At 72.5% G+C, this 56,327-nt stretch carries 54 protein-coding genes, 1 tRNA gene and 4 pseudogenes (1 of these 59 running past the window's edge); 36 read left to right on the plus strand and 23 right to left on the minus strand.

What is annotated here, in order from left to right:
* Together GA0070216_RS30795 and GA0070216_RS30800 are read left to right on the plus strand one after the other, a co-directional pair.
* Positions 1-189 (plus strand): annotated as a pseudogene (locus GA0070216_RS30795) (hypothetical protein); the annotation flags it as partial.
* A 394-nt stretch (positions 190-583) separates the two neighbouring features.
* A complete protein-coding gene (locus GA0070216_RS30800; RefSeq protein WP_091253443.1) occupies positions 584-973 on the plus strand; it encodes a protein-tyrosine phosphatase family protein in 390 nt (129 codons plus the stop codon).
* A gap of 151 nt (positions 974-1,124) precedes the next feature.
* Here GA0070216_RS30800 and GA0070216_RS30805 read toward each other — a convergent pair whose 3' ends face one another.
* A complete protein-coding gene (locus tag GA0070216_RS30805; protein WP_091253446.1) occupies positions 1,125-3,398 on the minus strand; it encodes an ATP-binding cassette domain-containing protein in 2,274 nt (757 codons plus the stop codon).
* Positions 3,399-3,514: 116 nt separating this feature from the next.
* Between GA0070216_RS30805 and GA0070216_RS30810 the strand changes: the two genes are divergently transcribed.
* Positions 3,515-4,234, plus strand: coding sequence for a MerR family transcriptional regulator (locus GA0070216_RS30810; protein ID WP_091253449.1), 720 nt, complete (start codon positions 3,515-3,517; stop codon positions 4,232-4,234).
* 67 nt (positions 4,235-4,301) lie between these two features.
* Here GA0070216_RS30810 and GA0070216_RS30815 read toward each other — a convergent pair whose 3' ends face one another.
* Positions 4,302-5,492 carry a hypothetical protein gene (locus GA0070216_RS30815; protein ID WP_091253454.1) on the minus strand — a complete coding sequence of 397 codons (1,191 nt, stop codon included), beginning with the start codon at positions 5,490-5,492 and terminating at the stop codon, positions 4,302-4,304.
* Between the two features lie 368 nt (positions 5,493-5,860).
* On the opposite strand from GA0070216_RS30815, the gene GA0070216_RS30820 reads away from it, so the two are divergent.
* A complete protein-coding gene (locus tag GA0070216_RS30820; protein WP_091253457.1) occupies positions 5,861-7,114 on the plus strand; it encodes a D-alanyl-D-alanine carboxypeptidase family protein in 1,254 nt (417 codons plus the stop codon).
* Positions 7,115-7,242: 128 nt separating this feature from the next.
* Complete coding sequence (locus GA0070216_RS30825) at positions 7,243-8,022, plus strand: peptidylprolyl isomerase (protein ID WP_245722843.1); 780 nt, start codon at positions 7,243-7,245, stop codon at positions 8,020-8,022.
* 77 nt (positions 8,023-8,099) lie between these two features.
* Here GA0070216_RS30825 and GA0070216_RS30830 read toward each other — a convergent pair whose 3' ends face one another.
* Positions 8,100-8,330 (minus strand): hypothetical protein, encoded by a 231-nt coding sequence (locus GA0070216_RS30830; protein ID WP_091253597.1) that lies wholly within the window; start codon positions 8,328-8,330, stop codon positions 8,100-8,102.
* A 239-nt stretch (positions 8,331-8,569) separates the two neighbouring features.
* Between GA0070216_RS30830 and GA0070216_RS30835 the strand changes: the two genes are divergently transcribed.
* The 3 genes from GA0070216_RS30835 (at position 8,570) to GA0070216_RS30845 (ending at position 11,282) form a co-directional block, all read left to right on the plus strand.
* Positions 8,570-9,799 carry a D-alanyl-D-alanine carboxypeptidase family protein gene (locus GA0070216_RS30835; RefSeq protein WP_245722844.1) on the plus strand — a complete coding sequence of 410 codons (1,230 nt, stop codon included), beginning with the start codon at positions 8,570-8,572 and terminating at the stop codon, positions 9,797-9,799.
* Complete coding sequence (locus tag GA0070216_RS30840; protein WP_245722845.1) at positions 9,796-10,638, plus strand: M15 family metallopeptidase; 843 nt, start codon at positions 9,796-9,798, stop codon at positions 10,636-10,638. The genes GA0070216_RS30835 and GA0070216_RS30840 overlap by 4 nt, the downstream gene beginning before the upstream one ends.
* Before the next feature lie 137 nt (positions 10,639-10,775).
* Entirely contained in the window at positions 10,776-11,282 is a 507-nt protein-coding gene (locus GA0070216_RS30845) for a DinB family protein (RefSeq protein WP_091253460.1), read from the plus strand.
* Positions 11,283-11,346: 64 nt separating this feature from the next.
* Here the strand turns inward: GA0070216_RS30845 and GA0070216_RS30850 are convergent.
* Positions 11,347-11,715: pseudogene (locus tag GA0070216_RS30850) on the minus strand (alpha/beta hydrolase); the annotation flags it as partial.
* A 317-nt stretch (positions 11,716-12,032) separates the two neighbouring features.
* Between GA0070216_RS30850 and GA0070216_RS30855 the strand changes: the two are divergent.
* The 3 genes from GA0070216_RS30855 to GA0070216_RS30865 all read left to right on the plus strand — a co-directional run bounded on the left by GA0070216_RS30855 (position 12,033) and on the right by GA0070216_RS30865 (position 14,040).
* Complete coding sequence (locus GA0070216_RS30855; RefSeq protein WP_091253465.1) at positions 12,033-12,362, plus strand: hypothetical protein; 330 nt, start codon at positions 12,033-12,035, stop codon at positions 12,360-12,362.
* Between the two features lie 374 nt (positions 12,363-12,736).
* Complete coding sequence (locus GA0070216_RS30860) at positions 12,737-13,936, plus strand: RtcB family protein (protein ID WP_091253468.1); 1,200 nt, start codon at positions 12,737-12,739, stop codon at positions 13,934-13,936.
* Between the two features lie 31 nt (positions 13,937-13,967).
* Positions 13,968-14,040, plus strand: a tRNA-Arg gene (locus GA0070216_RS30865).
* 34 nt (positions 14,041-14,074) lie between these two features.
* Here the strand turns inward: GA0070216_RS30865 and GA0070216_RS30870 are convergent.
* From GA0070216_RS30870 to GA0070216_RS30880, 4 genes are all read right to left on the minus strand, one after another.
* Positions 14,075-14,596 carry a hypothetical protein gene (locus GA0070216_RS30870; protein WP_091253471.1) on the minus strand — a complete coding sequence of 174 codons (522 nt, stop codon included), beginning with the start codon at positions 14,594-14,596 and terminating at the stop codon, positions 14,075-14,077.
* A gap of 191 nt (positions 14,597-14,787) precedes the next feature.
* The gene (locus tag GA0070216_RS30875) at positions 14,788-15,996 is read right to left on the minus strand and encodes a helix-turn-helix domain-containing protein (protein WP_245722846.1); all 1,209 of its coding nucleotides are present in this window, start codon (positions 15,994-15,996) and stop codon (positions 14,788-14,790) included.
* On the minus strand, positions 15,993-16,139 hold the full coding sequence (locus GA0070216_RS34855; protein ID WP_176739223.1) for a hypothetical protein: 147 nt from the start codon (positions 16,137-16,139) through the stop codon (positions 15,993-15,995). The genes GA0070216_RS30875 and GA0070216_RS34855 overlap by 4 nt, the downstream gene beginning before the upstream one ends.
* The gene (locus tag GA0070216_RS30880) at positions 16,136-16,387 is read right to left on the minus strand and encodes a hypothetical protein (protein WP_091253475.1); all 252 of its coding nucleotides are present in this window, start codon (positions 16,385-16,387) and stop codon (positions 16,136-16,138) included. Before GA0070216_RS30880 ends, GA0070216_RS34855 begins: the two co-directional genes overlap by 4 nt.
* A gap of 129 nt (positions 16,388-16,516) precedes the next feature.
* Here GA0070216_RS30880 and GA0070216_RS30885 point away from each other — a divergent pair, with 129 nt between their 5' ends.
* Positions 16,517-17,308, plus strand: coding sequence for a GntR family transcriptional regulator (locus GA0070216_RS30885; RefSeq protein WP_091253480.1), 792 nt, complete (start codon positions 16,517-16,519; stop codon positions 17,306-17,308).
* A 59-nt stretch (positions 17,309-17,367) separates the two neighbouring features.
* Positions 17,368-17,859 (plus strand): N-acetyltransferase, encoded by a 492-nt coding sequence (locus GA0070216_RS30890; protein WP_245722847.1) that lies wholly within the window; start codon positions 17,368-17,370, stop codon positions 17,857-17,859.
* A gap of 27 nt (positions 17,860-17,886) precedes the next feature.
* On the opposite strand, the gene GA0070216_RS30895 is transcribed toward GA0070216_RS30890, so the two are convergent.
* The gene (locus GA0070216_RS30895; protein ID WP_091253487.1) at positions 17,887-18,687 is read right to left on the minus strand and encodes a GntR family transcriptional regulator; all 801 of its coding nucleotides are present in this window, start codon (positions 18,685-18,687) and stop codon (positions 17,887-17,889) included.
* Between the two features lie 207 nt (positions 18,688-18,894).
* Between GA0070216_RS30895 and GA0070216_RS30900 the strand changes: the two genes are divergently transcribed.
* The 12 genes and pseudogenes from GA0070216_RS30900 to GA0070216_RS30960 all read left to right on the plus strand — a co-directional run bounded on the left by GA0070216_RS30900 (position 18,895) and on the right by GA0070216_RS30960 (position 30,751).
* Complete coding sequence (locus GA0070216_RS30900) at positions 18,895-19,935, plus strand: NsdA family TPR-like regulatory protein (RefSeq protein ID WP_091253490.1); 1,041 nt, start codon at positions 18,895-18,897, stop codon at positions 19,933-19,935.
* Between the two features lie 49 nt (positions 19,936-19,984).
* A pseudogene (locus GA0070216_RS35895) lies at positions 19,985-20,340 on the plus strand (transcriptional regulator); the annotation flags it as partial.
* Positions 20,337-20,918 (plus strand): HD domain-containing protein, encoded by a 582-nt coding sequence (locus GA0070216_RS30910; RefSeq protein ID WP_091253494.1) that lies wholly within the window; start codon positions 20,337-20,339, stop codon positions 20,916-20,918. The pseudogene GA0070216_RS35895 and the gene GA0070216_RS30910, both read left to right, overlap by 4 nt.
* 311 nt (positions 20,919-21,229) lie before the next feature.
* Positions 21,230-21,784, plus strand: coding sequence for a hypothetical protein (locus GA0070216_RS30915; RefSeq protein ID WP_091253499.1), 555 nt, complete (start codon positions 21,230-21,232; stop codon positions 21,782-21,784).
* A 59-nt stretch (positions 21,785-21,843) separates the two neighbouring features.
* Positions 21,844-21,945, plus strand: a pseudogene (locus GA0070216_RS36510) (GntR family transcriptional regulator); the annotation flags it as partial.
* Between the two features lie 1,148 nt (positions 21,946-23,093).
* Complete coding sequence (locus GA0070216_RS34860; protein WP_176739222.1) at positions 23,094-23,252, plus strand: hypothetical protein; 159 nt, start codon at positions 23,094-23,096, stop codon at positions 23,250-23,252.
* A complete protein-coding gene (locus GA0070216_RS36740) occupies positions 23,186-23,803 on the plus strand; it encodes an RICIN domain-containing protein (protein ID WP_176739224.1) in 618 nt (205 codons plus the stop codon). Before GA0070216_RS34860 ends, GA0070216_RS36740 begins: the two co-directional genes overlap by 67 nt.
* A 346-nt stretch (positions 23,804-24,149) precedes the next feature.
* A complete protein-coding gene (locus GA0070216_RS30940; protein WP_091253506.1) occupies positions 24,150-25,487 on the plus strand; it encodes a cytochrome P450 in 1,338 nt (445 codons plus the stop codon).
* 44 nt (positions 25,488-25,531) lie between these two features.
* Positions 25,532-26,914: a cytochrome P450 gene (locus GA0070216_RS30945; protein ID WP_245722852.1), complete on the plus strand. Its 1,383-nt coding sequence runs from the start codon at positions 25,532-25,534 to the stop codon at positions 26,912-26,914.
* Entirely contained in the window at positions 26,911-27,981 is a 1,071-nt protein-coding gene (locus GA0070216_RS30950; RefSeq protein WP_091253513.1) for a hypothetical protein, read from the plus strand. Before GA0070216_RS30945 ends, GA0070216_RS30950 begins: the two co-directional genes overlap by 4 nt.
* Entirely contained in the window at positions 27,978-29,087 is a 1,110-nt protein-coding gene (locus GA0070216_RS30955; RefSeq protein ID WP_091253516.1) for a TIGR03857 family LLM class F420-dependent oxidoreductase, read from the plus strand. The genes GA0070216_RS30950 and GA0070216_RS30955 overlap by 4 nt, the downstream gene beginning before the upstream one ends.
* A gap of 161 nt (positions 29,088-29,248) precedes the next feature.
* Positions 29,249-30,751 carry a carboxylesterase/lipase family protein gene (locus tag GA0070216_RS30960; RefSeq protein WP_091253520.1) on the plus strand — a complete coding sequence of 501 codons (1,503 nt, stop codon included), beginning with the start codon at positions 29,249-29,251 and terminating at the stop codon, positions 30,749-30,751.
* Here the strand turns inward: GA0070216_RS30960 and GA0070216_RS30965 are convergent.
* The gene (locus tag GA0070216_RS30965; protein WP_091253523.1) at positions 30,698-31,765 is read right to left on the minus strand and encodes a helix-turn-helix transcriptional regulator; all 1,068 of its coding nucleotides are present in this window, start codon (positions 31,763-31,765) and stop codon (positions 30,698-30,700) included. The genes GA0070216_RS30960 and GA0070216_RS30965 overlap by 54 nt on opposite strands.
* A 109-nt stretch (positions 31,766-31,874) precedes the next feature.
* Between GA0070216_RS30965 and GA0070216_RS30970 the strand changes: the two genes are divergently transcribed.
* The gene (locus GA0070216_RS30970) at positions 31,875-32,336 is read left to right on the plus strand and encodes a VOC family protein (protein ID WP_091253610.1); all 462 of its coding nucleotides are present in this window, start codon (positions 31,875-31,877) and stop codon (positions 32,334-32,336) included.
* A gap of 53 nt (positions 32,337-32,389) precedes the next feature.
* Here GA0070216_RS30970 and GA0070216_RS30975 read toward each other — a convergent pair whose 3' ends face one another.
* From GA0070216_RS30975 to GA0070216_RS30985, 3 genes are read right to left on the minus strand one after another with little or no spacing between them, the layout of a single operon-like run.
* A complete protein-coding gene (locus GA0070216_RS30975; RefSeq protein WP_218108334.1) occupies positions 32,390-34,669 on the minus strand; it encodes an FtsX-like permease family protein in 2,280 nt (759 codons plus the stop codon).
* Positions 34,666-35,346, minus strand: a complete 681-nt coding sequence (locus tag GA0070216_RS30980) for an ABC transporter ATP-binding protein (protein WP_091253526.1) — start codon at positions 35,344-35,346, stop codon at positions 34,666-34,668. The genes GA0070216_RS30975 and GA0070216_RS30980 overlap by 4 nt, the downstream gene beginning before the upstream one ends.
* The gene (locus GA0070216_RS30985; protein ID WP_091253529.1) at positions 35,343-35,867 is read right to left on the minus strand and encodes a PadR family transcriptional regulator; all 525 of its coding nucleotides are present in this window, start codon (positions 35,865-35,867) and stop codon (positions 35,343-35,345) included. The genes GA0070216_RS30980 and GA0070216_RS30985 overlap by 4 nt, the downstream gene beginning before the upstream one ends.
* A gap of 277 nt (positions 35,868-36,144) precedes the next feature.
* Between GA0070216_RS30985 and GA0070216_RS30990 the strand changes: the two genes are divergently transcribed.
* Both GA0070216_RS30990 and GA0070216_RS30995 read left to right on the plus strand, forming a co-directional pair.
* Positions 36,145-37,881 (plus strand): M28 family peptidase, encoded by a 1,737-nt coding sequence (locus GA0070216_RS30990; RefSeq protein ID WP_091253531.1) that lies wholly within the window; start codon positions 36,145-36,147, stop codon positions 37,879-37,881.
* Between the two features lie 85 nt (positions 37,882-37,966).
* Positions 37,967-38,380: a hypothetical protein gene (locus tag GA0070216_RS30995; protein ID WP_091253534.1), complete on the plus strand. Its 414-nt coding sequence runs from the start codon at positions 37,967-37,969 to the stop codon at positions 38,378-38,380.
* Positions 38,381-38,507: 127 nt separating this feature from the next.
* Here the strand turns inward: GA0070216_RS30995 and GA0070216_RS31000 are convergent, their stop codons facing one another.
* Complete coding sequence (locus tag GA0070216_RS31000) at positions 38,508-39,770, minus strand: MFS transporter (protein WP_245722848.1); 1,263 nt, start codon at positions 39,768-39,770, stop codon at positions 38,508-38,510.
* Complete coding sequence (locus GA0070216_RS31005; RefSeq protein ID WP_091253537.1) at positions 39,767-40,339, minus strand: winged helix-turn-helix domain-containing protein; 573 nt, start codon at positions 40,337-40,339, stop codon at positions 39,767-39,769. Before GA0070216_RS31005 ends, GA0070216_RS31000 begins: the two co-directional genes overlap by 4 nt.
* Before the next feature lie 211 nt (positions 40,340-40,550).
* Between GA0070216_RS31005 and GA0070216_RS31010 the strand changes: the two genes are divergently transcribed.
* A complete protein-coding gene (locus GA0070216_RS31010; protein WP_091253540.1) occupies positions 40,551-41,402 on the plus strand; it encodes a hypothetical protein in 852 nt (283 codons plus the stop codon).
* 46 nt (positions 41,403-41,448) lie between these two features.
* Here the strand turns inward: GA0070216_RS31010 and smpB are convergent, their stop codons facing one another.
* Complete coding sequence (gene smpB, locus GA0070216_RS31015; RefSeq protein WP_091253620.1) at positions 41,449-41,952, minus strand: SsrA-binding protein SmpB; 504 nt, start codon at positions 41,950-41,952, stop codon at positions 41,449-41,451.
* Between the two features lie 83 nt (positions 41,953-42,035).
* Between smpB and GA0070216_RS31020 the strand changes: the two genes are divergently transcribed.
* The 3 genes from GA0070216_RS31020 (at position 42,036) to htpG (ending at position 45,316) form a co-directional block, all read left to right on the plus strand.
* A complete protein-coding gene (locus tag GA0070216_RS31020; RefSeq protein WP_091253548.1) occupies positions 42,036-42,575 on the plus strand; it encodes a DinB family protein in 540 nt (179 codons plus the stop codon).
* A 106-nt stretch (positions 42,576-42,681) separates the two neighbouring features.
* Complete coding sequence (locus tag GA0070216_RS31025) at positions 42,682-43,350, plus strand: class I SAM-dependent DNA methyltransferase (RefSeq protein WP_091253550.1); 669 nt, start codon at positions 42,682-42,684, stop codon at positions 43,348-43,350.
* A gap of 64 nt (positions 43,351-43,414) precedes the next feature.
* Positions 43,415-45,316: a molecular chaperone HtpG gene (gene htpG, locus GA0070216_RS31030; protein ID WP_091253552.1), complete on the plus strand. Its 1,902-nt coding sequence runs from the start codon at positions 43,415-43,417 to the stop codon at positions 45,314-45,316.
* A gap of 48 nt (positions 45,317-45,364) precedes the next feature.
* On the opposite strand, the gene GA0070216_RS31035 is transcribed toward htpG, so the two are convergent.
* Positions 45,365-46,222 (minus strand): peptidoglycan-binding domain-containing protein, encoded by an 858-nt coding sequence (locus tag GA0070216_RS31035; protein ID WP_091253555.1) that lies wholly within the window; start codon positions 46,220-46,222, stop codon positions 45,365-45,367.
* Between the two features lies 1 nt (position 46,223).
* The gene (locus tag GA0070216_RS36285) at positions 46,224-46,355 is read right to left on the minus strand and encodes a hypothetical protein (protein WP_281190479.1); all 132 of its coding nucleotides are present in this window, start codon (positions 46,353-46,355) and stop codon (positions 46,224-46,226) included.
* A 281-nt stretch (positions 46,356-46,636) separates the two neighbouring features.
* Between GA0070216_RS36285 and nhaA the strand changes: the two genes are divergently transcribed.
* A complete protein-coding gene (gene nhaA / locus GA0070216_RS31040; protein ID WP_091253558.1) occupies positions 46,637-48,034 on the plus strand; it encodes a Na+/H+ antiporter NhaA in 1,398 nt (465 codons plus the stop codon).
* Between the two features lie 88 nt (positions 48,035-48,122).
* Here the strand turns inward: nhaA and GA0070216_RS31045 are convergent, their stop codons facing one another.
* The 5 genes from GA0070216_RS31045 to GA0070216_RS31065 all read right to left on the minus strand — a co-directional run bounded on the left by GA0070216_RS31045 (position 48,123) and on the right by GA0070216_RS31065 (position 53,738).
* Positions 48,123-49,205 (minus strand): ABC transporter ATP-binding protein, encoded by a 1,083-nt coding sequence (locus tag GA0070216_RS31045; RefSeq protein WP_425413210.1) that lies wholly within the window; start codon positions 49,203-49,205, stop codon positions 48,123-48,125.
* Positions 49,187-49,996 (minus strand): molybdate ABC transporter permease subunit, encoded by an 810-nt coding sequence (gene modB, locus GA0070216_RS31050; RefSeq protein ID WP_091253563.1) that lies wholly within the window; start codon positions 49,994-49,996, stop codon positions 49,187-49,189. Before modB ends, GA0070216_RS31045 begins: the two co-directional genes overlap by 19 nt.
* A complete protein-coding gene (modA, locus tag GA0070216_RS31055; RefSeq protein ID WP_091253623.1) occupies positions 49,993-50,751 on the minus strand; it encodes a molybdate ABC transporter substrate-binding protein in 759 nt (252 codons plus the stop codon). Before modA ends, modB begins: the two co-directional genes overlap by 4 nt.
* 221 nt (positions 50,752-50,972) lie before the next feature.
* Positions 50,973-51,398 (minus strand): TOBE domain-containing protein, encoded by a 426-nt coding sequence (locus GA0070216_RS31060; RefSeq protein WP_091253565.1) that lies wholly within the window; start codon positions 51,396-51,398, stop codon positions 50,973-50,975.
* Positions 51,399-51,674: 276 nt separating this feature from the next.
* Positions 51,675-53,738, minus strand: a complete 2,064-nt coding sequence (locus tag GA0070216_RS31065) for a M4 family metallopeptidase (RefSeq protein ID WP_091253566.1) — start codon at positions 53,736-53,738, stop codon at positions 51,675-51,677.
* Positions 53,739-54,082: 344 nt separating this feature from the next.
* Here GA0070216_RS31065 and GA0070216_RS31070 point away from each other — a divergent pair, with 344 nt between their 5' ends.
* From GA0070216_RS31070 to GA0070216_RS31080, 3 genes are all read left to right on the plus strand, one after another.
* The gene (locus GA0070216_RS31070; RefSeq protein WP_245722849.1) at positions 54,083-55,090 is read left to right on the plus strand and encodes a DUF4231 domain-containing protein; all 1,008 of its coding nucleotides are present in this window, start codon (positions 54,083-54,085) and stop codon (positions 55,088-55,090) included.
* A 96-nt stretch (positions 55,091-55,186) separates the two neighbouring features.
* Complete coding sequence (locus tag GA0070216_RS34865; protein WP_176739226.1) at positions 55,187-55,360, plus strand: hypothetical protein; 174 nt, start codon at positions 55,187-55,189, stop codon at positions 55,358-55,360.
* Positions 55,361-55,377: 17 nt separating this feature from the next.
* Positions 55,378-56,327 carry the 5' end (the start) of an FxsB family cyclophane-forming radical SAM/SPASM peptide maturase gene (locus GA0070216_RS31080; RefSeq protein WP_091253573.1) on the plus strand. 1,330 nt of this gene lie beyond the right edge of the window, so only the first 950 of its 2,280 coding nucleotides appear in the window; its start codon is at positions 55,378-55,380; its stop codon lies beyond the right edge, outside the window.

Consider the following 56,327-nt stretch of genomic DNA (forward strand, 5'->3'; position numbering starts at 1 on the left):
GTGGAGCAGATCACCGACCCCGAGTACGCCACGATGGCGTTCCTCAAGGGCCTCAAGCAGGTCGACGGCTGGCAGGACATGCCCCTGACCAAGGCCGCCCAGACCGTCCAGGTCTCGGCGTACCCCGACCACTACGCCCAGTGGGAGCAGCAGGCCGCCGACCTCGTCGCCAAGCACTGGAACAGCTGACCCGTACCCCGCACATGACGCCGTTGGCCGGCACCCTACACCCGGGGTGCCGGCCAACACCGCGTCCGCCGTCCGCCGTCCGATCGGCAGGTGGGGCTGGGGGACCGGTGCCGTGGTGGTGGGGCGGACAGCGGGCAGTGACGGGGGTCACTGGAGGGCGGGGAAGGAGCCTGGGGGGTCCCGCGTTGTGCAGGGTGTCGGTGTGTTCGGTGTCCCCGGGCCTCACCTGAAATGCCGTCGCGGAGTTCCGTCCGGCTGGAGCCGCGTTGCGCCACGCGCCGAGAGGCGACCCGCACATCGACACGCGCCGCCCCCGACCCACCAGGGTCGGGGGCGGCGCGCTGCGTGCGTACCGGGCAGAATCACGGGTGTGGACTGGTCCAGTTCGACCGGCATGGTCACCCTGCCCAGCGGTGCGACCGTGCGCGGGCGACGGGTGGCCGACGTGGTGTCGCCCGCCGACTTCGCCCTGATCCTGGCGCCCGGCCCGGCCCCGGCCTGGCCCTACCGGCAGATCCGGTGGCCCGACTTCTGGCTGCCCCTCGACCGCGCGGATGCCCTGGACGCGTTCCGCGAGGCACTGCGCCGCGCGCACGACGGTGGCCGGGTGGAGGTGGCCTGCCGGGGCGGGATCGGCCGGACCGGCACCGCCCTCGCCGCCCTGGCGATCCTCGACGGGCTGCCGGCCCGGCAGGCGGTGAGCTGGGTCCGCGACCGCTACCACCCGAAGGCCGTGGAGACCCCCTGGCAGCGCGTCTGGCTGCGGCGGCTCCCGGACCGCTGACAGCCCCGCCCGCAGCCCGCCCCGGTCCTGGGCCGCCCCGGCTGGCGCGGCCGGTACCGCGTTCCGGTCGGCGCGACCGCGACCGGCACCCCGTCCCAGCCGGCGTGAGTGCCACCGCATCCCCGCCGGGCCGAACTGCGCGACCGGTCGGTTACCGGGGTGCGACGTACTCGCGCAGGTGGCGGGCGGTCAGGGTGTCACCGCGCGCGACCAGGTCGGCGGGGGTGCCGGTGAAGACGACCCGGCCACCGTCGTGCCCGGCGCCCGGGCCCAGGTCGATGATCCAGTCCGCGTGCGCCATCACCGCCTGGTGGTGCTCGATGACGACCACCGTGTTGCCCGCGTCGACCAGCCGGTCCAGCAGTGCCAGGAGTTGGTCCACGTCGGCCAGGTGCAGCCCGGTGGTCGGCTCGTCCAGCACGTAGGTGGCGGCCTTCTCGGCCATGTGCACGGCCAGCTTGAGTCGCTGGCGTTCCCCCCCGGAGAGGGTGGTCAGCGGCTGCCCCAGGGTGAGGTAGCCGAGACCGACCTCGGCCAGTCGGTCGAGCACGACCCGGGCCGGCCCGGACGGAAAGAACTCCCGGGCCTCGGTCACCGACATGCCGAGCACCTCGCTGATGTTCCGGCCGCGCAGCGTGTATCCCAGCACCTCGGGGGTGTAGCGACGCCCCTCGCACGCCTCGCAGACGGTGGCGACGGCGGCCATCGTGGCCAGGTCGGTGTAGACCAGCCCGATTCCCTTGCAGGTCGGGCAGGCGCCCTCGGAGTTGGCGCTGAACAGCGCGGCCTTCACCCCGTTGGCGCGGGCGAACGCGGTGCGGATCGGGTCGAGCAGGCCGGTCCAGGTCGCCGGGTTGCTGCGTCGGGAGCCCCGGATGGCGGACTGGTCGACCACCACGACCCCGTCCCGACGGGGCAGCGAGCCGTGGATCAGTGAGCTCTTGCCCGAGCCGGCCACGCCGGTGACCACGGTCAGCACCCCCAGTGGCAGGTCCACGTCGACGTCGCGCAGGTTGTGCAGGTCGGCCCCCCGGATCGGCAGGTGACCGGTGGGTGTGCGGACGGCCGTCCGCAGGGTGACCCGGTGGTCGAGGTGCCGACCGGTCAGCGTGTCGGAGCACCGCAGCCCGGCCACGTCGCCGGTGTAGCAGATCCGGCCGCCGGCCGTGCCGGCTCCCGGGCCGAGGTCGACCACGTGGTCGGCGATCGCGATGGTCTCCGGCTTGTGCTCCACGACCAGCACCGTGTTGCCCTTGTCGCGCAGCCGCAGCAGCAGGTCGTTCATCCGGGTGATGTCGTGCGGGTGCAGCCCCACCGTCGGCTCGTCGAAGACGTACGTCACGTCGGAGAGGCTGGACCCGAGGTGACGGACCATCTTCACCCGCTGCGCCTCGCCGCCGGAGAGGGTGCCCGACTCCCGATCCAGGCTGAGGTAGCCCAACCCGATCTCCACCAGCGAGTCCAGGGTGTCGCGCAGGTCGGCCACCAGCGGCGCCACCGACGGGGCGTCGATCCCACCGATGAACTGCGCCAGGTCGCTGATCTGCAGGGCCGCGCACTCGGCGATGGTGCGTCCGGCGATCTTCGACGACCGGGCGGCCTCGTTGAGCCGGGCCCCGCCGCACGCGGCGCAGGTGGTGAAGGTGACCGCCCGGTCCACGAACGAGCGGATGTGCGACTGCATGGACTCGCGGTCCTTGGCCAGGTAGAGCCGGCGGACCTTCACCACCAGACCCTCGTACGTCCAGTTGTTGGCCCCCACCTTGATCTTCGTGGCCGGCTTGTGCAGGAAGTCCGCCCACTGCTGCGCGGTGAAGTCCTGGAGTTTGACGTCCGGGTCGAACAGGCCGGAACCGACGATGGTCTGCCAGTACCAGGAGTCGACGGCGAAGTTCGGCACCAGGATCGCCCCGTCGTTGAGCGAGCGTTCCACGTCCACCATGGCCGACACGTCCAGGTCGGAGACCCGGCCCAGCCCCTCACAGGCCGGGCACATGCCCTCGGCGAGGTTGAAGCTGAACGCCCCGGCCCCGCCGACGTGCGGCTCGCCGAGCCGGCTGAACAGGATCCGCAGCATCGCGTACGCGTCGGTCGCGGTGCCCACGGTGGAGCGGGAGTTGGCCCCCATCCGTTCCTGGTCGACCACGATCGCCGGGGTCAGGTTCCGCAGTGAGTCGACGTCGGGCCGGGACAGGTTCGGCATGAACGACTGGAGGAAGGCACTGTACGTCTCGTTGATCAGCCGGCGGGACTCGGCGGCGACGGTGCCGAACACCAGGGACGACTTCCCCGAACCGGAGACCCCGGTGAAGACGGTGAGCCGCCGCTTGGGTATGTCGACGGAGACGCCGGTGAGGTTGTTCTCCCGGGCCCCGCGTACCTCGATCACGTCGTGGTGGTCGGCGGACTTCGCTGATTGCTCCATACCTTCGATTTTCTCATTCATGATCTTATTGAGACTTTCGTCGGTGCTCACCGCGTTGGCTGGGGGAGCGCCGGGCGGAAAGTCTCAAACCACATGACAACCGATAGGGTGAGCGGGTGGGGGAGCGACGGTGGCGGCTGGTCGACGTCGCGGCCAGCGCGGGGATCTCCACCCAGCAGGTGCGCAACTATCTGGCCGACGGGGTGCTGCCGCCGACCGACCGCACCCCGAGCGGCTACCGGATGTTCACCGCACGCCACGTCCGGGCCCTGGCGGTGGCCCGCCGGATGGCCGAGGGGCACGGCTGGTCGCGTACCCGGGAGGTGTTGGCCGCCGTGCACCGGGGCGAGTTGCCGACGGCGCTCGCCGCGCTGGACGCCGGGCATGCCGAGCTGGACCGCGAGCGGGCCGAGATCGCCCGGGTGCTGGGCGCCTTCGAGACGGTGCTGGGCAGCCCGGCGACGGCCGTGCCCCGCCGGGACGCCCGGATCGGTGTGGTGGCCGCCCAGGTCGGGGTGCGGACCTCGCAGCTGCGCCTCTGGGAGCAACGCGGCCTGCTCCGCCCGCACCGGCAGCGGGGCACCGGCTACCGGGTGTACGACGTGGCCGAGTGGCGGGCCGCGCAGGTGGTGGCGCTGCTGCGCCGGGGCGGGTACCCGTTCGACATCATCACCGCGGTGCTCGACGAGTTGCGCAGCACCGGCCGCCCGGACCGGGTCCGGGCCGAACTGGCCCGCCGGGAGCAGGACCTGCACCGCCGCAGCGTGTGCCGGCTGCGGGCCTCCGCCGCGTTGTACGGCTACCTGGCCGAGACCGGCGCGGCCGAGGCGCCCTGAGCCGACCGGTCCCTACACAGCCGGACGGCCCGGCGGATCATCCGCCGGGCCGTCCGTGCGCGAGGGGTCAGTTCAGGCCGCAGGCGGCGAAGTTGTCGAGGTTGGGGCGCTGTGCGCCGACGCGGTTGAAGGCGATCTCGATGCGGTCGAGGGCGGCCTGGCGCTTGTCCTTCAGCGGGCCGAGGATGGCGTTGTTGATGAAGTTCGCGCCGCCCTGCGGGTTGGCGGCCTGCTGGGCGAGGCGGGCGTTGGCCTCGCTGATCTGCTTGTTCAGGTTGGCCAGTTCGGCCTGGACGTTCGCGGCGGCCTGGGCCGGCACGGCGGGGATCTGCGGCGTCGGGCAGTTCACCGTCCGGGCGGCACCGGAGTTCCCGGCACCCGCGTTGCCCGCACCGGCGTTGCCGGCTCCGGCGTTGCCCGCACCCGCGTTACCTGCACCCGCGTTCCCGGCCCCGGCGTTGCCGGCACCCGCGCCGTTGAGGCCGCAGGCGGCGAAGTTGTCGAGGTTGGGGCGCTGTGCGCCGACGCGGTTGAAGGCGATCTCGATGCGGTCGAGGGCGGCCTGGCGCTTGTCCTTCAGCGGGCCGAGGATGGCGTTGTTGATGAAGTTCGCGCCGCCCTGCGGGTTGGCGGCCTGCTGGGCGAGGCGGGCGTTGGCCTCGCTGATCTGCTTGTTCAGGTTGGCCAGTTCGGCCTGGACGTTCGCGGCGGCCTGGGCCGGCACGGCGGGGATCTGCGGCGTCGGGCAGTTCACCGTCTGGGCGGCGGCCGTGGTGTTCGCGCCCGTGCCGGCGTTACCCGCCTTGACGGAGCTGTTCAGCGCGCTGGCGACGCCCGGGGCGTTCAGCCCGCAGGTGGCCAGGCTGTCCAGGTTGGGGCGCTGCGCGCCGACCCGGTTGAAGTTGATCTCGATGCGGTCCAGCACCGCGACGCGCTTGCTCTTCAGCGGGCCGAGGATGGCGTTGTTGATGAAGTTGGCGCCGCCCTGCGGGTTGGCCGCCTGCTTGGCCAGCCGCTCGTTCTGCCGGGCGATCTCCTCGTCCAGGTTGGCCAGTTCCCGCTCCACCCCGGCGGCAGCCGCCGCCGGAATCGCCGGCAGCTTGTCCCGTACGGTGGGGCAGTTCACGGTCTGCGCGGCGCTGCTGCCGGTGTTCTCGGCGGCGGAGGCGAGCTGCAGACCGCCACCCAGGAGCAGCACCGCCAGGGCGCCCACTCCGCCGAGCTTGAGGACGGAATTCTTCCGCATTGGCCTGGCCATGTACCTCTCCTCTGATCTCCGGCGGGCCGTGGACGATGTCGCGTCCGGGGGCCCGACGGTGGCTGGGGTGAAGGGGACCGGTGTCCGCCGTCTGGCACTGGCGACCGCCCCGGTCCGTCCTTGCGGCGATGGATACGGGGACCGGTCGGAGATCGTTCAAGAATTTCGGTCAGCTTCCGGTAGCTCTCCGTGGTCATGGGTAAAAACGCAGCTCAGCGAGGGTGGGAGCGATCCCGGCTGCACTCCGGAGCAGCGTTTTCGGCAACCTGGAGTCATCGGATGCTCACCGAAAGTGAGCTGCATCGGTTCCGTCGGGCCAGTCGCGCCCCCTGGGGGAGCGGCCTGCCGCCTCGGTAGGGTGCCTGAGCATGAGAGCCCGGGTCCTGGCCGCCGCCGTCGCGGCCGTACTCCCCGTCGGAGTGACGCCCGCTCCGGCGGACGCGGGCGGTGCGGTCCGCGCCGGATCGGCCCGCGCCGCCGTCGTGCCGTGCCCGAAGCTGCCGGCGCCGAAGGTGACCCGACCTCCCCGGCCCGTGCCGCCCCCGGCGGTGCCCGCGCAACAGGCGGTGGGTGGGGAGGCGCTGGCCACCACCGGACTGACCGTGCCGCCCGGCGCACCCACGCCGCCGCCGGTCACCGCGACCTCCTGGCTGGTCGCCGATCTGGACACCGGGGCGGTCCTCGGCGGCTGCGGCCCACACGAGTACGGCACCCCGGCCAGCGTGCAGAAGTTGCTGCTCGCCGCCACCATGCTGTCGAAGCTGGACCCGAAGCAGGTGGTCACGGTGACCCGCCCGGACCTGGACATCGAGCCCGGCAGCTCCGCCGTCGGCCTGCTCGACCGGGGCCGCTACTCGGTCGAGACCGCCTGGCTGGGCCTGCTGCTGCAGTCCGGCAACGACGCGGCCAACCTGCTGGCCCGCCTGGGTGCGGGCAGCGCGGCGGCCGGGGTCCGCGAGATGAACGCCGAGGCACGCCGGCTCGGCGCGTGGCAGACCCGCGCGGTGACCCCGTCCGGGCTGGACGGGCCGGGGCAGTTCACCAGCGCGTACGACCTGGCGTTGATCGCCCGGGTCTGCTTCGCCGACCCCACCTTCCGCCGGTACGCACTGACCGAGCGGGCCCAGATCCCGGCCCAACCGGCGCTGCGTAAGCCCGGCTTCCAGATCCAGAACGAGAACCAGTTGATCTACCGGTACCCGGGGGCGCTGGGCGGCAAGACCGGCTTCACGGACCTGGCCCGGCACACCTACGTCGGAGCCGCCGAACGTGGTGGCCGGCGGCTGGTGGTGACCCTGCTCGGTGCGGAGGCCCGCCCGGTGCGCGGCTGGGAGCAGGGGGCGCGGCTGCTCGACTGGGGCTTCGGCCTGCCCCGGGACGCCGCGGTGGGCCGACTGGTCGACCCCGGTGAGGTGACCACCCCCAGCGCGACGCCGTGGGCGTCCGCCCCGGTGGCCGCCGCGCCGAATCCCGCCGGGCGGGTGGTGGGCGCGCCGGACTGGCGCGGTGGGGCGCTGGTCGGCGGGGCTGCGGTACTGGTCGGGTTGCTGGCCGTCCTGCTCGCCGTCGGCCGCCGCCGGCGGGCCCGCCGACGGGTCCGGCGACGCGTCGCCTGGGACTGACCGCCGCCCTTCGCCGGTGCCGCCTCGCCCGGGACCGGCCGGCGTCGACAACCGGGTCCGCCCTCCATAGACTCCGGTCGTTCCGGTACCACCCGCCTCTCCGGTACCACGAGTCCAGGAGGACCACAGTGTCGAGTGAACCCCGACCGTTCGCCGCCGGGTCGCGTGCCCATGGCCGGCTGGCCCGCCTCGCCGGGACGGCGCTGGCCTCGGCCGCGCTGGTCGTCGCCGGTGGCACCGCGGCCGTCGCCGCGCCGGCCGACGGGCCGAGCGCCGCCCGGACCACGAAGGGGCCGTGCGCGTACACCTCCACGCCCGACGAACCGGCGGCCCGGCCGGTGCCGCTGCCGCGGGACCCGCGACAGACGCCGGACCACGGCACGGTCCGGGTCACCCTGCGCACCAACCAGGGGCCGATCGGCCTGACCCTGGACCGGGAGCAGGCCCCGTGCACCGTGCAGAGCTTCCTGCACCTGGCGCGACACCGGTTCTACGACTGGACGCCCTGCCACCGGCTGACCGCCTACCCGACGCTCAAGGTGCTCCAGTGCGGGGACCCCTCCGGCACCGGTGAGGGCGGGCCGGGCTACCGCTACCGCGACGAACTGCCCACCGACCTGCCGCCCGCGCCGACCGACCCCACCGGGGTCCGCCGGCTCTACGCCCGGGGCACGCTGGCCATGGCCAACGCCGGTCCGGACACCAACGGCAGCCAGTTCTTCCTGGTGCAGTCGGATTCGGCGCTGCGCCCCAACTACACCGTGTTCGGCAGCATCGACGCGGCCGGGCTGGCCACCCTGGACCGGATCGCCGCCGGTGGCATCGCGCCCACCCCGGAGGACCCCGCGCCGGTGGACGGCGCCCCGGCCCAGCCGGTGCAGATCCACCGGGCCATCCGGGGTCGCTGAACCCGGCGGGCCGGGTCGCACCCCGGCAGACCGCTGAACCCGTCGGGCGGGGGCGTGGATCGCCCCCGCCCGAACGGTCAGCCCTCCTCGCCCGCCGCGCGGGCCCGGTCGGCGTCCGCGTCGGCCGACCCGACCGGTACGCCGTCGCCGTCGCGGTCCGCCCCGGACAGGTCCACCTCCGCGCCGGCCCGCGCGGCGTCGGCGCGGGCGTCGTCCGCCCCCACCACGGGGCGGGTGTCGACGTCGTCGACGTCGACCAGGTCACCACCGGCCGCGAGGCCGAGCGGAGCGTAACGGGGGTCGGTCATGGTCTCCTCCTTCACCGGTGCCTACCCTCCGCTACCCGCATGGACCGTCGTCGACACCTCCCGCCGCAGGTCGGGTGACCACCGGGCGCACCCACGGCCCGGTGCCGGGGACCCGAATGTGGGTTCGAGCTGCGGGTTCGTCGCAGCAGGGGCGGCATGCTACCGGTCGACCCGGGCCCGCAGGGCGTGATTCACCGGATCGCCCGAGCGACGGACCCGGCATCACTACGTTCGTCAGCGTGAGAGTTCGGGGACGTACCGCCGCTGTCATCGTAGGCCTCCTGCTGTCGCCGGTCGGCGCGCCCGCCGGTGCCGTGGCCGCTGCCGGGGCGGTGACCACCGGGCCGTGCGCGCCCGTGCCGGCGGCGTCCCGGCCGCCCCGGCCGACGCCGCCGCGCGCGGACCCCGCCGCCCGTGCGGTCGGGGGCCCCGCCCTGGCCACCAGGGCGCAGGTACGGCCGGCCGGGACGTCCGCGCCGCCCGCCGTGCCGGCCACCTCCTGGCTGGTCGCCGACCTGGACAGCGGCGACGTGCTCGGTGGCTGCGGCCCGCACGAGTACGGCACCCCGGCCAGCGTGCAGAAGCTGCTGCTCGCCGCCACCGTGCTGCCGACCCTCGACCCCCGGCAGGTGGTCACCCTCACCGACGGCGACCTCGACATCGAGCCCGGCAGCTCCGCCGTGGGTTTCGCCGAGGGCGGCCGGTACCGGATCGAGACCCTCTGGCTGGGCCTGCTGCTCAAGTCCGGCAACGAGGCGGCGAACGCGCTGGCCCGGCTCGGCGGTGGCGCGGACGGTCTGCCCGGCGGGTTGCGGGCGATGAATGCGCACGCCCGGCAGCTCGGCGCGTGGCAGACCCACGCGGCGACCCCGTCCGGGCTGGACGGGCCGGGCCAGTTCACCAGCGCGTACGACCTGGCGCTGATCGCCCGCGCCTGCTTCGCCGATGCCACTTTCCGCCGCTACGACACCACCCGGGAGGTGATGATCCCGGCCCAGCCGGCGCTCGGCGAGAAGGCCTTCCCGATCCAGAACGACAACCAGCTGCTCTACCGGTACCCGGGGGCGCTGGGCGGCAAGACCGGCTACACGGACCTGGCCCGGCACACCTACGTCGGGGCGGCCGAACGCGGCGGCCGGCGGCTCGTGGTCACCCTGCTCGGCGCGGAGGTCGTTGACAAGCGGGGCTGGGAACAGTGCGCGGCCCTGCTCGACTGGGGTTTCGGGGTGCCCCGGGGTGCGGCCGTGGGCCGCCTGGTCAACCCCGGTGAACTGACCGCCGGCCCGTCCGGGACCGCCGCCACCCCGCCCCCGCTGGCCGCCGCCGGTGGGCCGGGCCGACTCGACCCGGCCGCTCACCCCTGGTCACGTCCGCTGGTCGCGGTCTCCCTGGCCGCCGTCGTGGCCGGGCTCGCCGGGCTGCTGCTCGCCCTGCGCCACCGACCCCACGACGTCCGCCGACGGCGGTGAGGCCCGGCGCGTACCGCCGCCGGTGGGTGCTGGTCCGGTTGCTGCTCGTCGCGGTGGTGCTCGCGGCGGCGGGCTGTGACCGGCCCCCGCACCCCGCGCCGCCGGCGGACGCCGCCACGCCCACCCCGACCGGACCCCGTGCCCCGGCCGACGTGGTGCTGCTGTCCGAGGTCGACCCGAGCATCGTCGTGGACGTCCGCTACGCCGGCCCGCACAACTTCGTCGGCCGCCCGGTGGACGGCTATGACGAGCCGTTGTGCCTGCTCACCCGTACCGCCGCCGAGGCGCTGCGCCGGGTGCAGGACGCCGCCCGTGCCCAACGGTTGAGCCTGCGGGTCTACGACTGCTACCGGCCGCAGCGCGCCGCCGACGAGTTCGTCCGCTGGGCGAAGGACCCCGCCGCGCAGCAGATGAAGGCGGAGTTCTATCCCCGGGTGGCCAAGTCGAAGTTGTTCGCCGACGGCTACCTCGGTGCGCCCACCGCACACAGCCGGGGCAGCACCCTCGACCTGACCCTGGAACCCCGGCCGGCCCCGCCCCGCGCCTCGTACGCCCCGGGCCGGCCGCTGGTGGCCTGCACCGATCCGGCCGACCGGCGGTTCGCCGACGGCAGCCTCGACATGGGCACCGGCTTCGACTGCTTCGACCCGCTCGCGCACACCGCCGACGCCCGGGTCAGCGGCGACGCCCGGACCCACCGGCAACTGCTGAAGCGCCTGATGACCGAGGAGGGTTTCGTCAACTACGACCGGGAGTGGTGGCACTACCGGTACGCCGACGAGCCCTACCCGGACACCTACTTCGACTTTCCGGTGGCCCGCGCGTCCCTGCCCCGCTGACCCGCCCGTCATCGGTCCCGGGGTCGGCCGCCCGCCGGTCGACCTGCCCCGGCGGGCCGGCACCCGGACGCCGCTAGGCTGCCCGACGGCTTCCGGCCGCCCGCCCGGGGCGGCCCCGTTCCCGTGGAGGACCCGACATGACCACCGAACGGATCGGCCCGCCGCTGCGCGCCGGGGAGCGGGAGACGCTGCGCGCCTTCCTCGACTTCCACCGGGCCACCCTCGCCATGAAGTGCGAGGGGTTGACCGACGAGGAGCTGCGTCGCCGCGCCGTGCCGTCGTCGCAGTTGACCCTGCTCGGCCTGTTGCGGCACCTCGCCGAGGTGGAGCGCGCCTGGTTCCGTCGGGTGATCGACGCCGAGGACGTGCCGCTGCTCTGGTCGGACACCGGCGACTACCAGCAGGCGTACGACCCGACCGGGTCGACCGGGGCGGAGGCGTTCGAGGCGTGGCAGCGGGAGGTGGCGCACTCCCGGCGTATCGAGCTGGCGGCGGCCTCGCTCGACGTCACCGGCCACCAGGCGCGCTGGGGTGAGGACGTGTCGCTGCGGCTGGTGATGCTGCACATGATGCACGAGTACGCCCGCCACAACGGCCACGCCGACCTGCTGCGCGAGGGCGTGGACGGCAGCGTGGGCGTCTGACCGCCCGCCCCGGCCCGGTGGCGGTGCCGCGCCCGTCGGGTCAGGTGACGGGGGGCCGGGTGCGCAGCGGCAGCCCGGCCACGAAGGTGTCCTCCCGGCGTTCGGAGATCCGGAAGAACGACCGGCAGACCCGGGGCAGCTCCTCGGTGAGGAAGGTCCAGTACCGGTTGCCGTGTGTCTCGTCGGTATAGAAGCTGCGCCCCACCTGGGGCATCACCACGGCCACGCCCAGCGACGCCACGTAACGTTCGATCGAGGTCTGGCGGGTCCAGGCGGTGTCGTCGTCGCTGAGGCCGTGCAGCAGGTAGAGCACCGGCGGGTCGCCGTCGGCCGGTGCCGTGGGCAGCTCCGGGTCGGGTTGCGGCAGGATCACCGTCATCGACGTGCTGGTTCCCAGCGCCTCGGAGTCGAAGTCGCACCGCAACAATGCCATGGCCACGGACCGTACCGCGTGGTGTCCGGGCCGGATACGCCCGCACCGCCCGGGGGAACCCTAGGCTGTCGCCATGTCCACCGGGGATGCCGTGATCGACCTGGACGCGCCTCGGGACGAATCCGTCGGGCCGACCGGCAGCCGTGGCCGGCGTGCCTCCCGACCCTGGCTCGTCGCCGGTCTGGTGGCCGCCTTCGCCGCCGGCACCGTGCTGGGCGGTTGGGGTGTCGACCGGTCGCGGGAGGCCCGCGCCCGACAGGAGCGGGACGCGACGGTCACGCTGGTGGCCATCCCCGCCGGAGTGGACAGCGGCCGGCGTGAACTCCGGGGGCCGGGCCCGGATCGAGGGGTCGCTGGCGGTGGTCAACGCCGGGCCGTCGCCGATCACGGTACGGTCGGTCCGGGCGGAGAGCCCCACCGTCCTGATCCAAAATCTCGGCCTGACCCGGTTGATCCGACCCGGGGGCACCGGCTGGATCGGCGTGGTGGTGCTGTTCCAGTGCGGGGAAGCGGTCGGGACGGAGCCGCTGTCGATGCGGTTCTCCGTGCAGACCGCCGACGGGCAGGTCCGGGAGGCCCGCTACCCGGCCGCCCTCGTGGGCAGCGTCTGGCTCGACAGGCTGTCGGGGATGTGCGAACCGCGATAGCCGCCACCTGTGCGGGCGGGAATATCCATTTGCGGCGGTGCGGGCGTCCGCCTAGGTTCAACGGCAACAGCACACCGATCAACCGGGGAGCGCACCGTGTCGCAGCACCTGCACACCGAAACCACACGGCAGTTGCCGTGCGGTGGTGTGCTGTTGCCCGCCGGCAGGCGAACCCAGCGCCGGTGCGGCCAGCGACCGGGGTGGCGGCGCGGATAGCGCCAGCGCGACACGCGCAGCCGCCCATCCCTACCAGGGGACCGGGCGGCTTTTTCGTCCCCGACTCCCGCCGAGGGGTGCCGCGCACCGGGTTCCGGCCCCGACAGTCGCCGGTGCGAAGCCGCTCACCCCTGCCCCCACGAACGAGGAGAACCACCATGGCATTCACCCCGCTGCCGGGCACGAAGGCCCCGGTACGGGTCTGGACCGACCCGTACGGCATCGAGCCGCAGGCCGCCCAGCAGCTGCGCAACATCGGCGCGCTGCCCTGGGTGCAGGGCGTCGCCGTGATGCCGGACGTGCACTACGGCAAGGGCGCGACCGTCGGCTCGGTGATCGCCATGCGGCAGGCCGTCTCGCCGGCCGCCGTCGGGGTGGACATCGGCTGCGGGATGAGCGCGGTACGGACCTCGCTCACCGCCGCCGACCTGCCCGACAACCTCGCACCGCTGCGGTCCGCGATCGAGGCGGTCGTGCCGGTCGGCTTCGCCAAGCGGGACGACCCGGTCGACCCGCGTCGGGTCCGGGGCCTGGAGCAGCGCGGCTGGGACGACTTCTGGGCCCGGTTCGGCACCCTGGACCGGAAGGTGGCGCAGTTGGAGAGCCGGGCCCGGCACCAGCTCGGCACCCTCGGCGGCGGCAACCACTTCATCGAGGTCTGCGTCGAGCAGGACGGCCCGGACGCCGGGCAGGTCTGGCTGATGCTGCACTCCGGTTCCCGCAACATCGGCAAGGAGCTGGCCGAGCGGCACATCGGGGTGGCCCGTACCCTGCCGCACAACGCCGACCTGCCCGACCGGGACCTGGCGGTGTTCCTCGCCGGCACCCCGGAGATGGACGCCTACCGGCGGGACCTGTGGTGGGCGCAGGAGTACGCACGGCGCAACCGGGCGGTCATGCTGGCCCTGCTCTGCGGCGTGGTCCGGGACGCGTTCCCGCAGGTCAGTTACGGGGAGCCGATCTCCTGCCATCACAACTACGTGGCCGAGGAGAGCTACGACGGGGTGGACGTGCTGGTGACCCGCAAGGGGGCGATCCGGGCCGGCCGGGGGGACCTGGGGATCATCCCCGGGTCGATGGGCACCGGGTCGTACATCGTGCGGGGGCGGGGGAACCCGGACGCGTACTGCTCGGCCTCGCACGGCGCGGGGCGGCGGATGTCGCGGACGAAGGCGAAGCGGACGTTCAGCACCGCCGACCTGGCGCAGCAGACCGCCGGGGTGGAGTGCCGTAAGGACGCCGGGGTGGTCGACGAGATCCCCGGCGCGTACAAGGACATCACCGAGGTGATGGCGCAGCAGGACGACCTGGTCGAGGTGGTGGCCCACCTCAAGCAGGTGGTCTGTGTAAAGGGTTAGACCGGCCGACGCCCCCGGGCGTCGGCCGTGAGCCCCGGTGGCGCAGCGGACAGCGCGCCGGTCTACGAAACCGGAGAGCCCAGGTTCGAATCCTGGTCGGGGCACCGTGCGGAAGTGGCAGGCTCCCTGTCGCGATTTCTAGTCGAGGTCGTGTATCTCCAGTCCTCGCATGATCAGCATCTGCATCGAGCCGAATCCGTAGAGATCCGCGTCGGATGACAGGTTCGCCACCTCGCGGAGCACCGGCTCGACGTCGATGCCACACTCGCGGGCCCGGTGGCACAGCGACCAGATCGTCATCAGCTCGTCGCGCGGATCGGCGCCTTGATCCATCGCGGAGACATGGACGAGTCGTCGGCGGAACTCTCCGACCGAATCCCACGCCACCGGTAGGTGGGCGGCCCAGCGGAAGGACGGGTGAGCCCGAAAGATGTCCCGGACCTCCGCACGGGCCGGCGCTCCGCCGGTCTCGTACGCCTCCAACAGCGCCTCGAGCGCGGCGGACGCCTCGGCCGCCACCCCGGCCTCTTCCACCGGCGGCGGCGCTTGCCGGATCTGGGCCATCCAGTTCGGATCGTCGAGGTCGACCGGGCGCTCGGCGATGTCCCGCAACAGATCGTCGATCACGGCGACATCCGCGCGGACCCTAGCAAGAATCATGCCGTCATTGTGCTGTCCCCAAGGAGGTCCACCGGGTCGGGAGGCCCGGTAGCCGCGACCGCTGGGCTCAGGGCTGGCGATGGGCGTGGTAGCCGCTGACCGGTCCGAGTGCGTCGGCGGTCTGCCGGCTGATGATCAGGTGCGCTTCCTGGACGTCACTCAACGACCGATCCGGCCACCAGGTGCACAGGTCAGGGGCGGGTCAACCCGATGGTGGCGGCGAGGCGGGCGACGTCGGCCGGGGTGGGGCCGGCGCGGAGCACGGCGGTCAGGGCGACCCGGGCGGCGGGACGGGTGCGGGTCTCGGCCGGGGCGATGCGGTCGGCGGTGACGAGGGCCCGCCCGGCGGCGTCGTGGTCACCGAGGTCGAGGTGGGCCCGGGTGATGTCGATGAGGTGGGCGGCGCGGTGTTCGGCGGGGAGCCGCCGCCAACCCTCCTGGTCGGTGGCCCGGCGATGCAGGGCGACGGCCCGATGGTGGTCGCCGAGGCGGGTCGCGGTCAGGGCACGGGCGAGGTCGATGCTGATGGGGCCGAACGTGACGCCGTCCTGGTCGTGCCGTTCGTGGTCGGCGGCGAGGTGGGCGGCGCGTTCGGTCAGGTCGTGGGCGGTGGCGGCGTCGCCGTGACCGGCGGCGGCGAGGGCGGCCTCGATGAGCAGCGTCCCGGTCAGGGCCGACGCCGGCGGGTGGCCGTGCGTCACCGCCGGGTCGAGTTGGCGTACGGCGGTGAGCGCGGCGGTCGTGGCCAGCCGGCCCCGCCGGAGCGCCTGCGTGAGCGACACCGCCGCGAGCCCGATCCGCAGCGGGTCACCACGGGTGGCGGCCATCATCGCCCGGTCGGCGGCCAGCCAGGCCAGGTGCGCGTCGCCGAGCTTGACCAGTGTCTGGGCGGTGAGCCGGTAGACCCGCACCAGCAGTTCGAGCACGGGCGGGTCCGCCAGGCTGACGTGGCAGGCGTGGCGGCTGTCGACGAGCAGGCCGGGCAGCATCCGCAACACCTGGGGGTGCTGCCCGTTGCGGTACGCCGTCCACGCGTAGCCCGCCTGGTCGTCGAGCTGCCGCACCGCCGCCCCGATCGGGGCGGATGCCGGAGCGTCGTGCCGGGCCAGGGCGGCCCGGACCCGTTCCACGGCGGCACCGACGTCGGTGACCGGTGCCGGCGGGGTCCGACCGGTGAGCAGGAGCTGCGGCGCGACGCCGAGCGCCCCGGCCACCGTCTCGATGACGGAGAGCCGATCGAGGGTACGCACACCGCGTTCGACCTTGTCGACCCAGCTCTTCGACTTGCCGATCCGGTCGGCGAAGACCTGCTGGCTCATGCCCCGGCGGGTCCGTAACTCGGCCATCCGCCGGCCGATCGGCGGCTCGCCGCCGGTGCGCTGCCGGCCCGGCCCGGTCACCGGTCGTGCCCCGGCAGCGGCATGGTGTGGGTGGACTCGCCGCAGCGGGGGCACCACCGGGACTTGACCCGGAACGCGAGCAGCCCGAGCAGGAAGCCCGGCACCAGCCCCCCGAACACCACCGACAGGACGTTGGAGATCACGAGCGCCCCTGCTCCCCGACCCCGGCAGTGGGACTGTGCGTCGGCGACAGCGCGCGTAGGTTCCTCGTCACGCGGGCCGCCGTCTCCTCGGCGTGTTCAACGAGCGTGAGCAGCGGTGAGTTGATCGGCCCTCGCAGCTCAAGCGCGTCTGCTGCCCTGGCGAGCGCGACCAGATGGATGCGACTCGACTCAAGGGCGCGGTTCACCACCTCCATGTCCCGCGCCAGTTCACGTGCCCGGTCTTCCATGCCACATCCTTTGGTGATTCAAGAGTCGCTCTGCGTGACGTCGGATTCATACCAACCATTACAGGTCGTCGCGTGCGGGTCAATACCGTGCCGATAGATTGGTTGGTACGACAGGGAGAGGATGGGACCGTGGGTCAGCCGAAGTACCGCCAGATCGCCAGCGAGCTTCGAGATCAGATCGTGTCGGGAGCGCTGAGGGAGGGCGATCGGCTTCCCACCGAGCCGCAGCTTGAAGAGCGGTACGACGTCTCCCGAAACACCGTCCGCGATGCCACCGCGCTGCTGATCAACGAGGGCCTGGTGCACAGGGTGCCGGGGCGCGGTGGCGGCATGATCGTTCGAAGGAAAGCCATCCTGACGTTTCATGCCCATCGCGCGGAGATGCCTGCCCCTCCGACGGCTGAGGCGGACGCGTGGCGGACGGAGGTGGTGGCACAGGGGTATGAGGCGGCACAGGAGTTCTCGCTGATGATTCGGTTGCTCTCATCCGATATCGCCGAACGTCTCCACGTCGAGCCCGACTCGGTCGCCGTGCTGCGACGCTGCGTCCGATACGTCAACGGGCAGCCGTCCTCGTTGCAGGACACCTACTACCCGATGGACCTCGCCGAGGAGATCCGCGAGCTGCTCTCGCCGAAGGACATCCCGCAGGGGACCACCCGGCTCCTGGGCGAGCGCGGTCACGAGCAGACCGCCTACTACGACGAGTACCTCTCCCGGATGCCGACACCCGAGGAGACGAACCTGCTCGGATTGCCACCGGGCACGACGATCCTGCTGCACATTCGCACCGGCTACACCGAGCAGCGCCCGGTGCGGGTGTCCTTCAACGTCTTCGCTGGTGACCGCAACCAGATCGTCACCACCCACGGCGACGTTCGCGTCATCGCCAGGTTCCGCCCCGAGGAAGCGCCGGAATGATCATTACGCCGGCGCGGTTAGAGGACGTCGAGACAATCATGGGGTGGCGACGGGAGCGCGTGGCATGGCTCGCCGCCCGTGGTCAGGAGCAGTGGTCAATCCCGCTGCCCCGCTCGGCCGTTGCGGCGACCGTCTCCGCCGGACAGACGTGGATGGTCTGGGCCGGCGACGATCCGGCCGCCACCATCACCCTGACCGCCTACGTGGATGTTGACGGCCTGTGGAAGCCGGACCGGGACCCGGAAGCGCTGTGGTATCCAGAGGACGATCCGGTCGACGCCCTGTACGCGGCGAAGATGATGATTCCGCTCGCCCATGCCGGCGAGAACCTCGGTGGTGAGCTGCTCGACTGGGCGGGTGGGCGGGCCTACGCGGCAGGGTTGACCTGGCTGCGGCTGGACGCCTGGACCACCAACCACCGGCTCCACGACTACTACCGTGGGCAGGGCTTCCGGCACGTCCGCACCGTCGGGTCCCGTGTTTCCGGCGCCTGCTTTCAACGACCATCTCAGCCTTACCTGGACGGTCGACTCAAGACTGAGCCGGCATGACCGCCAGGAACCCGCTCCGTGTGCCTCCTACTTGTCGTCCCCACCGGCTGGAAACTCGTATACCAGCTCGTACACCTCGGCGTCGAGCACCATCAGGGACACCTCCACGCAGCGATCTCCCGCGTAGGCATGTCTGGTGATCTCGAAGACCAGACTGCCTTCTCGGCGCAGGCTCAGCCCCTCCCGCCCGTCGACCCCATCGATCTCCTCGGGAGTCGGTGCACGGCTGATGACGCGTTCCACGAATCTGGTCGGCCGGAAGCCCTGCTCGGCAAGTCGGGCGAACGTGCCTCCCGATCCAGTGTCCGTGTGTTCGATCCGTGTGCCACGGGTCAGGTCCGTCGGTAGGTAGGCGGTGGCGAGCTGAACCGAGCGTCGGCCACGGACGTACCGGCGATACCGCGACAGCACGATGCCGCCAGGCGGTACTCCGAGGGCGTCGGCGACCTGTGCGGGCGGCACGACATCGCCGACTGTGACATCCACGGCCTTCGGTGGGTCTGCCGAGTCGTATGCCTGGATCGACAGCCCGCGTCCCCATTGATCGGCGGAGAGCCTGCCGGGCGAGGTTCGCGGGACGCGGCTCGCCCGTACCAGGCTGCCGGAGCCTCGGCGCGACTCGATCAGCCCTTCGGCGCGCAGGCGATCAATGGCCTTCTCGGCAACCCCGCGAGCTACGGCCTCCTCGGCATCCGCGGCGAACTCGCGGATGGTGGGGAGCTTCGCGCCGGCCTCGTAGCCCTTCACGCCCTCCCTGATCCTGCGTCTGAGCTCGGCAGCGAAGCTCTCGGCGCTGTGCTTCCGCCCCTGGCCGCTCACGTCGTTCATCGGATCTCCAACTGTCGTCTGACAGAAGGCTACGGGTGGACCGAGTGCCGGAACCGCCCATGATGATGGATGTCTGCCTCGTCTCCCCGCCGGCCCTCACACTCACCGATCTGATTGCGTGGACACCTGCGGTCGCGGACACTTGACCGGTCTGAAGAGGTGGAAACACGATCCGGCTACTGGCCACCCGAAGCTCGGGGGAGGGACGTGGAACGACGAGCGTTCGGGCTCACCGCCCTGTATTCCCTGGCTGCGCTTGCCGTTCCGCTGGACTCCTGGCAGGAGATTGCCGACCGGGGCCAGCGGGCGCAGGATGGGGGCACGGCAGTGGGCCGACGCGAGATCGACGCCGTGCGGGACATGCTTGCCGTGTTCAGCACGGCCGACGAGCGGTTTGGCGGCGGGAACGCTCGTCTCGCGGTGGTCCAGTACCTCACCTCCGACGTGGCCGGCTATCTCCAGGGCAACTTCGCGTCCGACCACGATCGTCGGGCCATGTTCAGCGCCGCCGCCGAGTTGACCTACCTCGCGGGCTGGAAAGCGTTCGATTCATCCCTGCACGGGGTGGCCCAGCGGTACTACCTCCAGTCGTTGCGGTTGGCGAACGAGGCGGACGATCGGGCGCTCGCCGGTTTCACGCTGCGCGCGATGGCGCATCAGGCCGTTGACCTGGGAAACGGCCCGGAGGCGCTGCAACTCGCCAGCTCGGCACTCGAATGGTCGAGGGGGAGGGCGACCCCGGCGGCGACCGCCCTCTTCACCGTTCTCGCCGCTCGGGGGCATGCCGCGACGAGCGACAGGGTCCGAACGTCGGCGGCGCTCAAAGCAGCCGAAGCCCACCTGGCGAAGGCGTCCCCGGACGACGAGCCGGCGTGGATTCAGGCCAGCGGTTTCACCGAGACGTCGCTGGCCAGCCAGGCCGGGCAAGCCCTTCGTGACCTGGGCGACCTCCCTGCCGCCGAAACCCAGCTGCGCCGTTCGGTCACCACCCGCAACACCGAGGCGTACCGGCGTATCCACACCCTGACGCTGGCCAACCTTGCCGACGTGCAGTGCGCGCGCGGACGACTGCGCGAGGCGACCGAGAACTGGAACAACGCCCTGGACTCGATGGCCGGTGTCCGGTCCGGCCGTGCCACCTTGGCCGTGCGGAACATGCGCTCCCGGCTCAGCAGCTTCGGCCCACGCCTGCCCCCGTTCGCCAAGCGACTCGACGAACGGGCGGCGGGCTTCCTCACCACCACCTGACACGATGTCGGGACTTCACCAGGATGATCAGGGAGCCTCCGAACGTGAAGCGCCGACCACCCGCGCCCGCAAGGCGATCACGCTCCGAACCTGGTCACCAGCACGACGACTCCTTATGCCTGCACCGCTCGCAGACTGGCACGGCTCGGTTCTCTTCCGGCACCTGGTCCAGCGCCTCGACCCGACGCATCCCTTCGTCGATCTCAACGTCCACAACATCTGGGCTCTGCTCGCCATACGACGCGGTCTCACCCTCGACAACCCCGCCGAGAGCCGCCCGCTCCTCAAACGCAGTACCCGCTCCTGGACAGCGACCGCATCTCTCCACAATCCCGGCAGGAACTAACCTCTGTCGTCTACAGCCTGCGGGCAGACGGAGTCACCGGCACAGGGACGGGCAGATGAACGACGACCACCACGCCGCCGGAGCCATGAGCTTCATCTTCGAGGCCGGCGTACTCAAACGCGCCGCCCGCACCGGCTGGTGGTTCGTCGGCGTCAAGCACCCCGAATCCATCGCCGACCACTCGTTCCGGACCGCGCTCATCGGGATGATGCTCGCCGCCATGGAAGGTGCCGACCCCGCCCGGGTGTCGATGCTGTGCGTCCTGCACGACACCCAGGAAACCCGGATCACCGACATCCCACACATCGCCAGGCGCTACCTCACCGCCGCACCCAACACCGCAGTTACCGCCGACCAGGTCGCCGCCTGCCCGCCGGCCGTCGCCAACCTCATCAACGCCGCCGTCGCCGAGTACGAAGCAGGCGAGACACCGGAGGCCATCGTCGCCCGCGACGCCGACAAGCTGGAATGCCTCGTCCAAGCAGTCGAATACCGCCACCAGGGTATCGACAACGTCCAACGCTGGATCGACAGCTCACGCGCGGCACTGAAGACCGCCAGCGCCCACCGCCTCGCCGACGCCGCCCTCACCGGAGAACCCCTCGCCTGGCTCACCCCTCGCCCACCGCCGGCATAGTCACCAGGCATCAGGTTCTTCGTCCGGCTACGTAGGCAGCGTCACAGGTATCGGGTCATCGTCCGCGTTGATGCTCTCCGGGCGTCGAGGCAGTAGGCACGTCACCGGCCAGGGTCGTGCCCTGACCGGGTTGACCGCATCATCGACATCACGCAGTTCCTGAGCCGGGCCGGGGCGACGATCCGCATCAACTGACGGGTCCGTGCGGTGATCCAACCGGGGGGAGGGCGTGAGTCTCACCACCGGCCGGATCGTTATACCCGTAGTGTCCGAATGGCGCAGCTCGCCGTACCCCCGTAGGAGGTCCGACCATGCACCGTCGTCTGACTGCGCTGCTCGCCGCGCCGCTGCTCGCCGTGCTCGCCGCCTGCGGCACCGTCGCCGCGCAGGCCGCGCCGCAGCCGCCACCCTCGTCGCCCGTGCCGGAGCAGTCGTACTGGCCAGGTCAGGAGGCGCTGATGGACGCTGGCGCTCGGGTGGATGAGGTCGCCCCGGGTCGGTGGCCAGCCGCGTACGCCGGCGTGGCCCTAGACGTGCCGGGCGGGCGCCTGCTGATCTACCGCGTGCCGACCGCCGGTATGGACGCGGCGGTACGCGCCCTGGCGCCGGCGGTGCTTGTCGACTTCGTCGACGCCACGTACTCGGCGGCGAATCTTGAGGAATGGGCCGCCAAGGTTCGGGACGACCAGGCGTTCTGGCAGCAGCGTGGGGTGACGGTGCACAGTGTCGGCACCGATTTCGGCAGGTGCGTGACGGTGGGCCTGGCCGACCCGCAGCGCGACGGCGGGAAGCTGCTTGCCCGCTACTCCAAGGCGGCGTTGTGCGTGGAGCAGGGGTACGCCTCAGACCCGCTTACGGCGAACTGAGCCAGCGTCGAGGGCCGAGGGTGACGTCGATGCGACCGATGAAGTGGACGTGAACGAGGCTGATCGAGCACTACGGCGTTACGGAACCCGTGATCGACCGCGCCATGCAGGTGCTACGGCTCAAGGGCATGACCGAGACCTTGCCCGGAGTGGGCGTTTTCTCGCCGAGTAGGCAGCCTTCCCGATCGGCCATCCGGCCCCTGGGGGTCGTTGCGGGTCGGGTCCGGTGGGGGAGGTTGCTGTACTGCTGGCGTCGTCCGAGGCGTTGCCTCCGCCGAGTCGGAGGATGCTCATCGCATCCAGCCAAGGAATCGGTAGTGCAGGTGGCCTGCGGAGACACGGGTCAGGTCCTAGGCGGCGTCGACGAACTAGGGGCCAGGTAGAGGGCCAGCGACACCGGGGCGCGGTGGTACTCCGCTCGTAACTCCTGACGACGGGTGTGACAGGGCCATTCGGCATTGCAGCCGCCGCAGGTCCAGCCCGGCGTGAGTGGAAGGTGTGTGGTCATCGCGGTGTCTCCCGGGTGGCCGGTTGTCTTGGTGGTAGTGGAACTGTTGGACACGTAACGTCGATTTCATGATCGATCCGAGTGCGGATCGCGCCGCGTTCCGGCAGCTCGCAGACCTCCTGGCGGACCGGATCATCTCTGGCGCCCTCGCGCCTGGGCCTCACTGCCCAGCGAGCTGCGGTTGGCTCAGGAGTACGGGCTGAGTTGCACGCGCGTCTGACAACCGGTAGCACTGCTCCAGTCGGAAGGGCTCGTCATCGTGGAACCACCGCGCGGCACGTTCGTCCGCACCATCGAGCCGACCGAAACGGTGGCCCTCCTCAAGGGCGACACCGCTACCGCCCGGATGCCTACCCCAGCCGACGACGCGAACTGGAGATGGGCGTGGGCATCCTGGTCATCGTGATCTTCCGCGCCGACGGCTCCCGAGAGCTGTACGCCGCCGACCGCATCCGCGTGGGTCGCTGACCCTCTCCCAACTTTGGGAAGCCCCGCCGGCCCGAACCTGTCGACTGGTGACGCTCCGGGTCGTTGAGCAGGTGCCGAACGCCATCGGTTCAGGTCCAGGGTTGACCTGTGTCGACGCTTGCACTGTCTTCTTGCCGCTCCGCGCCGCCCAGTACCGGTCGCTGTTCTCGGCCCGCAACGCCGCGTTCTCCTGCCGCAAAACGGCATTCCCACGATCGAGATTACCGAACCCGCCGACGACCACCTGATCAGTCACCAAAGATCTGTGCTCGCGGAGCCAGTGGCCTGGTGACCCGTCTCGGAAAGATCGCTAGGCGATCAGGAGGGGGAGCGGTGATCGATGCCATGGCCGAGCGGCTATTGCGATCTCCTTCTCGCATCCGGATACTGATGAGTAGTATGCACATCTACGAATGGATCATCGCATGGATCATCTCCATCGTGATCGCCGTGCCCTCACGGCAGGAGTCGGAGCCATCCTTCTCGGACTGAGTCTTCTGGTGCGGCCGGCAGTCGGCGCGACGGCGCAGCTGGAAGATTCCGATCGGAATGGCGTACAAGTGGGTGTCAACGCTAACTACTATCAGCTCAAGAATCCAGACTCGGGATTGTGTTTAACGCTCTACAATGGCAACACGATCGATGGGGCACCGCTGGTCGCCATGCCATGCGCCCAAGGTGGGAGGCCTATGAGCTGGGCTTTCAGCGCTGGGAACGCTGGCAACCTTTCCTCCCAAGCCGATTCGAGTCGATGTGTCGATGTCCTGAACGGCGTGACCGCCGACGGAACTTCCGTGCTCGACTGGCCTTGCGGTTCCACCAACCCTAACCAGCAGTGGACTCTTACCAATGGCGGCAGATTGCTGAGCGGTCTGTCAGGCGGGTGGTGTCTCTCTATCTACGGGAATAACCCGGCGCCTGGGACGATCGTCGTCCTGATGTCGTATCTGAATGCGGGCGGAAGCCCTTCCCCCTCATCGTCTTCGTCTCCCTCTTCGCCTCCGAGTGGGGCGGGCGATTACGCGAAGTGGGTTATCAGCTAGTGCCCCGTCACGCAGCCGTGGACGGGGTGGTCCGCTGTGGCCGCTGACCCTCGGTCGTCGACACCTGCCGGACGGACACCTCCGGCCGTCCACCCACCGGCCATCACCTCCCACCACGAGTGCGGGGAGGTGGCCTGCCGATCCATCCTCAGAACCGACGCATTACACGATCAACTTTCAAAGACGGGGCACTAGCCGATCGCATGTCCGCCGCTATCGCCAGACGACCACGGGGAGAGCAGTTTGGGGATGTGAGGGAACACTCGCACGAATGAACTGAACTCCATACAAGTCCTTGTGTACGTGGCGTTGTTCGAGATGCGAGAAGGGTAGGAGTGATTCGCGCATGACAGCCAAATCGCACTTCGCTGCGTCGGCTTCCGGCGCCAGTCGGGACTGGCGGACGGTGCTGGCCTCGTCGGACGTGTACGCCGTGCTGTCCGACCCGGCGGTGATGGCGGATCCGCTGCCCCTGGCTGCCTGGCTGCGGGAGAACGCCCCCGTGTACCGGAGAGCGGACGGCGAGTACCTGGTCAGCCGCTACGAGGACGTCTCCCGTCTCTTCCGGGCGCCGCCGGATCACATCCGGGTGCAGGCGGCCGGCATCCTCCGGTCCGGGGCCATGGAACAGCACCCGAGCGTCCGTCGGCTGGCGGACACCATCGGGCTCCGGAATCCACCCGAGCACACCCGCCTCAACCGGGTCTACATGCGGTACTTCACTGCCGCCCGGGTGGCCGCGCTCCGGGAGCAGACCCGGGTGGTCGTGGCGGACAGCGTCCGAGACCTCACGGCGAGACTGACCGCCGGACAGCAGGCGGACCTGCACGAACTGGCGACCGCTCTTCCCACGCACATGATGAGCCTGCTGCTGGACCTGCCCCCGGCGGACATCTCCTGGCTGAACACGTGCGTGTGGCGCATCGAGCAGCCATTCGATCCGACGCTCACCGACGTCCGCCTGTCCGACGCGGATCACAGCAGTGTGGAACTGGACGCCTTCGTGGTGGACCTGGTGGCCCGTCGGCGCGGCAGCGGAGGCAGCGATCTGATCACGGCCCTGGCCGACACGAGAGATGACGAGGGTGGCCTTTCGCAGAACGACATCATCGCCATGGTGTTCACGATCCTCGCGGGCGGAGGGCCCACCATGGCCTGGGTCATCGCCTTGGCGCTGTGGCGCACGCTGGTCCGTCGTGAGCACGTCGACCGCCTCGACGGATCCCCCGGCGGGGCTGCGGCGTACGTCGAGGAACTGCTGCGGTTCGAGTCACCGGCGATGTACAGCCCGATCCCGCGGGTCGCCGTACGCGACATCGAACTGGGGGGTGAGGTTCTCCCTGCGGGCTCGCGGATCTACGGGCTGATCACCGGCGCCAACCACGACCCCCGGGCGTTCCAAGATCCTGGAGTGTTCGATCCGTCGCGCTTCGATCCCTCATCACGGCGGCGTGGCGCTGCCCCCGTGCTGGCCTACGGCACGGGGATCCACCGCTGCGTCGGGGCGCACCTGGCCTCGATGGAGCTCGAAGTGGTCTTCGAGGAGATCTACGCGCTCCTGCCGGACCTGCACTTGGAGGGGCCGGTGACGTGGGGACGCACCTCGTACAGCCGTAGTGTCACCGCGCTCCCTGTCCGGCTGGGCACCCCGGCTCCGGCGCGGTTGGAGCACCGGCGGCCATGAGGCGAATCCACGTTCCCTGGCAGGACGGAGAGAAGTCCGTGTCGATGGCAGTCCCGCACCGCGTGCCGAAGTCGATGCGTTCGCGTGTTCCGCTGGTCGGCAGCGCCGTGCGCATCCGCCGCGATCCGCTGGGGTTCGTGCAGCAGATCCGCCGCTACGGCGATGTGGCCACGTTCAAGCTGGGCCCGCGGACGGCGTACGTGGTGAACCACCCCGATCTGATCCGTCAGATGCTGGTGACGGATGCCGAGAAGTTCCACAAGGGGGTGATGTTCCAAAAAGCACAGGTCCTGGCCCGCAACGGCCTGTTCACGTCGGAGGGCGACTTCCACGCCCGGCAGCGCCGACTCATCCAGCCGGCAGTCCACGCCTCCGAGATCGCCGGCTACACCCGGACCATGGGGGACCACGTCCAGGGGCTGGTGACCGCATGGGCCGACGGGGAAGTGGTCCGGATGGACGAGGTCACCTTCCCGCTGGCGCTCGGCATCGTCGCCCGGGTCCTGTTCTCCACGGACCTCGACCCGGAGGCCGCGGCCGAGGTCCAGGAGACCCTCCCCGTGCTGCTGCGGGGTCTTGGCCAGCGCGCCCTGGCGCCGTTCGACTTCCTGGACCGGTTGCCGACACCGACCAACCGGGCATTCGAGCGCGCGCTGCCGCGGTTCCGAGCCGTGGTCTACCGGATGATCCGTCAGCACCGCCTGGACCTCGGGCAACACCCGGACCTGCTGACCTCGCTGCTGCAGGCCGTGGACGCGGACACCGGTGCGGCCATGACGGACGACCAGGTCTACGACGAGGTCACCAGCATGATCATCGCCGGCAGCGAGACGACGGCGGCGGCGATGTCCTGGGCGGCCTACCTGCTCGCCGCCCACCCGGCTGCGCAACGCGCCGTGCAGGACGAGGTCGACGACGTCCTGCAGGGCCGTCCGGTGCGGTACGAGGACCTGGGCCGACTGCAGTACACCCATCGCGTCGTCAAGGAGACCCTGCGCCTCTACCCGACCACCTGGATGCTGATGCGCCGCCCCCTCGTCGACGTCGACCTCGGCGGCTACCGGCTCCCGGCCGACGCGATGGTGCTGTTCTCCATCTTCGCCCTGCACCGCGACCCGGCCCTCTTCCCGGACCCGGAGCACTTCGACCCGGACCGCTGGCTGCCGGCCCGCGCCGAGACGATCCCGCCCCACGCCTACCTGCCCTTCGGCGCCGGCCCGCGAGGGTGCATCGGGGGCCCGTTCTCCCACACCGAGGCGTCCGTGTTCCTCGCCACCCTGGCCCAACGGCACACCCTGGTTCCGGTGTCCGACGAACCGGCCCGGATCGTCACCACGCTCATCCCGATGCCGGGGCCCATTCCGCTGGCCGTGCGTTCCCGCACGGAGCCACCCGTGTCGACCTCACCGGAGGCGGTGACCCGATGACCCCCCCCACCGTTGACGCCGCCGTGGAACGGGCCCTGGAGTACCTGGCAGGACAGCACGAACTGTCCTACCCGGACGCGGCACACATCATGGGCTCCTACTCCACCGCGCAGTTCGTCAAGCTCGACCAGCAGCACCAGCCCCTGCCAAAGGCGGGAGAAGAGGCAGGGACGTTCGCCGAGTTCCGCTGCGTGGGCGCCATCTACCACGTTGCCACCATCACCGAGGCACTCCTGGACGCCGCAGAGGCCGGCCACAAGGAATGCCGGCGACTCGCCGACGAGAACACCGCCTGGCTGTTCTCCCAACGCGACGGCGTCTCCTGGCGGTACTTCCCCGGCTTCGCACCCCTACCGCACGACGCCGACACCCTCGCCCAGGTCCTGCGGATACTCATCCGCACAGGCCACGCCGACAACGCCGTCGTACGCGCCGCCACCGCTCTCGCCGCGCGCAACGCATGGGACGACGGCGTCGTCAACACCTGGCTGCTCGACACACCCGGCGAACGCGATACGGCCAACCGGGTCTGGGGCCGGGGCCGGAACGACACCGGCCGCGACCCCGAGGTGGTCGCGAACCTCGCACACGCCACCCACCTGTACGGGCAGCACATCGGGCCCCTACCGCTGAGCCCGCTCGTCGGCCCGGCAACCCGCTGGCTGATCGACCAGCAACAGCCCATGGGCTTCTGGCGAGCCTCCTGGTATGTGGGAACCTGCTACAGCACCTACGTCGCCGTACGCCACCTCGCTGCCCTGGGCGGACATCAACAAGAGATCGCCCGGGCCGCACACTTCCTCGCACAGGCACCCGCACCCGATCCCCTCAACCGGGCCCTGGCCATGCTGGCCCTGACCGCGGCCGGCACCGCCGTGTCCCCGGACGACTGCCAGCTGCTGGTCGGCAGCCAATTCCCGGACGGCTCCTGGGAGGCAGTGCCCTGGCTCGACAACCACGCCAGAGTGTGGGGAAGCCGCGCGGTCACCACCGCGCTCTGCCTCAAGGCCCTGCTCGCCGTGCAGCGTGACACCGCAAGCGCGGACCACCACGGCAGGATGCCGTGAGCGACACCCCTTCCACCCCCACTACCTTGCCGCTGGGGGCATACATCCTGTCCGGCCGCGTGCCTGACGCGCGTACGGGCATCGCCCAGGCGCAGGCCGGAGAGGCACTCGGGCTCAGCAACCTGTGGATCTCCGAGAAGTTCGGCACGAAGGATCTCGGCGCCCTCGCAGGCGCACTGGCCGCATGCACCACAAGACCCGGCATCGCCGCCGGAGTCGTCCCCTTTCAGACCCGGCACCCCCTGCAGCTCGCCTCACTCGCGGCCACCCTCCAGTCGCTGACCGCAGGCCGCTTCCTGCTCGGGCTCGGACGCGGCGGCAGTTGGCTGTCCGGACTCGGTGTGCCGCCCACCGCCACGGCACGGATGGTTGTCGACACCGTGACCATGCTGCGCCGCCTGTGGAACGGCGAAGAGGTGACCTACCACGGCCCCGCAGGCGATTTCCCGAGGCTTCAGCTCCGGGAACTGCCGACCACGCCTCCACCCCGCGTCGTCCTGGCCGGGATAGGTGAGCAGTCCCTGCGGCTCGCCGGAGAACACTTCGACGGTGTGCTCCTGCCGGCGTTCACCACGCCGCAGGCAGTCGCACGGACCGCCACCCGCGTCCGCCAGGCCGCGACAACCTGTGGCCGTAGCCCGAACGCCGTGCGCATCTACGCCACCGTCCTCACCGCGGCCGACCCGACACCCGAGGCCAGGGATGTCATCGCGGGTCGGGCGGCAACCTACCTACAGGCTCCCGTCGGCGGCGAACGGCTGGTGCGGATCAACGGCTGGGACCTGGACGCGCTTCGACGACTGCGCGGACACCCCCACATCGCCCGGCTCGGCGACACGTACGCCGACGCCGTCCTCGACCCCCTCGACCTCGCCGAGGCCGCCGACCTGATACCCGCAACCTGGCTTGATGAGTCCACCGCGACCGGAAGCCCCCATGCCTGCGCCGCCCGGCTTCAGGACTACCTCGACGCCGGTGCCGACGAGCTGGTCCTGCACGGCACCACACCCGACCGGCTCGCCCCCGTCATCCACGCTTTCTCTGCACTCTGCCCACCATCGCGACCGCGACCCGCCGCGGCAGACACGCAGGACCGCCTGCGATGACTGGCCGGGTCCCGCACCAGTCACCCTGACCCTTGGCGCCATCACCGGCATAGCCACCAGGGCACCAGGTGCTTCGATTTCCCGTCCTGGCCCAATTGGTTTGCCGGTGGTCGGCGGGCGCTGGGATGCTGCGGTCGACCGGGAGCGGGGGAGGGGCCAGCATGCCGTCGGAGTCCGCGCCGGAAGTCCGTACCGTGGCCGGTGTCCTGCGCGGCTGCCGGGAGGCGGGCCGGGCGGTGTTCCGTGGCATCCCGTACGCCGAGCCGCCGGTCGGAGCCCTCCGGTTCGCCGCGCCGCAGCCGGTACGCGGCTGGGCGGGCGTACGTCCGGCGGTCGCCTTCGGTCCGCCGCCCCCGCAGCCCGGCGCGTTCGGGACGTCCCCGCAGGGCGTCGGCGACGACTGGCTGACGCTCAACGTCTGGACGCCGGAGCCGGACCCGGCGGCGGGGTTGCCGGTCCTGGTGTGGGTCCCCGGTGGCGGTTACCTCGTCGGCTGTTCCGGCCTCCCGGAGTACGACGGCGGCCACCTCGCCGGCGGCGGAACCGTGGTGGTGACGCTCAACTACCGCCTCGGTTTCGAGGGTTTCGGGCAGCTCGACGGGGCCCCGGCCAACCGGGGGCTGCTCGACCAGGTCGCGGCCCTGCGCTGGGTGCGGGACAACATCCGGGCCTTCGGGGGCGACCCGGACCGGGTGACGGTCTTCGGGCAGTCGGCCGGTGGCGGCTCGGTCGCCGCGCTGCTGGCCATGCCGCGCGCCGCCGGACTGTTCCGGCGGGCGGTCGCGCAGAGCGTCCCGGGGACGTTCCTCTCACCCGAGCTGGCCGCCGACGTCACCGCCGCCTGCGCCGCCGAGCTGGGGGTACGACCGACCCTGGCCGACCTGTCGACGGTGGCTCCGGACCGGCTCCCGGCCGTGGGTGAGGCGATCTCGGCCGGGATCGTCGGGTGGCGGGAACGGTGGGGGCGGATCACCCACCGGCCGATCCCGTTCGCGCCGGTCGTCGACGGTGACGTGCTGCCGGCGACCCCGTGGCGGGCGCTGGCCGACGGTGCCGCACGGGACGTCGCACTGCTCGTCGGGCACACCCGCGACGAGCACCGGCTGTTCAGCCTGCTCGACGGCGTGCTCGGCCAGGTCACGCCGGAGCAGACCGAGACCGCGCTGCGGATGCTGGCCCCGGGCCCGGCCGGTGCCGGCCGGTACCGGGAGGCGTTCCCGGACGCGACCGACGAGCAGCTGTACGAGCTGGTCAACGCGGACTGGCTGTTCCGGATGCCGAGCCTGCACCTGGCCGACGCGCAACTAGCCGGTGGCGGCCGGGTCCACCTCTACGAGCTGACCTGGCCGGCGCCGGGCCTGGGCGGTGGCCTCGGTGCCTGTCACGGCCTGGACGTACCGCTGGTCTTCGGCAACCTGACCAGCGGGCAACCCGCGATGCTGATCGGTGATCCGCCCACCCCGGCCGCGAAGGAGCTGTCCGGGCAGCTGCGCGGGGCGTGGACGGCGTTCGCCGCGACCGGCGACCCCGGGTGGCCGTCGTACGACGCCGATCGCCGCACGCGCGTCTTCGACGAGCGGCCGGCGGTCGTGGCCTATCCGGAGGAGACCTCACGGCGGCTGTGGCGCGACCACACCTTCGCTGCGCTCCCGCTGCTGGCCTGACAGCGCCGGGGCGGCGGAACCCGGTCGTGCCACGGCGGCGACACCACCGGTGGCGGTGCGGGTGAACCGGCCGGCCAGCAGCGCGAACGCGTCGGTCAGCGGCTGCGGGCCGACGACGGTGATCTCGGTGTCGTACCGGGCGACGGCGGCGGCGAGGCTCACCCAGGACCACGACCCGAGGGTGAGCCGGCACCGGTCGGGGGTGATCTCCTCGACGAGGCCGTCGCGGGTGTACCGGGCGACGGTCGCCGCCGGCAGGTCGAGGATCACGGTGCCCCGGCAGGGCCAGTCCGCCGACCCGCCGCCCGCTCCCCGGAAGACCCCGGTGAGGTACGTGGCGACGTCCCCGCCGGGCAGGGAGCGGGGGGTGAAGCGGGGCCCGTGCGGCGGGCGCAGGGTGATCCGGTCGACGCGGAAGGTCCGCCAGTCGGCCCGGTCGAGGTCCCAGGCGACGAGGTACCACCGGCCGTCCCAGGTGACGACGTGGTGCGGTTCGGCGTGCCGGGCCGGCCCGTCCGTGCTGTCGGACCCGTAGTCGAACCGGAGGATCTCGCGGGCGTGCACGGCGCTGCCGAGCGCCAGCAGCACCCCGCCGTCGACCGGTTCGGCGGCTGCGGTGGTGGGCCGGGCGACGGCGGTGACGCTGAGCGCCCCGACCCGCTGCCGCAGCCGGGCGGGCAGCACCTGCCCGACGGTGTGCAGCGCCCGCGCCGCGTCGTCGGCGAGCCCGCCGGTCGTGCCGGTCGCCGCGACCTGGAGCGCGATGGTGAGGGCGACGGCCTGTTCGTCGTCGAACAGCAGTGGCGGCAGCACGGTGCCGGCGGCGAGCCGGTAGCCACCGTCGGGGCCCTTGGCGGCGGCGATGGGGTAGCCGAGTTCCCGGAGCCGGTCGACGTCGCGGCGCACGGTACGCAGGCTGATGCCCAGGCGTGCGGCCAGCACCCCGCCGGGCCAGTCCCGACGGCTCTGCAACAGCGACAGCAGGGCGAGCAGGCGGGCGGACGTGGTCGGCATGAGGCTGATTCTGCCCGCAGTAGGTGCCACACCCTGTCACCTACTGCGGAGAATCTTGCTCCTGACCAGCCCCAACCGGGTGCACAGATCCACCAGCAAGGAGTCGACCATGGCCATCTCCGCCACCACGCACCTCAACTTCCGGGGTGACGCCCGCGCGGCGTTGGAGTTCTACCGGTCCGTGTTCGGTGGCCGCAGCACCGTCGTCAGCTACGGCGACCTGGGGATGCCGAAGGACCTGCCGGACGCCGACCGGGTCGTCTTCGGCCAGGTCACCGCCGACAACGGGTTCGCCGTCATGGCCTACGACGTGCCCGGCCAGGCCCCCGCCGCCGCCGCGCCGACCGCCACCACCCGCGAGAACGGCATGACGCTGACCGGCGAACGGTTCTTCGTCTCCGTCCGTGGTGACACCGACGAGGAGGTCCGCGTGCTCTGGGAAAGGCTCGCCGAGGGCGCCGACCTGATCGAGGAGTACGGCCCGTCGCCGTGGGCCCCCGGGTTCGGCATGCTCACCGACCGCTTCGGCGTCACCTGGATCCTCGACGTCGCCACGCCGTACGCCGGCTGACCTCCGTGACCCGGCCCGGGACCGCCGGTGGACGGCGGCCCCGGACCGGCCGGTCACTCGGTACGCAGCCCGTCGGCGCGGGTGAGTCGCCACAGCAGGGGCAGGCTCAGCCCGGTCACCGCCAGGACGGTCAGCGCGCCGAGCCCGACGGAGAAGCCGACCACCGGCCAGGCGATCGAGACCGGGGCCTGCACCATCCGCAGCAGGGCAGCGCCGAGGCCGAGCCCGAAGCCGACGGCCAACACCAGCCCGACCCCGACCGGCAGGGCGGTCTGCCACAGCACGGACCAGCCGAGGGTGCTGCGTCGGGTGCCCACCGCCACCAGCATGGCCAGCAGGCGGCGGCGCTCCCGCAACTGCTCCAGCGTGCCGACCAGCATGCTGGTGGCGATCAGCACCAGGGTGACGACCGTGCCGATGGCCAGGCCGCGCCGGATGTCGGCGAACTTGGGCGACTCGATGGTCGGGGACAGCACGGAGACGGGGGTGGTCAGGTCGATCGCGGCGGTGGCGTTGCGGACGTGTTCGACCGCGTCCGGGGCGGCCGGGTCGAGCCGGAGGTAGACGGTCGACCGCAGCGGACCGAGGGTCCGTGTGCCGACCGCGCCGGGGGTGACCAGCACCCCGTTCTGCAGCCAGCCGGCCGGGTCGGGTCGGGCCTGCGCAGTCCGCGCCGTCGTGGGCACCCGCCACCGCGACCCGTCCTCGACGGTCAGCATCGCGCCGGCGGGGACGGCCACCGGGTCGCCCGGATCGGACACCAGGAAGGTGTCCCCGTCCGCGCACCGGTCGAGGCGGGCGAACTCGGCCAGCGCGGCGCAGTCGCCGACCCGGATCTCCACCGGTGGGCCGTCCGGCGAGCCGACGTTGGCCCCGGTGCTGAGGGTGCCGGTCGCGGCGGTCACCCCCTCGGCCCCGCCGAGCTGCCGCAGCACCCGGGCCAGGTCGGGCTGGTCGCGGAACTGCACCTGCGCCTGCGCCCGGGAGGTGTCCTGCCCGCTGGCGGTGGTGAAGTCCCCGGCGACCCCGGCGAAGAGCATCTGCAGGCCGATGGTGCCGGCGACGGCCACGGCGATGCCGTTGACCAGCCGCGCGGAGGTGGCGCTGTCCAGCTGCACCCGGCGTACCGCGAGCTGCCAGGGCACCGGGCCGCCGCGTAGCCGCCGGACCAGCAGGTCGGTCAGCCAGGGCAGCAGGGTGACCGTGCCGATCAGCAGCAGCACCGCCCCGGCCGGGACCAGCCACCGGGTGACCCCGCCGTCGCCGTCGCGCAGACCGGCCACGGGCAGGAGCACGGCCAGGCCGGCGGCGGGCAGCAGCAGCCGCCACCAGAGCCGGCGGCGGACCGGGGTGCCGCGTCGGGTCACCCCGAGCGGCTCCACCACGACCGCGCGCAGCGCCAGCATCGCCACCAGCACGGCCAGCGCCGGCACCGCCAGCACGACGGCCAGCAGCAGCGCGGTGGGCGGCCGGATGTCCGAGGCGTACACGCTGATGTCGTAGAGGGTGACCAGCGGGACCAGTTGGCGGCCGGCGAGCAGGAACCCGATGCCGACGGCGACGCCGAGCAGCGCGCCGGCGGCGGCCTCCCCGGCGGCGATCCGCCGGACCATGGTGGTGTCCGCGCCGACCAGCCGCAGCGCGGCGAGCCGGCGGTCCCGGCGTTCGCCGCCGTAGCGCACGGCGGAGCCGAGGAACACCGCGATGGGCAGCAGCAGCACCACGAAGATGACCGCCACCAGCAGCATCAGCACCGGGCCGAGACCCTCGCCGGGCAGCCCGCCGCCGAACCTGTCCAGCCGGGTCGCCCCGGACGTGTCGGTCAGCCGGTCGTCGCCCAGGTAGTAGGCCAGTTCGTGGGGGCCGGCGAGGCCCTCGTCGGCGATGGTGCCGGTGACCCGCGCGCCGCCGAGGCGGGGGGCGAACAACGGGCCGGCGGGGGAGTCGAGCAGCCGGCGCAGGGCGGGGGAGACGACCACCTCGCCGGGGCCGGGCAGGGCGGTCAGCCCCGGCGGGACGGGGGCGGCCGGCCCCTCCGGCCGGACCAGCCGGCCCCGGACCGGCCGGCCCCGGAACTCGATGTCCACCGGGTGGACCAGCAGGGTGCCGGGACCGGCCGCGACCCGTTCGCCCATCCGCAGGTCGTCGCGGGCGTCGCCGCGCGCCTGCCGGGCGTCCAGCGCCCCGGGCACGGCGGTGGCGAGCAGCAGCATGGCCACCCCGATACCGACGCCGACGGCGGTGAGCAGCGCCCGGGTCCAGCCCTCCCGGCCGCCCGTGACGGCCATCCGGGCACCCATCACCAGGTCCGCTACCGCGCCCCGGCCGATCACGCCGCGACCTCCAGATTCCGGGTACGCCCGTCGCGCACCACGACCTCCCGGTCGGAGTACGCGGCCACCCGCGCCTCGTGGGTGACCAGCACCACTGCCGCCCCGGTGTCCCGGGCGGCCTCGGTGAGCAGCCGCATCACCCGTTCGCCGTTGAGCGAGTCCAGCGCGCCGGTCGGCTCGTCGGCGAAGATCACCCGGGGGCGGGTGACCAGCGCGCGGGCCACCGCGACGCGTTGCCCCTGGCCGCCGGAGACCTCGCCGGGGCGCTTGCCAGCCACCTCGGTCACCTCCAGCCGTTCCAGCCACTGCCCGGCCCGCTGTTCGGCCGCACGCCGGGGGACCCGGGCCAGCCGCAGCGGCAGGGCGACGTTCTCCAGGCAGGTCAGCTCGGGCACCAACTGGCCGAACTGGAAGACGAAGCCGAAGGCATCCCGGCGCAGGGCGCTGCGCCGGGCGTCGCTCATCGTCACCAGGTCCTGACCGTCGAAGACGATCCGGCCCCGGTCGGGGCGGACGATCCCGGCCAGGCAGTGCAGCAGGGTGGACTTGCCGGAGCCGGACGACCCGAGCACCGCGACCACCTCGCCCTCGTCGATGCGCAGCGCGGCGTCGACCAGCGCCACCGTCTCGCCGAAGCGGCGGTACAGGCCCTCGGCGACCAGCAGCGGGGCGCTCATCGGCGCACCTGCGCGGCCAGCTCGTCGAGGCGGGCGGTGGTGAGTTCGAGCCAGCGCAGATCGGCCTCCAGGTGGAACAGCGCGTGGTCGCAGATCAACTGCTCGGCGAGGTCGCCGTCGCGCTTGCGGCGGGTCAGGTCCCGCATCAGCCGCAGGTGCTCGGCGCGCTGCACGTCGAGCAGTTCGGCCGCCTGACGGCCGGTGAGCAGGGCGAGCACCACCTTGGTGTAGAGGACGCTCTGCAGGTAGGGCTCGGGCTGTTCCGGGCGGGCCAGCCACTGCGCCACGTCGGTGACGCCGGCCTCGGTGATGGCGTACCGCTTGCGGTCGGGGCCCTCGCCGGGCTCGACCGCCTCCACCTCGACGAGGCCGCCGCGCAGCAGCCGGGACAGGGTCGCGTAGACCTGGCCGTAGGCGACCGGGCGGGCGTGGCCGAAGTGTTCGTCGTAGCGCCGTTTGATGTCGTAGCCGTGCCGGGGGGTCGCCTCCAGCAGGCCGAGAAAGGTCTGGCCGATGGACATGCGGAGCACTATACACATCGCGTATACACGCGTTGTCTACACCCCGCGCCGAGGCTGCCGTGACCGCTTCCCGACGCCGCGCCCTGCGGTGCCCGCGAATGTGACACCGTCTGACGGATTGACCGGCAGATTGATACATGTCAGTGTTTGCTTCCCCGGCGTTTCCGCCGCGATCCCACCCCCGGATCGCGGGTCTCCCGTCCACCCCCGGTCACCTCCGACAGACGGGACGGTGACGCCTGGGCGGATGCCCCGCCGACCCCCATGAGGAGCTCGTATGAAGCGCAGAACCCTGGCGATCGCCGCCGTCACCGCGGTGACGCTCGCCCTGGCCGCGTCACCGGCCTCGGCCACCACGACCGCCCGGCCGGCCACCGCCGCACCGGCCGTCGCCGCGCTCGCCGCGCCGGACGTCCAGGTCAGCAACGTCCAGGCGCACCTGGCCCAGTTCCAGAGCATCGCCACCAGCAACGGCGGCAACCGGCGGGCCGGCTCGGCCGGCTACACCGCCTCGGTCGCCTACGTGAAGTCCAAGCTCCAGGCCGCCGGCTACACGGTCACCGAGCAGACCTGCACCAGCTGCACCTACCAGGGCAACAACGTGATCGCCGAGTGGCCGCAGGGCCCGACCACCGATGTCGTCATGTTCGGTGCGCACCTCGACGGCGTCTCCGCCGGGCCGGCCATCAACGACAACGGCTCCGGCTCGTCGGTGCTGCTGGAGAACGCCCTGGTGCTGGCCCAGCAGAACCCGACCATGACCAAGCGGGTCCGGTTCGCCTGGTGGAACGGCGAGGAGCAGGGCCTGCAGGGCTCGAAGTTCTATGTCAACTCCCTGACCACCGCCCAGAAGGGCTACATCAAGGGGTACTACAACTTCGACATGGTCTCCTCGACCAACGGCGGCTACTTCATCAACCGGCTCACCTCCACCACCTCGGCGCCGCTGAAGGCGTACTGGGACTCCCTGGGGCTGTCGCCGGAGGAGAACGTCGAGGGCCAGGGCCGCTCCGACGACTACTCCTTCCAGCAGGCCGGCATCCCGACCTCGGGTTACGCGATGGGGGCCAGCGCCCGCAAGACCAGCTCCCAGGCCAGCAAGTGGGGCGGCACCGCCAACGCCGCGTACGACCCGTGCTACCACTCGTCCTGCGACACCACCAACAACGTCAACGCCACCGGGCTCAACCGCAGCGCCGACGGCGTCGCGTACGCCATCTGGGATCTGGCGGTCGGCGGCGGCACCCCGACCAACGACTTCTCCGTCGCGGTCAGCCCGACCGCCGGCGGCGTGGTCCGGGGCGGCTCCACCACCGCCACGGTCAGCACCGCCACCACCAGCGGCAGCGCCCAGACCGTCGCCCTGTCGGCCTCCGGTGCGCCCAGCGGCGTGACCGTCTCGTTCAGCCCGTCGTCGGTCACCTCCGGCGGCTCGGCCACCATGACGGTCAGCGCGTCGTCGAGCGCCAGCCTCGGCAGCTTCACCCTCACCGTGACCGGCACCGGCTCGGCCACCCGCACGGCCAGCTACACCCTGACCGTCACCGGCACCGGTAGCTGCACCGGCGGGCAGGTCGTCGGCAACGGCGGCTTCGAGTCCGGCGCCACCGTATGGACGGCCACCTCCGGTGTCATCACCAACTCGTCCAGCCAGCCGGCCCGCACCGGCTCCTACAAGGCGTGGCTCAACGGCAACGGCAGCACCAGCACCGACACGCTCTCCCAGTCGGTGACCGTGCCGGCCGGCTGCTCCTCCTACGCCCTCGCCTTCTACCTGCACATCGACACCACCGAGCGGACCACCACCGTCGCGTACGACAAGCTGGTGGTGCAGATCGGCAGCACCACGCTGGCGACGTACTCGAACCTCAACAAGGCGACCGGCTACACGCTGCGCTCGTTCGACGTCGGCGCGTACGCCGGGCAGACGGTGACCCTGAAGTTCACCGGCACCGAGGACGCCTCGCTGCAGACCAGCTTCGTCATCGACGACGTGACGCTGCAGGCGAGCTGACCGACCCGGGTGGGGTGGACGGACCGTCCGCCCCACCCGGACCGTCATGACGATAAATGTCATACCCGGGTCGGACCATGGGGACATGGCTGCCCCCGCGCTGTCCCACCACAGTGGTCAACCCCGATCCGTGCCGCTGCGCGAGCTGCGTACCCGGCTGACCCAGCTGATCGCGATGGCCGAGTTGACCGACACGGTCACCCTGGTCACCCGCGACGGCGACACCCGGCCGGTCGCCGCGATCGTGCCGGCCTCCGCCGCCCGCAGCGCGGCCCAGGCCCGCGCCGACGGTGAACGCCTCAGCACGGTGACGGCGGGTTGGGCCCGCCGGCTGGAGGAGTCGCACCGGCAGGGCGCCCGCCGGCACGCCGCCGAGCTGCGGGCCGTGACCGACGCGCTGACCGAGGTCTGGGCCGAGCTGGACCGGCGCGTCCCACCCGGCACCGACCCGGCCGTCGACCGGCTCCGCGCCGCCCAGGCCGAGCTGCGCCGCGACTGACCCTCGGACACACCCGACGCCCGTCCCGCCCCGGTGATCAAGGAGTTTGCGTCAACCTGAAGATCGAAGCTGACGTAAACCTCTTGATCACCGAGAACGGGAACACGGGGGCCCGGCCGGATGCGGCTCAGCCGACCGGTGTGGGGGTCTGTTCCGGGCGGGCGGGGGCGCCCGGGCGGTCCAGCCTGCGCCACGGGCCGCCCAGCAGCGGGGTGAGCACCACCAGCAGGTAGCAGCAGCCCACGGTGAGCAGGACGGGTGTGGTGCCGAACCGGTCGACGGCCACCCCGGCGGCGAGCGCGCCCAGCGGGATGCCGGCCCAGCAGCCCGCCCCGATCACCCCGAACACCCGGGCCCGCAGGTGGGCCGGCACCCGTTCCAGCTCCACCGCGCCGAGCAGCGGGTTGATCGCACCGGCGGCGAAGCCGGACAGGGCGAAGACCGCGACGATCCAGGGCAGCGGCGGCGCGGCGGCCAGCGCCCAGAAGGGCGGCGCACTGGCCAGGGCGAACGCGGTGACGAGGGTGGCCCGGCGGGGCAGCCGGTGGCCGACCGCGCTGAACAGCAGCGACCCGGCCAGCGCGCCGCCACCCATCGCGCCGACCAGCAGGCCGAACGCCGTCGCTCCGCCGAGTTCCCGGTCGGCCACCACCGGCAGCAGCACGTTGCTCTTGGTGGCGTCGAAGAAGTTGGTCACCAGCACCAGCAGCACCACCGCGCGCAGCAACGGCTCCCGGGCCAGGAACCGCACCCCGGCGGCGAATTCCCGCCAGTAGCCGCCGCCGGCCGGGTCGGCGGGCGTGGCCGGGCGCAGCGACCGGGGCACCAGCACCATCACGACCAGCGCGGAGACCGCGAAGGTGACGGCGTCCAGGGCCAGCACGGGGAGCGCGCCGAGGGTGGCGACGAGCAGGCCGGCCACCGGGGCGCCGATCAGCCGGGCGCCCCGCTCGCTGGCCTCGTACCAGCCGACGGCCCGTTCCAGGGGCACCCCGGCGGCGGTGGCCGCCTCCGGCAGCAGGGCGTTGCGGGCGGTCTGTCCGGGGGTGTCGAGCAGGCCGCTGGCGAAGACCAGCCCGAGCAGCGCCCAGAAGGGCAGGCCGACGGTGGCGTCGATCAGCGGTACGGCGGCGACCGTCAGCCCGGACACCACATCGGCCAGGACGCTGGCCCGGCGGTAGCCGATCCGGTCCACCAGCACCCCGCCGAGCGCGCCGCCGAGCACCATCGGCACGGCGGCGACCGCGCCGGTGAGGCCGGTGGCGGCGGGCGAGCCGGTCTCGGCGAGCACATAGAGCGGCAGCGCGATCAGGGTGAGCATGTTGCCGGTGAGCGAGACCGTGTGACCGACCAGCAGGCCGACCAGTGGGGCGCGGCGACGCGGCGTCACCGCTGGTCCCGGAAGGCGTGGTACATCAACGACACGGTCTCGGCCCCCGGCCGGGCCGGGTCGCTGCGGTCCTGCCAGCGAGCGGCCAGCGCCTCCAGGTCGGCCCGCAGTTCGATCAGCTCGTCGCTGGTCAGGTGCAGCCAGGAGTCGCTGCTGGCGGTGCCGCGCACCCACCTCGGGTCGAGGGTCGCCTCGACGTCGAGGTAGTGGCCGAGCCGTTCCACGTACCGGTCGAGGATCGCCCGGCGCAGCAGGTCGGAGGCGGCCCGGCGTTCCGGGTCGGCGAGCATCTCGACCGGTTCCCAGGACGTCCGGGTGTGCGCCGCGCGCCACCAGCGTTCGCGGCGGTCGCGGGCGTGCTCGGGGGCCTCCTCGACGAAGCCGTGCTCGGCCAGTTTGCCCAGGTGGTAACTGACCGAGCCGACCGCCTCGTCGATGGCGTCGCTGAGCATGCCGACGCTCTGCGGGCCCCGCACGCGCAGCTCGCCGAGCAGCCGCAACCGGGTCGGGTGGGCCAGCGCACGCATCGCCCGGGGGTCGGTCAGGTGCCTGGGGTGCTCCTCCGTCATGCCGCCACGGTAAAACAACAAGACTTGAAGTACAAGACTCCTTGTATAAATGGCGCGACCGGCCGGCGGCCGACGCGCTGCGGACCGCACGCGGGGCGGGGACAATCCGACGGGAGCATCGGCCGGGGGACCGGCCGGCCCGTGAGCCGGAGGCGGTGTCGATGAGCGGATCGGCGGTGGCGGCCGGGCCCGCCCGGGTCGGGAGCGGGCGGTGACGTCCGGGCTCGCGCTGGCCTTCGCCCTCGGCGCGGCGTTCGGCTACGGCGTCGGCTCGGTCCTGCAGGCCGTCGGGGCGCGGCGCGGCGCCAGCACCCTGCGCGCCCTCGGGCACCCGCTCTATCTCGCCGGTCTGGCCTGCGACACGCTGGCCTGGCTCGCCTCCCTGGTCGCCCTCCAGAAACTGCCCGTGTACGCGGTCCAGTCGGTGACCGCCGGCTCCCTCGCCGTCACCGTGGTCATCGCCCGGATCGTGCTCGGCGCGCGACTGCGCCGCCGCGACACCGCGGCGATCCTGCTCACCGTCGCCGCCCTGACCGTCATCTCGTTGGCCGCCGGCCCCGAACCGCCGGCCACCGCGTCGACGGCGCTACGGGTCGGCCTGGCCGTCGCGGCGGTGCTGACCGCCGCCGCCGGGGTCGCCGCCCTGCGGGTGGCCCGGCCGATCGTCGCCGCCACCCTGGCCGGCCTCGCCTGGGGGATCACCGCGCTGTGCGCCCGGGCGTTCACCCCACCGACCGACCCGCTGGGCCACCCGGCCACGGCGGTGTGGGACCTGCTGCGGGAGCCGGTCAGCTGGGGACTGGTCGTCTCCGGCGTGACCGGGACCATCCTGTACGCCCACGCGCTGCGGCACGGGCAGGTCGGGCCGGTCACCGCCGTGCTCTGGGCGGTCGAGATCGTCGTCCCGTCGGTCGCCGGGGTGCTGCTGCTCGGCGACGGGGTACGCGCCGGCTGGCTACCCTGGGCGGTCGTGGCGACCCTGGCCACCGTGGCCGCGGCGGTGGTGCTGGCCAGCGCGCCGGGCACCGCGAACACCGCCGGGGCGGACGACGTCCCCGGCTGAGCCCGCAGCCCGCCCCCGCGAGCCGTCCGACCGCCGCCGATCGGGCTCAGCCCGGTCGGCGGCTCTCGCCGGCCACGCGGCGGCCCTTGAGCCGGCGACCCAACTCCCGGGCGATCTCCCGGTTGGCGTCGCGTTCGGCGAGGACCTGGCGCTTGTCGTACGAGCGGCGGCCCCGGGCGAGCGCGATCTCCACCTTGGCCCAGCCGTTGCTGAAGTACATCGACAGCGGCACCAGGGTCACCCCGCCGTCGCGCAGCTTCTCCAGGATCCGGGCGATCTCCACCCGGTGCAGCAGCAGCTTGCGGGTCCGCCGGGGCTGGTGGTTGGTCCAGGTGCCGTAGCCGTACTCGGCGATGTGCAGGCCGTGCAGCAGCAGCTCGCCGTCGCTCTCCTGGGCGAACGCGTCGACCAGCGACACCCGCCCCTCGCGCAGCGACTTGACCTCGGTGCCGGCCAGCACGATGCCCGCCTCGTAGGTCTTCAGCACGGTGTAGTCGTGGCGGGCCTTCTTGTTGGCGGCGATGAGCTTGCGCTCCACATCCCGTGACACGACGACCACCTCCGCTCGGATCTGCCAGCGGCGTACACCCTACCGTCGGTTCCGGCCCGGCACCTCCGTGGCAGGATCGCCGCATGGCGGAGTGGGCGGCGATCACGCCGGAGGACCGGGACTGGACCGGCGTCATCGACGACGGGTGCGCCGAGTGCGGCTTCGTGCCGCAGCGGGCCGACGCCACCGGGGGCCGGCTGCGCGCCACCGTCCCGGTCTGGCGGGACGTGCTGACCCGGCCCGACGCGACCCGGCGGCCCGCGCCGACCGTCTGGTCGCCGGTGGAGTACGCCTGCCACGTGCGGGACACCTGCCGGATCTTCCGGGGTCGGCTGGCGCTGATGCTCGACGAGGACGACCCGGTCTTCCCCAACTGGGACCAGGACGCCACCGCCGTCGAGGACGACTACTTCCACCAGTCACCGGCCCGGGTGGCCGGGGAACTCGCCGCACAGGCCGAGTCGACCGCCGCCGCGTTCGACGCCGTCACGCCTGCGCAGTGGGCCCGGCCGGGCCGGCGCAGCAACGGTTCGGTGTTCACCGTGCGTCGCTTCGCCGTCTACTTCCTGCACGACGTGGTGCACCACGTGCACGACGTCACCCGCCCGACGACCCCCCGCTGACCCCCGACGACGTCGCCGGCGGGCCGACCGGGGCCGACGCCGACGCCGGGTCGGTCGGATGTGGCCCCGCCCTGGCGCAGCCGCCCGGCCGGTAGGGTCCGCAGCCGTGACCGACGCCGACTTCCTCGCCGAGACCCGCGCCTCCTACGACACGATGGCCGCCGGGTACGCCACCCGGTTCCGCGCCGAACTCGCCGCCCGCCCGGTCGACCGGGCCATGCTCGCCGCGTTCGCCGAGACCGTCCTGGCCGGCGGCGGTGGCCCGGTGCTCGACGTCGGCTGCGGCCCCGGCCGGATCACCGGCCACCTGCGCGCCCTCGACCTGACCGTCACCGGGCTCGACCTGTCCCCCGGGATGCTGGCGCAGGGCCGGCTCGCCCACCCTGACCTGCGCCTCGTCGAGGGGTCCATGCTGGACCTGCCGGTGGCGGACGGCGTGCTGGCCGGGCTGGTCGCCTGGTACAGCGTCATCCACGTGCCCGACGAGTGGCTGCCCCGGGTCTTCGCCGAGTTCCGCCGGGTCCTCGCCCCCGGTGGGCACGCCCTGCTGGCCTTCCAGGTCGGCGACGAGACGGTCCGCTACACCGAGGCGTGGGGCGACCCGGTCTCCCTGGCGTTCCGTCGCCGCAGCCCGGACCACGTGGCGGCGTTGCTGCACGCCGCGGGGCTGCCGGAGCGGGCCCGGATGTGCCGGGCCCCGCAGGAGTTCGACGGCGCCACCGAACGCACCCCGCAGGCCTGCCTGCTGGTTCGTCGGGACGACGACCGGGCGTGACCGGGCCGCCACGGCACCTCGTATCCTGTTGCGCGGATCTGACCCACCGTACGAGGAGGTTGGTGTGACCAGTCGGACCGAGACGCTGGAATTCCAGGCGGAGACACGCCAGCTGCTGCAACTGATGGTGCACTCCATCTATTCGCACAAGGACATCTTCCTGCGCGAGTTGATCTCCAACGCCTCCGACGCGTTGGACAAGCTCCGGCTGGAGTCGCTGGTCGACTCCGACCTCGACGTGGACACCACGGACCTGCACATCGAGCTGGTGATCGACCCGGACGCCCGGGCCCTGACCGTGCGGGACAACGGCGTCGGGATGTCCCGCGAGGACGTCGTGTCGCTGATCGGCACCATCGCCCGTTCCGGCACCGCCGAGCTGCTGCGCAAGCTCAAGGAGTCCAAGGAGAACGCCGGCAACGAGCTGATCGGCCAGTTCGGCGTCGGGTTCTACTCGACGTTCATGGTCGCCGACCGGGTCACCCTGCTCACCCGACGGGCCGGGCAGACCGAGGGCACCCGCTGGGAGTCCAGCGGCGAGGGCACGTACGTGGTGGAGACGGTCGACGACGCCCCGCAGGGCACCTCGGTCACCGTGCACCTCAAACCCGCCGACGACGAGGACAACCTGCACGACTACGCCGACCGGAACACGATCCGGCAGATCGTCAAGCGGTACTCGGACTTCATCTCCTGGCCGATCCGCACCACCGTGCCGGGCGTCGACGACGGCGAACCGACCGTGGAGACCCTCAACTCCCGCAAGGCGCTCTGGGCGCGCTCGCGCGACGAGGTCGCCGAGGAGGAGTACCGGGACTTCTACCGGCACGTCAGCCACGACTGGACCGACCCGCTGGAGACCATCCACATGCGCGGGGAGGGCACCTTCGAGTACGAGGCGCTGCTGTTCCTGCCCGCGCACGCGCCATACGACCTCTACCAGGCCGACGGTCGGCGCGGGGTGCAGCTCTACGTCAAGCGGGTCTTCGTGATGGACGACTGCGCCGCGCTGATGCCGAACTACCTGCGCTTCGTCAAGGGCGTGGTGGACGCCCACGACCTGTCGCTGAACATCTCCCGGGAGATCCTCCAGCAGGACCGGCAGATCCAGATCGTCCGCCGCCGGCTGGTCCGCAAGGTGCTGGCCACGGTCAAGGAGATGCGCACCGGCAACCCGGAGCGGTTCGCCACCTTCTGGGCCGAGTTCGGCCGGGTGGTCAAGGAGGGTCTGCTGGAGGACGCGGACAACACCGAGACCATCCTCGACCTGGTCTCGGTGGCCTCCACCCACCACGACAGCGACCCCACCACCCTGGGCGAGTACGTGGCGCGGATGAAGGAGGGCCAGGGCGACATCTACTACGCCACCGGCGAGAACCGCACCATGCTGGAGAACTCCCCGCACCTGGAGGCGTTCCGGGCCAAGGGCTACGAGGTGCTGCTGCTCACCGACCCGGTCGACGAGGTCTGGGTGGAGCGGGTCGGCCAGTTCGACGGCAAGCCGCTGCGGTCCATCGCCAAGGGCCAGGTCGACCTGGAGACCGAGGAGGAACGCAAGGACACCGAGGTCGCCCGGGAACAGCAGAACAAGGAGTACGCCGAGCTACTCACCTTCCTCGGTGGGGCGCTCGGCGACACGGTCAAGGAGGTCCGGCTCTCCTCCCGGCTGACCACCTCGCCCGCGTGCATCGTCGGCGACGCGCACGACATCACCCCCACCCTGGAGAAGATGTACCGGGCGATGGGGCAGGAACTGCCCCCGGTCAAGCGCATCCTCGAACTCAACCCGACGCACCCGTTGGTCACCGCCCTGCGCGTCGCCCACCAGCGGGGCGACGACACGTCGACGCTGACCGAGACCGCCGAGTTGGTCTACGGCACGGCGCTGCTCGCCGAGGGTGGCGACCTGGCCGACCCGGCCCGCTTCGCCCGGCTGCTCGCCGACCGGTTGGCCCGTACCCTCTGATCCGGTTCGGTCCCGGCCGGGCGTGGATGCCCGGCCGGGACCGCTCTGTCAGTAGGTGACCCGCACCCCCATCGCGGCCCACGTCGCGGCGCCGACGACCCCGTCGACGGCCAGCCCGCGCATCTCCTGGTACCAGCGGACCCCGGCCTCGGTGGCCGGCCCGAACCGCCCGGTCACCGGCCCGCACCGGCCCACCCCGATGAACCTCTGGACGAAGGCGACGTCACCGCCGACCCTGCCCACCCGGACCGTCCGGGAGCCCGCCGCCCGCCCGGAGTGCGCCGGGGCCGGCGGGACGCCCCGGCGCAACGCGGCAACGGTCCGGGTGCCCACCACGGCGTCGGGGGTGAGGTCGCGGGCGCTTTGGAAGGAGCGTACCCAGGCGGTGGTGGCCGGGCCGAACACGCCGTCCACGGTGAGCCGGGCTCCGAGGCCGTTGGCGAGGGTCTGCAACTCGCGGACGTCGCCGCCCCGGCTGCCGGGCCGCAACACCCGGTCGCCCAACCGGGCCGCCGTCGCCGCCGCGACCCCCCAGGGTCGTCGGCTGTCCTCCAGGGCCCGTTGGTGGCTGACGCTGACATGGACGTGTTTGTCGTGCGGGTTCGACCCGGTGTACCGGGCGGCCCGGAAGTCCCGGGTGCGGCTCCAGATCATCCGGTTGTAGATGACGTACTGGGTGGCGGGGTGGGCCACCGCCTGCCGGACGACGAGTAGCGGGTCGATGCCGTCGACGTCGACGTCCACCGCGTTGACCGAGCGGTCGTCGGGGTCCGGGTTGTGGTCGCTGTGCCGCGCCTGGTGGCTGGCGTCGCCCAGCCAGCCGTCCGACCTGCGGTCCCGGCGGGGCCAGCGGGTGTCGATCTCGTCGCGCAGCACGCGCAGCGTGGGTGCCAGGTGTACGCCCATCTCACCCCTCTTCCTCGTCGGGCACGGCGGCGGGATCGAGGTCGGCCTCGTCCCCGGTCAGGCTCTCCGGGTCGTCGTCCTCGGCGGCGGTGGCGACGAGGTAGTCGGTGTCGTCGGTGGTCTCTGGGTCCACGAGGCAAACCTCCCGAATCGGATTCCCGTTACGCTGCCTCCACGGTCGGTCCGGTCGGGACCGCTGCCCAGTGCTGAGTCGCCTATCGGCGGCAACCGTGGCCGATCGGCTCCGGCCACCCGCCGATCGAGAGCGGCCCACCCGGATGCGCGAGGATCGGCAGCCTGATCAGGTGGTCCGTCCCGGGATGATCGGCCAATCGGGCGGGTAGGGTTGCCCCTGGTGTGCCGGGAAGTCTGGTCGGCGATGGATGACGCGACCCCTGCCGACGAGGAGTTTCCGTGACCGACGCCGACCGGCGCCGTACCAGCCTGTTCGCCCGCCGCTCGTGGGGCGAGACCAGCCGCATCACCGCCATCCTCCGTAAGGAGACCGTCGGCGGGGCACTCCTGCTCGGCGGGGCCCTCATCGCGTTGATCTGGTCCAACTCCCCCTGGTCGGGGGAGTACCAGGCGCTGCGCGGCCACACCGTCGGCCCGGCGGCGCTGCACCTGGATCTCAGCCTCGCCACCTGGGCCGCCGACGGCCTGCTGGCCGTCTTCTTCTTCGTCGCCGGTCTGGAGCTCAAACGCGAGTTCGTCGCCGGTGACCTGCGCGACCCCCGCCGGGCCGCGGTGCCGGTGGCGGCGGCCGTCGGCGGGGTGGTCGTGCCCGCCGTCCTCTACTCCGTGATCGCGGTGGGGGCGGGTGACGGCGCGGGTCGGGGCTGGGCCATCCCGACCGCCACCGACATCGCCTTCGCGCTGGCGGTGCTCGCCGTGGTGGGCCGGTTCCTGCCGTCCGCGCTGCGCACCTTCCTGCTCACCCTGGCGGTGGTCGACGACCTGCTCGCCATCATGATCATCGCGGTCTTCTACACCTCGGACCTGTCCGTCGCTCCGCTGCTGGGCGCGTTGCTGCCGCTCGCCGCCTTCGCGTTCCTGGTGCAGCGCCGCATCCGGTCCTGGTGGCTGCTGCTGCCCCTGGCCGCCCTCACCTGGGTGCTGGTGCACGAGTCGGGGGTGCACGCCACGGTGGCCGGCGTGCTGCTCGCCTTCACCGTCCCGGTGGTCCGCAGCGCGGCGGCCGGTGGCCCGAACGCCGGCCCCGGCCTGGCCGAACACTTCGAGCACCGGGTCCGGCCGATCTCCGCCGGGATCGCCGTTCCGCTCTTCGCGTTCCTCTCCGCCGGCGTCACCGTCGGCGGCCTCGCCGGACTGGCCACCGCGTTGACCGACCGGGTCGCGGTCGGCATCGTCGTCGGCCTGATCATCGGCAAGCCGGTCGGCATCCTGGCCGCGACCTGGTTGGTGTCCCGGTTCACCCGCGCCGACCTCGACGAGGGCCTCAACTGGCTCGACGTGCTCGGCCTCGCGCTGCTCGGCGGCATCGGTTTCACCGTCTCGCTGCTGATCGGGGAACTCGCCTTCGGCCTGGGCAGTGCGCGCGACGACCACGCCAAGATTGCGGTGCTGGCCGGCTCGCTGCTGTCGGCGCTGCTGGCCAGCGTCATCCTGCGTGCCCGCAGCAGGGTCCACCGGCGGGTGCACGAGGCGGAACGCGTCGACCTGGACCGCGACGGCGTGCCGGACATCTTCCCGCCGGAGCCGGCCCGGCCCGCCGACACCGCGCCGGACGGCTGCGCGCCGGGTTCGGTGCGGTCTGCCGACGTCGGAGACGGTCAGCCCGGTACGAGGTAGCGGCCCACTGCGGCCACCCGGCGTCGGCCCGGTCGAGCGGTCCGCGTGCCGCCCGCCCCGGGGTGTGGTCGGCGGGCAGGCCAGGTCCTCAGTGGTCGACCGGGTACGCCCGGGTCGCGTCGGCCGCCACCGTCGCCCAGATCTGCTGCCCAGGGAGCAGCCGCAGCCCGGCGGCGACGACCGGGGTGACGTCGGCGACGGTGCTGACCGGCCCGGTGAGCTGCACCCGCAGGTGGTCCCCGTGCCGGTGCACCCCGGCGACGGTGGCCGGCCAGGTGTGCGGGGCGTCGCCTGCGGGCCGCTCCGGGTGCAGGGTGACGGCGGTGGGCGGGAAGACCACGAAGGCGTCGCCGTCGAGCCGGTCGGTGGTCGGCACGGCGCACCCGTCGGCGAGGTGGACGAGCCGGCCCTCGGCCCGGCCCCGGTGCAGGTTGAGCCCGACCAGCCGGGCCACGTAGTCGGTGCGCGGCCGGGTGGTGACCGTGCCGGCGTCGCCCTCCTGGACCACCCGACCGTCCTCGACGATGACCAGCCGGTCGGCCAGCGCCAGCGCGTCCAGTGGATCGTGGGTGACCAGCACGGCTGCCCCGGCGTGGTCGGTGAGGTGGCGGTGCAGGTGGGCCCGGGTGTCCAGTCGGGTGCGCGCGTCGAGCGCGGCCAGCGGCTCGTCGAGCAGCAGCAGGGTCGGTTGCACGGCGAGCGCCCGGGCCAGCGCGACCCGCTGGGCCTGCCCGCCGGAGAGTTGCCGGGGTCGACGCCCGGCGTGCGCGGTCAGGCCGACCCGGCCCAGCCAGTCGGTGGCCCGCTCCCGGGCGGCCCGCCGGGGGAGCCCCTGCCGGCGCGGGCCGAAGGCGACGTTGTCCCGGGCGGTCAGGTGCGGGAAGAGCAGGTAGTCCTGGAACACCACGCCGACCGGTCGTCGCTCGGGCCGCACGAACGACCGCGTGGCCGGGCGGTCCAGTTCCACCCCGTCCAGGCGCAGCCACCCGGCGGTGAGCGGGTGCAGCCCGGCGAGGGTACGCAGCGCGGTGGTCTTGCCGGCGCCGTTCGGGCCGAGCAGCGCGACCACCTCACCGGCGGCGACGCGTAGCCGGACGTCCAGCCGGAAGCCGGCTCGGTCGACGACCAGGTGCCCGTCCAGCAGCGGGCCGGTCACGGGCCGGTGATCCAGCGGTCGCGCAGCCCGGCGAGGATCAGCACCGAGACGGTCAGCAGCACCAGGCTGAGCACGACGGCGGCCTCCACATCGGTCTCCAGGGCCAGGTAGACCGCGAGCGGCATGGTCTGGGTGCGGCCCGGATAGTTGCCGGCGAAGGTGATGGTCGCGCCGAACTCGCCGAGCGCGCGGGCCCAGCACAGCACCGCACCGGCGGCGACGCCCGGGGCGACCAGCGGGAGGGTGATCCGGGTGAAGGTGGTCCACCGGCCCGCGCCGAGGGTGGCGGCGGCCTCCTCGTAGCGGTGGTCGGCGCCCCGCAGCGCCCCCTCCACGGCGATGATCAGGAACGGCATCGCCACGAACGCCTCGGCGAGCACCACACCGGTGGTGGTGAACGGCAGGGTGACGCCGAAGGTGGCGTCGAGCCAGCCACCGACCGGTCCGCGCCGGCCGAAGACCAGCAGCAGGGCCACCCCGCCGACCACCGGCGGCAGCACCAGCGGCACGGTGACCAGCGCCCGGACCCACCGCCGCCCGGGGAACTCGACCCGGGCCAGCAACCAGGCCAGGGGTACGCCCAGCGCGAGGCAGAGCAGCGTGGCGAGGGTGGCGCACTGGACGGACAACCGCAGCGCGGTGAGCACGCCGGGCGCGGTGAGACGTGGCGCCAGCGACGTCCACGGCGTCCGCAGCAGCAGGCCGCCCAGCGGCAGCACCAGGAACAGCACCCCGAGCGCGGCCGGTACGAGCAGCGCGACCGGCACCCGTTGACCGGTGCCGCGTCGGCGGGCGGGGGCGGTCACGGGCCCGACAGGGGCTGGAACCCGGCGTCGGTGAGGACCGTCCGGCCGGCCGCGGAACGGACCAGCGCGACGAAGGCACGGGCGGCCGTCGGATTCGGCGCGTCGGCCAGCACCACGATCGGGTAGTCGTTGACGGCCCGCGTGGCCTCGGGGAAATCGATACCGTCGATCTCCCGGTCGGCCGCGCGGGCGTCGGTGCGGTAGACCAGGGCGGCGTCGACCTCGCCGAGCTTCACCTTGGCCAGCGCGCCCTTGACGTCCTGTTCGAGGGTGACCGGGGTGACCCGGACGCCGGCCGCGTCCAGGGCGGTGGTCGCCGCCGCCCCGCACGGCACCTGGGTGGCGCAGAGGGCGACCTTCAGCCCGGGCCGGGCGAGGTCGGCCAGTCCGGCGAGCCGCTGCGGATTGCCCTCGGGTACGGCGATGACCAGCTGGTTGCGGGCGAAGACGGTGGGGGTGCCGGCGGCGTGACCGGCGTCGGTGACGGTGGCCATGTTCCTCGGGGCGGCGGAGGCGAAGACGTCGGCGGGCGCACCCTGGGTGATCTGGGTGGCCAGCGCGGAGCTGCCGGCGAAGTTGAAGGTGACCGTGCTGCCCGGGTGGTCCGCCTCGAACCGTCGGCCGAGGGCGGTGAACGACTCGGTCAGCGACGCGGCGGCGAAGACGGTCACCGTGCCGGTCGGGCCGCCGTCGCCAGCCGGACCGGTGCGGTCGACGCCACATCCGGCCAGGGCGAGGGCGGCCGTGGCGAGCAGGCCGACGACGGTGCGGACCCGTCGGCCGACCGCGCCGCCGCCGAGCCGGTGCAAGCGGACGGCCGGGCCGGTCCCGCCAGCCCCGGCAGTGCCGGCGCTGGGGTTGGTGTCGGTGGGGCCGGTGTCGGTGGGGCCGGCGGTGGGGCCGGCGGTGGGGGGGCTGTCGGCGGGGCCGGCGGTGGCGTGGCGGGGGAGGGAGGCCGGGCCGGCGGCGGGGTGGGTCACGGCTGGGCCCTTCCCCTGGTGGGGCCGGTGGGCGCGGGTCGCTCCACCACGACGGTGGTCGACTTGATCACCGCGACGGCCACCGAGCCGACCTGGAGTCCCAACTCGTCGACCGCCTCGCGGCTCATCAGCGAGACGATCCGGAACGGCCCGGCCTGGATGTCGACCTGGGCCATCACGGTGTCCCGGACGACGGCGGTGACGATCCCGCGCAGCCGGTTGCGGGCCGAGGAGAACTCGGCCCCCTCGTCCGGGCCGGCGGACTGGGCGCGGACGAAGGCGGCCAGTTCCACCCCGTCGACGAGCCGGTGCCCGTGGGCGTCCCGGTGGGCGGGCAGCCGGCCGGCGTCGACCCAGCGCCGCACGGTGTCGGCGCTGACGCCGAGCAGCTCGGCGGCCTCACTGATCCGGAACACGCTCACCCGGTCACCATAACCGCTCGCAGTTGCCGGCGGAAGGCGGGTGTGTCGCTCGCGGAAGCCAGGGTCGTTACCGTTCTTTGGTTGCATGTGCGGCTCGCCGCACCGGGCCGGGCGAGGTCGCGCGAACGAAGCGATCGGAGATCACCGGGCCGGATCGTGGGCCGTCGCAGGTGTCGCCGCGATCGGGCAGGCACGTCGCGGGCTCCCGGGCGGGGCCGACACGCCGACGGCCGGCCGTCGCGGGTGCGACGGCCGGCCGCTGCCGGCAGGGGTGGGTCAGCTCAGGGTGAGCGCGGTGTCGTCCACCACGAAGGACGTCTGCAGGCTGCTGTCCTCGACTCCGCTGAACGAGATGGTGGCGGTGGTGCCGGCCAGTGCGGAGACGTCGAAGCTGCGCTGCACGTACCCGCTCGCCGCGTTGACGTTGGAGTACGTCGCCAGGGTGGTGCTGCCGGCCTTGACGGTCAGCTTGTCGTACGCCGTGCTGCCCGACTCGGCCGTGTCGATGTGCAGCCAGAAGGAGAGGGTGGCCCGGCAGCCGGCGGGGATGCTCACCGACTGGGTGACGGTGTCGGTGTGGGTCGAGCCGTACCCGTCCAGCCACGCCTTGTACGAGCCACCGTGCGCGGCCTGGCTGGCCGAGCTGGTGATGACGCCCGAGGAGGCGGTCCAGCCGGTGGCGCCGGACTCGAAGCCGGGGTTGGTCAGCTTCTGCCCCGAGCAGCCGCCCGAGGTCGGGGTCGGCGTCGGGGTCGAGGTGGCGGTCGGGGTGGGGGTCGGGGTGCCGGTGGTGCAGGTCGGGTCGGCGGACTGCGCGGGCAGGCTCACCGCGTCCCAGGCGGCCTTGACCGTATTGAACTCGGTGCAGCTGCCCGGGTAGAGGGTCTTGGCGGCCTGCAACGTCCAGGTGCGGTACTTCAGGTACGACGAGCTGGTCGTCTTGAGCAGCATCGCGTTGTACATGATCTTGATGGCCTTCTGGATGCCCAGGCCGGTCACCGTGCTGCTGTTGCAGGTCGGGCTGGTCGGTTGGCCGTTGGTCGGGTTGCTGCCCATGGCCAGCAGGTAGAACCAGTGGTTGCCGGGGCCGGCTGCCGCGTGCACCTCCTGGCTCGGGATGCTGCTGGAGTAGCAGTTGGCGTCGCCGAGCGCGGACGGATTGTACATGTTGCGGATCGGGCCGCTGCCGACCAGGTTGATCTTCTCGCCGACCAGGAAGTCCGGCGCGTCGTAGCTGGCCGGCTCGTTGGCGAACCACTCGGTGGCCGCGCCGAAGGTGTCGGCCACGAACTCCTGCGTGTTGCCCCGGGAGATGCCGCCGGGGGTGGTGTCGTCGATGCCGTGGCCGATCTCGTGCGCCACCACGTCGAGCGAGCCGATCCACTGCCCGGCGGTGTTCTTGCCGATCTGCACCTGACTGCCGTCGTAGTAGGCGTTCTGGTCGTTGAGGCCGACCCGGATCGGCCACGCGCCGCCGCTGCCGTTCGCGCCGTTGCGGCCCAGCCACTGCGACAGCATCTTGTGCTCGGTCTGCGCCGAGAACAGCGCGTCGACGCAGCCGGTCTCCTTGCTGGTGCCGGTGCCGTTGCCCCAGACGTCGTCCGGGCCGGAGAACGTGGTGTTGTTCGCGGCGTCCTGGCAGCTCTGGTTGGTGACGGTCGGGTCCTTGAGCGAGTAGGTGCTGCCCGACTGGGTGGTGTTCAGGGTGACCGGGCCGTTCCACGCCCCGGTGCCGGTGCCCCGGACGACGTGCTCCTGGGTGCCCAGCACCGCGCCGGTGGCGGCGTCCACGTCGACGGTCAGTCGGCTGGGACCGTCGCTGCCGGTGCCGGTGACGGTGGTCTCCCAGGCCAGCGCGGGCCGGGCGCCGAGGGTGTGCACGACCAGCGTGGTGCCTTCGACGCCGGTGACCTTCCGCAGTTGGGCGCGGGCGGTCCGCTCGGCCGTGGTGGCGGTGAGCTTCGGGGTGGTGGACAGCTCGCCGATGCTCTGCTGCTGGGCGACGGAGGCGTAGGTGACCTCGCCGGTCGACGTGGTCGCCAGGACGAAGTCGCCGCCGACGACGGCCAGGCCCTTGTAGGTGCGTTCGTACGGTACGTACTGGATGCCCTCGGAGGAGATGACCGGGCGCTGCACGAACGCGTCGTCGGCGCTGGCGTGCAGGTAGCCGGGTCGGCTGGCGACCAGCGAGCTGGCCGCGCCGACGGCGGCGGCGCGGGCCTGGGCCGGGTTCGGGACGGGGTGTGCCGGCGCGGCCTGTACCGCTGCGGTGGTGCCCGCGGCGATCAGGCCGGCCGCGACTGCGCCGGAGAGCGCGACGAGGCGGGGTGAGAGTTTCAAGGGGGGTGCTCCTGTTCTCGGGCGGCGCGGTGAGGCCCGGTGGGGTCGCGCGCCGGTGCTGCGCTGAGGCATGGCGGCGACGGGCGGTCTCCGGGCTGCCGGCGGGCCCGGTGGGGGTGACTGTCCGTCGCGTCGCCGGGGGTTGGCGACTGCTGGGGGCACGATCACACGGGCAGGCACCCATATCAATGGGTTGACCCGGGCAACCATCCGTCAGAGATGCCGAAACCTCTGTTTCCCATCGATGAACGACGCTCGCACACCCCGCTCTGAACAGGTGATCCCTGCCGGACCCTTTCCGGTCGGCCGTCCCAGTTGATCGTTTTCGCCGGAACGCGCGGCCGATGCGCATACACCCGGTCGACCAGCAGTACGACAACGTCGTCATGTCCGTCGTGCTCGGCCTGGCGGGCACGAGTCGGATGGCGCCGATCGCCTACCATGCGGCTGTGCCGGACATCGACGGAACCCTCACCGCCGCCCAGGTCTGGCGGGGACAGGGCGCCTGGTCGCAGGCCGCCCATCGGGCGAAGCGACGGATCACCCGGGGGCGACGGCTGGTCGCCGCGTTCACCGCCACCGCCGCCGTCGTCAGCACCGCCTCGGCCCGACTGGCCGAGCCCGCGCCCACCGCCGGCCGACTGCTGGCGCTCGTCGCCGCCGCGTCGCTCCTGCTGGTGCCGGTGGCCGGCCGCGCGGCGTCCCGGGACGCGGTGGCCGCCTGGACCCGGTTCCGCGCGATCTCCGAGGCGTTGAAGGCGGAACTGCACCGCTACCTCGCCCGCGTCACCCCGTACGCCGACGCCGATGCCGACGCCGTCCTGCTGCGTCGCTACGACCTGCTCCTGGCCGACGGCGGCGACCTGGTCGGGCCCACCCTCGACGTGGCGTCGGTGGACCGTCCGCTGCCGCCCGTGTCCGACGTGCCGAGCTACCTCGTCGAGCGGGTGCAGCGGCAGGTCGACGGCTACTACCTGCCGGCCGCGCGGCGGGCCGGCCGGGCCGCCACCCGGATCGGCCGGGCCGCGACCGCGCTGACCGTCCTGGCCGCCCTGCTCTCCGCCGCCGCCGGGGTGCTCGGCGACGGGTGGGGCCTGACCGCCTGGGTGGGGGTGGTCGCAGTGGTCACCACCGCGTTGGTCGGTTACGGCGCGGTCCAGCGTTACGAGCAGCAGCACCTGGAGTACGCCCGGACGGCCGATCAGCTGACCCGGTTGCGGATGACCCGGGCGGCCGGGCTGGGCTGGGCCGACGACGACGCGCTCGTGGCCGAGGCCGAACGGATCATCGCCCAGTCCAACGCGGCCTGGATGGCCAAGATGATCGAGGAAGATGGCGCTGCGCAGCAGTGACATGACGCGCTGTGGCGGTTAGCATCATCGATATCCGTGGTTGCCCGTCGACGTGCACGGACGCCCGTCCACTCCCGACACAGAATGGGGCCCGACGTGGACCGCACCCAACGCCTGTCCGATCCGTTCCCGGCACCGATGAGCGACGTGCGGCGCACGCCACTCGGTCAGATCCCGGTCGACCGGGCCGACGCCGTGGCCCGCATCGACGACCGTCGGGCGACACACCCGACCCGGGTCGAGGTCGCGTCCTTCGGCTCGACAGTCTGACCTGGTCGACGCCCCCCGTGCCCCCGGTCGCCCCGCTCAGTCAGTACGTCCTCAAGCTGACCAGCCGGTGCGATCTGTCCTGTGACCACTGCTACGTCTATGAACACCCCGACCAGTCGTGGCGTCGTCAGCCCCGGTTGATGACGCCCGACACGGTCGAGGCCACCGCGCGGCGGATCGCCGAGCACGCCGCCACCCACCGGCTCGACACCGTCCGGGTGGTCCTGCACGGCGGCGAACCGCTGCTCGCCGGCGCGGCCCGGCTCGCCGCCACCGCCGACACCCTGCGTCGGGCCGTCGCGCCGGTCGCCCGACTCGACCTGCGGATGCAGTCCAACGGCGTGCTGCTCAGCCCCGAGATCGCCGACGTCCTCGTCGCCCACGACATCAGGGTGGGCATCTCGCTCGACGGCGACCGGTCGGCCAACGACCGGCACCGTCGGTACGCCAGCGGCGCGAGCAGCCACGACCAGGTGCGGCGCGCGCTGGCCCTGCTGCGTCGACCCGAATACCGCAGCGCCTACGCCGGACTGCTGTGCACCGTCGACCTGGCCAACGACCCGATCCGGGTCTACCAGGCGCTGCTCGCCGAGGAACCGCCCCGGATCGACTTCCTGCTGCCGCACGCCAACTGGGACCGGCCGCCCGCCCGCCCCGACGGGGCCGCCACCCCGTACGCGGACTGGCTGTTGACGATCCACCGGCGTTGGCTGGCCGACGGGCGGCCGGTGCCGATCCGGCTGCTGGAGTCCCTGCTGGCCACCGCTGCCGGCGGCAGCACCGGCACCGAGGCGGTCGGGCTCGCCCCGGCCGACCTGGTCGTGGTGGAGACCGACGGCACCTTCGAGCAGGTCGACTCGCTCAAGTCCGCCTTCCACGGGGCCGCCGCCACCGGCCTGGACGTGTTCCGCCACCCCGTCGACGAGGCGGCGGCCCATCCCGGCATCGCGGTCCGGCAGTCCGGTCT

The sequence above is a fragment of the Micromonospora matsumotoense genome (assembly GCF_900091525.1).
Lineage (GTDB): Bacteria > Actinomycetota > Actinomycetes > Mycobacteriales > Micromonosporaceae > Micromonospora > Micromonospora matsumotoensis.

What these genes read in the sequence shown, in the direction of transcription:
- GA0070216_RS30800 (WP_091253443.1), top strand. Translation starts at nt 584, where the DNA reads ATGGTCACCCTGCCCAGCGGTGCGACCGTGCGCGGGCGACGGGTGGCC.
- GA0070216_RS30805 (WP_091253446.1), bottom strand. Translation starts at nt 3,398, where the DNA reads ATGGAGCAATCAGCGAAGTCCGCCGACCACCACGACGTGATCGAGGTA.
- GA0070216_RS30815 (WP_091253454.1), bottom strand. Translation starts at nt 5,492, where the DNA reads ATGGCCAGGCCAATGCGGAAGAATTCCGTCCTCAAGCTCGGCGGAGTG.
- GA0070216_RS30820 (WP_091253457.1), top strand. Translation starts at nt 5,861, where the DNA reads ATGAGAGCCCGGGTCCTGGCCGCCGCCGTCGCGGCCGTACTCCCCGTC.
- GA0070216_RS30830 (WP_091253597.1), bottom strand. Translation starts at nt 8,330, where the DNA reads ATGACCGACCCCCGTTACGCTCCGCTCGGCCTCGCGGCCGGTGGTGAC.
- GA0070216_RS30845 (WP_091253460.1), top strand. Translation starts at nt 10,776, where the DNA reads ATGACCACCGAACGGATCGGCCCGCCGCTGCGCGCCGGGGAGCGGGAG.
- GA0070216_RS30860 (WP_091253468.1), top strand. Translation starts at nt 12,737, where the DNA reads ATGGCATTCACCCCGCTGCCGGGCACGAAGGCCCCGGTACGGGTCTGG.
- GA0070216_RS30870 (WP_091253471.1), bottom strand. Translation starts at nt 14,596, where the DNA reads ATGATTCTTGCTAGGGTCCGCGCGGATGTCGCCGTGATCGACGATCTG.
- GA0070216_RS30880 (WP_091253475.1), bottom strand. Translation starts at nt 16,387, where the DNA reads ATGGAAGACCGGGCACGTGAACTGGCGCGGGACATGGAGGTGGTGAAC.
- GA0070216_RS30895 (WP_091253487.1), bottom strand. Translation starts at nt 18,687, where the DNA reads ATGAACGACGTGAGCGGCCAGGGGCGGAAGCACAGCGCCGAGAGCTTC.
- GA0070216_RS30910 (WP_091253494.1), top strand. Translation starts at nt 20,337, where the DNA reads ATGAACGACGACCACCACGCCGCCGGAGCCATGAGCTTCATCTTCGAG.
- GA0070216_RS30915 (WP_091253499.1), top strand. Translation starts at nt 21,230, where the DNA reads ATGCACCGTCGTCTGACTGCGCTGCTCGCCGCGCCGCTGCTCGCCGTG.
- GA0070216_RS36740 (WP_176739224.1), top strand. Translation starts at nt 23,186, where the DNA reads ATGGATCATCTCCATCGTGATCGCCGTGCCCTCACGGCAGGAGTCGGA.
- GA0070216_RS30940 (WP_091253506.1), top strand. Translation starts at nt 24,150, where the DNA reads ATGACAGCCAAATCGCACTTCGCTGCGTCGGCTTCCGGCGCCAGTCGG.
- GA0070216_RS30945 (WP_245722852.1), top strand. Translation starts at nt 25,532, where the DNA reads ATGGCAGTCCCGCACCGCGTGCCGAAGTCGATGCGTTCGCGTGTTCCG.
- GA0070216_RS30950 (WP_091253513.1), top strand. Translation starts at nt 26,911, where the DNA reads ATGACCCCCCCCACCGTTGACGCCGCCGTGGAACGGGCCCTGGAGTAC.
- GA0070216_RS30960 (WP_091253520.1), top strand. Translation starts at nt 29,249, where the DNA reads ATGCCGTCGGAGTCCGCGCCGGAAGTCCGTACCGTGGCCGGTGTCCTG.
- GA0070216_RS30965 (WP_091253523.1), bottom strand. Translation starts at nt 31,765, where the DNA reads ATGCCGACCACGTCCGCCCGCCTGCTCGCCCTGCTGTCGCTGTTGCAG.
- GA0070216_RS30970 (WP_091253610.1), top strand. Translation starts at nt 31,875, where the DNA reads ATGGCCATCTCCGCCACCACGCACCTCAACTTCCGGGGTGACGCCCGC.
- GA0070216_RS30980 (WP_091253526.1), bottom strand. Translation starts at nt 35,346, where the DNA reads ATGAGCGCCCCGCTGCTGGTCGCCGAGGGCCTGTACCGCCGCTTCGGC.
- GA0070216_RS30985 (WP_091253529.1), bottom strand. Translation starts at nt 35,867, where the DNA reads ATGTCCATCGGCCAGACCTTTCTCGGCCTGCTGGAGGCGACCCCCCGG.
- GA0070216_RS30990 (WP_091253531.1), top strand. Translation starts at nt 36,145, where the DNA reads ATGAAGCGCAGAACCCTGGCGATCGCCGCCGTCACCGCGGTGACGCTC.
- GA0070216_RS30995 (WP_091253534.1), top strand. Translation starts at nt 37,967, where the DNA reads ATGGCTGCCCCCGCGCTGTCCCACCACAGTGGTCAACCCCGATCCGTG.
- GA0070216_RS31005 (WP_091253537.1), bottom strand. Translation starts at nt 40,339, where the DNA reads ATGACGGAGGAGCACCCCAGGCACCTGACCGACCCCCGGGCGATGCGT.
- GA0070216_RS31020 (WP_091253548.1), top strand. Translation starts at nt 42,036, where the DNA reads ATGGCGGAGTGGGCGGCGATCACGCCGGAGGACCGGGACTGGACCGGC.
- GA0070216_RS31035 (WP_091253555.1), bottom strand. Translation starts at nt 46,222, where the DNA reads ATGGGCGTACACCTGGCACCCACGCTGCGCGTGCTGCGCGACGAGATC.
- GA0070216_RS31070 (WP_245722849.1), top strand. Translation starts at nt 54,083, where the DNA reads ATGCGCATACACCCGGTCGACCAGCAGTACGACAACGTCGTCATGTCC.